Source organism: Aurantiacibacter sp. D1-12, from assembly GCF_028858515.1.
Lineage (GTDB): Bacteria > Pseudomonadota > Alphaproteobacteria > Sphingomonadales > Sphingomonadaceae > Alteraurantiacibacter.
This window is the reverse complement of the sequence record NZ_JAPJZJ010000003.1, coordinates 185,001-241,418: the sequence shown is the minus strand read 5'-3', so window position 1 is coordinate 241,418 and position 56,418 is coordinate 185,001. Positions and strand designations below refer to the sequence as shown.

The following is a 56,418-nucleotide window of genomic DNA, read 5'->3' as shown; positions in this document are numbered from 1 at the left end:
GGGTCGCGGCAACGAAGGCAATGTGTTCGAGACCATCGCCTTCCGTGCCAGTAAGTCCGAGAACAATTCGACCTACCGGTTCCAGACCGATAACCGCGCAATTGCGCCAACGCGCATCGCCTTCATAACGACTGGTGGCTCTGCCTCCGCGAGCGAGGCGCTCATCAATGGCATGGTCCCCTACCTCGGCACCAACATGGCCATGGTCGGAACCAACACCTTCGGCAAGCCGGTCGGCCAGTCCGCATTCGACCTTGCAGCATGCGACGACCGCCTCCGCGTCGTCACTCTCCAGCTTGAAAATGCGGATGGCAATGGTGCCTATTTCAATGGTCTTGCAGATACCGTTCCTGTCACCTGCCGAGCAAGCGATGACATCTTCAACAATTTTGGCGATCCCAATGAGACCATGCTGGCGCAGGCGCTAGACTTCCTTGATGGCCAGTCATGCACCGCTATTGCCGATTCCGGGCCGGGCCCGCGCACCAATGCCATCGAAGCGCCACAGGAACCGCCCGAACTGCTGACGCCAGAGCGGCCGCGCACCTTTATCGAATACGAGATGCCCGGCCTCTATTAAGTTTCTGAACTGTCATAATAAGTACTGAACGGCGAGCCAGACAGGCGCCCACCGTTCTTGGTTCAGGGCGGTGGTCCGATGTCATCAACGCCATCGCGGTAGGCGCAGCCCGATCTCTGCTCATCACCGATTTCGATGGTGGCGTTGAACGGGAAGACCTGATCACTCATGCCATCAGAGCAATCGCCCGGCGTCACCAGCACATCGATCTGCACGCCTTCCATCTCTCCGCTGAAGGACAGGCCGCCGCGCCCGGCAAACCGGGTCACGGGAAAGCTTGTGCCATCGATATTCTCCGGCGTGGAATAGGTCATCGTCCCGTCTGCAATATCGGCACCCCAGAATGGCTCGGTGCCGATGAGGCGCAGCGCCTGATCCTCGGCAATGTCAGAGTACGGCTCGCTATCCGACGGATCGCCGGGAACGCCATCCTCTGCGGTGCTGTTACAAGCCGCCAGCAGTGCAAGCAGTGGGGCTATCCAGTACTTCGACATGATCATCATTCCTTTCGCGGGGCCCCGATTGTGCCAGATTGATCGACTCTGCTGCAAGCGATGAAATCGATTGGGCTGACGTGCACCCCGCAGACTTGCGCAAACATCGCGATTGAAGCAGCATTGCCGGCATGACCACAAACCGCTTCACCAGCTTCGACCAGTTCTGGCTCTACTATTTGCAGGAGCACGCCAAACCGCACACCCGGGCGCTACACTACGTCGGCACCACGCTGGTCTTTGCAGTGGCAGCATTTGCAGTGGTTGGCGGAAACCTGTGGTGGCTGCTTGCCATGCCTGTCGCGGGATACTTCTTCGCCTGGCTTGCCCACTTCACCATCGAAAAGAACCGCCCGGCGACATTCACCTATCCCGGATGGAGTCTGGCAGCGGACTTCAAGATGTACTTCCTATGGCTGACCGGCAAGCTTGGTCCGGAGCTGGAGAAGGCGGGGGTCAAGTAATCATGCGCGCGTTCGGCGGGCATTCAGGCTTGGCGTGACACCTTGCCTGGGTCGAAGATGACCGGACAAACAAGGGGGATGGGTTATGAAACGGGCAAATCGCACCAGTCGCAGATCTTTTCTGGCGCGCATCGGCGGCGCGGCGGTGGCCAGTACGGGACTCTCGGCCTGCGTCACCACCGGCATTACCGATGCCGATAGCGGCAGATATGCAGACCCTGCTGGCGGAGGTCGCGGCGGGCACAGCGGTGTCACCGATGCTGATTCCGGATCCTATGCCGATCCGGCAGGACGCGGACGCCGCGGCGGCATTACCGATAGTGACAGCGGTTCCTACGCCGATCCTGCCGGACGCGGTCGTGGAGGCGAGTACCGCTCGGGCGTAACCGATAGCGATAGCGGAACCTACGCAGACCCGGCCGGCAACGGGCGCGGCAGCGGCGTGACCGACAGCGATAGCGGGAGCTATGCTGACCCTGCAGGAAACGGGCGCGGCGGCGGCAGGAGTGGTGTCACCGATAGTGACAGTGGCTCTTATGCAGATCCCGCGGGCAATGGCCGCAGTAGCGGCGTGACAGACAGCGATAGCGGCAGTTATGCTGATCCGGTTGGGCGCGGCCGCGGCCCGGGCTAATAATCTGACCTGATTGCTAGGCGGCGTGGACAAATTCCCTGCGGATCACGGTTCGAGTTCAAATTTGTCCTGACAAGGCGCGTGCGTGCAGGAAGTGCATCGCACTTTCAAGCGTACGCAACGCCGTCAGGGCGGATTTGGGCCGAACCCCTGCGGGGAATTTGTCCACGCCGTCTAAGCCTTGTCGGGGCGAGGATCGTGCTTGTGGCGCTCGCTCTTGCCGAGCACGCGTTCCAGCCGTTGCGCCATGGTAGTTGCCGCCTTGCGGGCCGCATCATCCACTTTGGCTGCATGCTCGGTAACGCCAATCGGCTTGCCGCCGCGCGGGCGTGCTTCGATCATGCAGGTCTTGTCGTCACCCCCACCCTTACGCGCGTTTTCATCCGACACGTGCACTTCCAGTCGCGTCACCCGATCTTCGAAGCGCCCCAGCTTCTGGTGAAGCATGACCTCGATACGCTCGGCGACATTCTCGGTACCCATCACGGAGCTATCGGAATTGAACTGGATCTGCATTGGGAGGCTCTCCTTCAGTGTTGCTTCACCTCTCAAGATGGGGAAGCCAGTGCCCGATTCCAGAGATAATTCACGCTTCCTTTTGGCGGTGCATAAACAAAATGCCCGCGAATTTTACAATTTGTCCAGTATTTCAACTTAGAGAGGCGCGCAGGTTTCCGAATTGCGAGTTCGCCATGCGTCATTCTCCATTCTCCAGTCCTTCCAAAGCGCTGACATTCGTGGTGTTGGTGGTCATGGGTGGCTTGTTCCTGGCCGACACCGTCGATGATGTTTCGGTTGAGCCTGCTGCCAATGACCAGCCGGACAGCGCCCCGGAGCCCAGCCCGATGGCAACCGTCGCGTCACTCAACACCCCGGAAGAACCAGCCACGTGGGACGATGAAGGGGCCGAAGACAACACTCCCGATATCGTGATCGCGGATTACCAACCGAATCAGCGTGTGGGGACCGCACCAAGAGGCGACGGCGAAATCCAATTTTCCGGCCGGCGCAGAATACCTGAAACCGATACGCGAATTGTAAAATAAAGGTAGATCAAGCGACACGTTGGTTAACATTGCACCCAACGCACTCTTCACATTTTCCGAACCTTTTCCTCTTAAATTAGGAAGTTCTTAGAACCATAGCTGAGTTAATCCGAGGACCAGACCGTGAAAACCAATGCGATACTGAAGCTGCTAAAGGATGAGGCCGGCAACGTGCTTGCTCTGTCTGCAGCCGGAATGCTTGTGCTGGTGGCACTGGTCGGCTCGGCCCTTGACCTTAGCGTAACCTACATGGCGCGCGGCAAGCTGCAGAACGCATGCGATGCCGCCGTGCTGGCCGCCCGTCAGAGTATGACGGGCACTGAATTCAACCAGGACGTAGAGGACGAGGCAGACCGCTTCTTCGACTTCAACTTTCCTGAAGGCACGTCCGGTGCAGAAGACGTCGCGTTCAGCATCACTCAGAACAGTTCGAACCAGGGCGAGCTGGAAGGTGAGGCAAGCGCCACGATCCCGACAACGCTTGTCCGTGTGATCGGCATCGATGATGTCGACATTTCCGTTAATTGTGATGCGGTGCAGGACACCGGGCACAATGACATTGTCCTTGTGCTGGACGTTACCGGTTCGATGAATGATGCACCCAGCAATGGTTCGGGCACCAAGATCGAGCGTCTGCGCGAGGGCACGCTTGGGCTTTACCGCGCGCTTGAAACCGATGACGGCTCGATCACGCGCTATGGCATCGTGCCCTATTCGCACACCGTCAATGTCGCACGCAGCCTGCGCAATCGGGACATCCTGGTCAACCAGCAGCACCTGGGCGGCAGCTTTACCTATAATCAGTGCGATACTGACGGTTACTATATCTGGAATTGTGTCAGCGCCACGTCGACCACGGCGCTTCCGACCGGTTTCTATAACCGGAACAGAAAGTACCGCTATATCACCGACATCAGCGAAGGTACTGTGCACATCCGCAATTCGCGCTGGAACAATGCATCCGGCCTGTACCCAGGCAACCGTCAGGGCTTCCGTACCAGCGGAGAAGGCTGCATCGAAGAGCGCCCGACCATCGATCCGGATAACCCGGCGCCAAGCGGCGAGTTCATTATCCGTGACTACGTAACGCGCGCCGATATCGACGATATGGCGACAAACGGACGCGATACGCCACGCCAGTTCGGTCGCTATGATATCGACTCGCAAGCCGGCTATTCGCAGACGGGTTGCCCGTCTGAAGCAAGCCGCCTTGCGGAGTATGATGACGAGACCACTTTCAGCACCGCCATCAATGCGGCGACCGCAAACGTAACCGGCGGCACATATCACGACGTGGGAATGCTGTGGGGCGCACGCTTTGCTTCGCGCACCGGCTTCTTTGAAGGCAACAACTTCAATCGGGGCGACAACGTCACCGAGATTGATGGCGTCCCGGTCAACACGCATATCGTGTTTATGACAGATGGCAGGCTGGACACTGGCGACTCACTCTATTCGGCGCATGGCGTTGAGCGTTACCAAGACCGCACCCGCGGCAATGGTACGCAGGACGAGCAGCATCTCGCCCGCTTCGCCGCCACCTGCACGCTGGCCAGAGAAATGGGCATCACCATCTGGGTCATCGCACTCGATGTCACCGACACCGACGATATCGAAGCCTGCGCGACAAGCGACAGCCACTTCTACACCAGCGATGGTTCGGACCTTGAAGAAGTGTTTGAAGCTATCGGCCAGGGCATCGGTAACCTGAGGCTGACACGCTAATGGCGAACAAGGGGATCATTGGCCGCATTGCGCGCGATGACGAGGGCGCAGCGATAGTCGAATTCGGCTTCATCGCGCTCCCGCTCATCCTGATCCTGCTTGCAGGGGTCGACTTCGGCCACCGGACCTATGTCTCCTCCGTGATGCAGGGTTCGCTGACCGATGCCGCCCGCCGCGCATCGGTGGAGAATCCCAACATCGGTGGTAGCGGCAGCACACTGGAAGAGCGCGTTGCCGAAGCCGTGGAAGCGCAGGTCAGCAACATCGTGACGTCCGGCTACACACTGACGGTCGAGCAGAGCAACTTCTACGACTTCACCGGCATCGGAAACCCCGAGAAGATCGTCCGCGATAACGACGGTGACGGGGTCTATGACGAAGACGATGGCGATTGCTTCTCGGACCTCAACGAGAATGGTGAATTTGACACCGACACGGGCCGTAGCGGCCGTGGCGGTGCCAACGATGTCGTCTTCTACGAAGCGACGCTGGAGATGGATGCGCTCGTCCCGCTCGCCAACTTCCTTGGTGGTGAAAGCCGCTACACGATGGTGGCCGAGACCGCGATCCGCAACCAGCCCTGGGGCACCCAGGCAACACCTCCTACCATCTGCGGCACGGCGATATGATCACAGCATACCTCTCCGAAGCACGGCGCATCTGGCGCGATGAAGGCGGCGTCGCCTTCGTCGAATTCGCATTTGTGGCACCCATCCTCCTGCTGCTGATCCTTGGCGGGCTGGAGCTCGCCAACTACGCTCTCGCCCACATGCGCGTGAACCAGATCGCGATGACCGTGGCGGACAACGCCGGTCGGGTGAACACCGGCATTGACGAGGCCAATGTGCAGGAAGTGTTCGCAGGCGCCGGCGTAATCGGCGCCCCGCTCGACTTCGAAGAGCATGGCCGCATCGTCCTTTCCTCGCTGCAGCACAACGGCAGGAACGGCCGCAACGAAGGCCAGATGATCAACTGGCAACGCTGCTGGGGCGAACTTGATCGTGATCCCGCATACGGCGTCGAAGGCGATGGCCGTAATGACAACTCGCTGGAAGATGGCATGGGCCCGGATGGCAAGCGCATCATCTCTGCCGAGGGTACCGCGGTGATGGTGGCCGAAGTCTACTACACCTACCAACCGCTGATCGACACCGGCTACATGGTGATCAACGAGACGATCGCACACGAAAGCGCCTTCAACGTGCGCGGGCGCGAGAACAACGATCTCACCAACGCGCAGAACCTCGACGAGATGACCTGCGGGAGCTGAGGGGTTGATTGTCTCATGAAGCCGCCTCCGCGGCTTCGTCCTCGGTGCTATTCGCTTCCCCCGGGTCAAACCCGGGGTGCGCGGCACCTGCGGTCGCCCGGTCGGGCTCTGTCGGCCGCTAGTTGCGCCCGCTCGCCTGCCCGCGCGTCCTCTCCGGCGTACTAGCCTTCTGCCCGCGCACGGCGCATGGCTTCGATGAACGGCGTGTAATCGACATAGTCGCGGTGGTGCACCACGCGCCCGTCCTCCACCGTCAGCACGATCACCATCGGCGTGACAGCATCGACAAGCGTGCCATCGCCAAGGTCAAACCCCCAGTGCAGCGCGCCTTCGTAGATCGCGGTTTCGGCCGAGACCATGCGGCTGCCGGACACAAATTCCATATGCGTGATGCCCGCATAGCTCACGCGAAACCGCTCCATGATCGCCGCGCGGCCATCGGAAGTAACCTCGCCGAATACGAGCGTTGCGGTCGGATCGACAAAGTCCGCATGCTCCGCCAGCAGCGCCTCAGCCGCATCCCAATCGCGCGAGGTGTAAGCCGCGAAATAGGCATCCGCGACGGGAGCCGTAGCCTCGCCCACGGCGGCGTAATCGGGCTGCGGAGTGTCTTGCGCAGCGGCGGGCGCGGCAACGGCAAGCGCGACTGCGGCGAGCGCGGCGCGGGTGAGGGTTTTGGCGAATGGCATGGGTGATCCTCCCGAAACTGGTGTAGGATACTGGAAGCCTTTGCAGGGCCAGCGTCAATCGACTGTTCTGCGAAACGCGGATCGGGGACGATTTAGGTCGTGATATGCGTGCGGAACCAGTCGGTCAGAGCTAGACGTACCAGATTACCAATGCAGCTACACACAGCAGTGCACCAACCAGACCATTGGCAAGTCGGCCCATCCAAGGGTGATAGTCAATTCCGGCGTTGCTTAGCATGATAGTTTGCTGCGTGGGCAATTCGCCCGCACCAGGCAAGAAAGAGTAGATCAGGCAGGAGCTCGCAATCAGGAGCAGCGCGGCCGAAACGAGATCGCTGCCATGCAGGCTGCCTTCGCTTCTGAAGTAGATCAGCATTGCAACGCCCAGAAAGAGAGGCGCGTATGTGGCAACTCCTCTCCACCTGTTGGAATTTCCGGCGATCATTACCTACTTTCCTTGCATTCTTCGCAAGATCAATCGACCCCAAGAGCTTCTCTTCGCATCGCCGCCACGCGATTATATTTCACCGCCAAGTGGTTTCGATCAATTTGCTCGCGAAGATCTTCATGCATCGTGTCGTCTCTGGTTGCGACCAGGTGTTTCAGGTGCGTCGCATAGTCTCTGACGCGTGGGTTCCGGGATTGCCCAGCCAAAGTTTGCAGAGGACCGGAAACACCATGGTGCCCTGCTGCGGCAAGTTTACCAAGTAGTCGCACCAGCCCCATCTCGCGTTGCTCGTAACTCAGTGGGCTGCCGAGAATTTCCAATTTCTCCTCGTCCGTAATGCGGTAGGAATATTGGGAGCGCGCGCTGTTCGCTGGAGAATATGGAATGAAGTTCAATGCGAGGGTAATCGAATCCACCGGCACCTGACTGTGAACATCCTTGCACCCTTCGTACAGGAAGACCGTGCCTGGCGACAATCGCTTTCGCCCCAGTGGAGTGGCATCGACAATGTCGCCAACATCCGACCCGGGATCGATTCCGCCATGCTCGAGAACATCTGTCTCGTACCCGACGCCAGCAACATTCGTGGTCAACAGGTCAAAATTGTGATCGTGCGGGTAGTCGTAAGCAAACACGTTGTTTTCGAGTATACGAACATCTTTGTTAGCTGATTCCGGCATCCATATTGTCAGCCGAAGAGACCAACCCTTGGTTCGGTGAAGCATATGATAGGTTGGCTGGTCCGTCACCAGAGCTTTGCCATTACGCGCTTCAAGGCTCTCCAGCATTTTGCTGAACATCAAATTCGTGTTTTGTGCGAGTGCCGCCAACGGCTCCCGAAGTGCCCAGATAGTCTCCGGGTCTCCTTGAACGTACCTTTCCGATACGATCCGAGAGAATTCCTCGATGTCGATCGGTGGCAACGAGCCAACATTGTCTACGCGCACATCCGGTCTCCCGTCATCTCAGATTGAAGTGCTTCGACACAACTCTTGGCAAGTTTGCGGATCTCAAGATCGGGATCATCAAGAAATGCTGATACATTCTCGAGAATGTCATCTTCGCCGGTTTGCCAGTAATAGTTCAAGGCCCCCCAACGAATTTCCTTGATGGGGTGCGATGCCGCTTGTTTGGCAAGCCCGGTCGCATCCGGCCAACCAGTCGCGGCGTAGGTGCGCAGCGCGACTATGGTCGCCGATACGCGAAGATCAGATGAGAACAGTCCGCTACGAATCCCGCTCGATGCAGAGTACACGGCTTCATATGCGCCAAGCGGTAGTGTCGAAAGATTGAGCAGCAAGACACCGCTCTCGGCGTACCAAAGCAAATCTCGGAAGCCGTCGATATAGAAATACTCGCCCGGCTCGATCGTCTCCAACTTCGCTGTCGACACATCGATCTTTTCGATGTCCTCAAAGCTGCCGGGCAAACGCAATCGCTTTATGGTCAGAGGTCTGTTGTCGATGTTCTTGACCAACGAAACCGAAGGTGGGCAGGGAATGAACTCGTCGGCCGTGGCCGAGATATGGCAGTTGGCAAAGATATGGCCGCCAAATCCAACAACCCAGGCCAACTCCTTCACGGTCGTGATCGCCTCGGAATCCCAGTTGATGACGGCACCGACAATCTCTTCGCTGAGTTCGCCAAACGAACCTGCCAAGGCTTCAAGAACCTCGACCCCGTTGCTCATCATCGCCTCTTCAATCGCACTCCGATCAATATCGTAAGTCGTGTACCCAGCGGACTTGCGGAACTGATTGTGAGCGATTTGTGAATCGCTATCAAAAATACTGAGAGACAATTTCTCAAGTATTTTACTTGCCTCTGCTTGCTTCATGACCCATCCTATCACGTTGTTGGAGGAGAACATAAGCCCTCCTCCAACTGGTACGACAAAATCAGTGCGCAGCCGCAATAATAGCGATTGCAACCGCGAAGCAAAGTGGTCCAGTTACGGCATCGCCTGCGCCACAAATTCCTGCATTCTGCGAAAGTGTAGGAAGCTCTTTACGTTTAGCCTTCATTAGTCGTCTCCATTACTTATCACACTTCATGCGTGACGCCGCTAGCATCACTGCTTTCAGCAAGGAGTCAAGCCTAAATGACTCAAATTAAATATATTTTTTCTGAAACCCGTTTACAACAATGAACAAGTAATGCCCAAGTGTGCATCCAGCGCTGAAAGGAGTGGTAGGCGCGGCGAAGCGTTTGGAAGGAGGGCGCCAGACCACCTGACCGATGGGAATCGGCGAGACTACAATTGTTGTCGAGGATGAGCCCTTGCCCTGGCGCGCGTCACCACCCCCGCATCTCCTAATGCCGCCGATCAGGGCGCCGGTGGCGGCTCCGCGGACGGGGAGGCCTGTTCGGTCCACTCCACCCCGCGCTCTAGCGACAGGGCTGACGGGCGGTCCGCGGCCTCGCCATCGCGGTAGATTTCACCGCGGGTGATCTGGTCGGCTTGGTCGAAGGCGAACCACAGGTCGTGCTGGTGTTGCTCGCTTGCCGGATCGTAATCGGTCACGTCGCGGAAGGTGAAGCGGATGGTGCCCTCCTCACCTGTGGCTAGCGCCATGCGGGGCTGGTTGCCTTGCGGGCAGTAATGCGTTGCCAGCAGGGTGTTGCCATCGCGGTGGTAGAGGGTGAGCGAGTGGCGCTGGCCCTGATAGGTCCATTCTTCCACCAGCACGCTACCGCGCGCAGTGGTGCTGAAATTGATACGCAGGCCGTGTTCGGGTTGCCCTGCGAGCTGCCACATGCCTTCAAGCGATTTGAGCCGGTCAAAAGCCCCGGCAGCGGAGTCGCTCGCGGCCTCATGTGCGGTATCGCTATGCTGCTGCGCGGCAGCGGGCGAAGTGACCGCAAGGGCCAGTGCCGCCGCACCCAGCCAGCGAGTTCGCCGCATCAGGACTGCGCCTCTTCCTCGTCGAGGTAGAGCTTATCACCTTTCTCGCGGTAAACCTCGCTCATTTTCTCCATGCCTTCCTCGGCATTCTCGACCGGCTGTGCGGCGGCGAGATAACTCTCACTATTCTGCTTCGCCGCGAAGTCGCGCACTTCCTGCGTGATCTTCATCGAGCAGAACTTCGGCCCGCACATCGAGCAGAAATGGGCGGTTTTCGCCCCTTCTGCGGGGAGGGTCTGGTCGTGATATTGCTCAGCTGTGTCGGGGTCCAAGCTGAGGTTGAACTGGTCGCGCCAGCGGAACTCGAAGCGGGCCTTCGACAGCGCATCGTCGCGGACCTTGGCGGCGGGGTGGCCCTTGGCGAGGTCGGCGGCGTGGGCAGCGAGCTTGTAGGTCACCACGCCCACCTTCACATCGTCGCGGTCGGGCAGGCCGAGGTGTTCCTTCGGCGTGACGTAGCAAAGCATCGCGGTGCCGTACCAGCCGATCTGCGCGGCGCCGATGCCGCTGGTGATGTGGTCGTAACCCGGCGCGATATCGGTGACGAGCGGCCCGAGCGTGTAGAAGGGCGCTTCGCCGCACGCCTCCAGCTGCTTGTCCATGTTCTCCTTGATCTTGTGCATGGGAACGTGGCCGGGGCCTTCGATCATCACCTGCACGTCCTGCTCCCACGCGCGCTTGGTGAGCTCGCCCAGCGTGTAGAGCTCGGCAAACTGCGCTTCGTCATTGGCATCGGCGATGGAGCCGGGGCGCAGGCCGTCACCCAGCGAATAGGCGATGTCGTATGCCTTCATGATCTCGGTGATTTCGTCGAACTTCTCGTAAAGGAAGCTCTCCTTGTGATGCGCGAGGCACCATTTCGCCATGATCGATCCGCCGCGCGATACGATGCCGGTGACGCGCTTGGCAGTCATCGGGACATAGGGCAGGCGCACGCCCGCATGGATGGTGAAATAGTCGACGCCCTGTTCGGCCTGCTCGATCAGCGTGTCACGGAAAATGTCCCAGGTGAGGTCTTCGGCAATGCCGCCGACTTTCTCGAGCGCCTGGTAGATCGGCACGGTGCCGATGGGGACGGGAGAGTTGCGAATGATCCATTCGCGCGTGTCGTGGATGTTGCGGCCCGTGGAAAGGTCCATGACGGTGTCCGCGCCCCAGCGGGTGGACCAGACCATCTTGTCGACTTCGCTCGCCACGTCCGACGCGACGGCGGAGTTGCCGATATTGGCATTGATCTTGACGAGGAAGTTGCGACCGATCGCCATCGGCTCGCATTCGGGGTGGTTGACATTGGAGGGGATGATCGCCCTGCCTCGCGCCACTTCATCGCGCACGAATTCGGGGGTGACGTAATCAGGGATCGTCGCACCCCAGCTGTTACCGCCATCGCGGTCTGCGTCTTTCAGCGCCGCACGGCCGAGATTCTCGCGCTCTGCCACATATTCCATTTCCGGCGTGATGATGCCCTGCCTGGCGTAGTGCATCTGGCTGAGGTTCTTGCCCGGCTTGGCGCGCAGGACACGCTTGGCGACATTCGGGAATGCGGGGACGCCGCCAGAGCGATCGGGACCGAGCTGGCCGTTGTCTTCGGGCTTGATCTCGCGCGCGTCATATTCCTCGACATCACCACGCTCGAGCTGCCACTCGCGGCGCAGCGGGGCGAGACCCTGACGGATATCGATCTGCGCATCGGGATCGGTGTAGGGGCCGGAGGTGTCGTAGACGCGGACCGGCGGCTCGCCGGCAGACGGCTCGAGGTCAATCTCGCGCATGGCAACCTTGCGGTCTCCGACGTAGATCTTGCGGCTGCCACGAATGGGACCGGTGGTGACGCCAATTTCCAGCTTGCTGTTGATGTCGGCCATGCGAAGTGTCTCCTCAAGGCGGAGGCGGTCTTCCGGCGTTCAGGCCCGACCACTCCCTCCGCCGATGCTAGTCGGTTCAGGTTCAACGGGTCGGGTGGAGACTATCCCACCCCTCTCAGCCAGTCTGGCTCCCCGGGGATGGCAAGGGTTTAGGCGTGGTGCGAAGGCGAGTCCAGAGGAGCTAGCCATTGTCGGGAGGGTCAAGGTAGAAGCCCACAGACTCACACTTCTCGATTGCTGTTCCGACACTCTCCAAATCCGAAAATTCATCCTTCAAGTAGCGCATGTTATGTGCAAGCAACCTTACTGTCTGTTCGGGCTGAGGATGTATCTCAACGAGCTTGGCGAGGCTCCCGCAAACGTGCGCAAGCAAATCGACATCTTCACTCGTGAGCGCAGTTCCGCTTTGAATATAAGTGGCCGCGCCCCTGTTAAACACACTTATCAGCAGTGCAAACCGGGTTACGGAGATGCTGCCAGAGCGCTCCACGGTTTCCAGCCAGTGAGTACGGAACTCTGCAAATGGCTTGTGATCGTGCCATCGAGTAGAAATGTTATATAGCGATTTCAGTTCTTCCGTTGCGATTGCCCCGTTTTCGGGAAAGCGTGACGCAAGTTCTTTTTGGCGATCAAACGCGGCTTCCACCAGGTCCCATGTTGAAGGTTTGCCTGCCAAGCTGATGAGTGCGAATTGTAGCTCGGCATCCTTCAACGCAACAAGCTCGCTATCCGGGAAGCGCGCTTCGATATCCGCCTGTCTACGCAATATCACCTCCAGCTCATCTCGTCTGAAGTCTTCTCCTGCCGCTACCAAGAGGTTGCCATGCATCATCGCGGCTTCCACCGCGATATCCTCGCTATCGGGGAAACGTTCCGCCAAAGCATCCTGTCGATCGAATAGCATTGGGCGCAATTCGGTCTGGCCCTGCTTCTGAATATCAGGCGAGAGATTCTTCAGAGATTTTGCCTCTTGCGCTGCTATTTCTTCGTTCTCGGGAAAGCGCGCTGCCAACGCATCATGACGCGCGAGAAGCTCAGGCACCAGTGCCCACCGCTTCTGTGTCCCGACATCGCAGGCAACATTCTTGAGCGCGGTTGCTTCCTTCTCGCCGATCGCTTCAGCGTCAGATGCATGTTGCGACAGCTCATCGAACCATGAGTAAACTCTGGAGAGATCTTCCCACTCGTTGAAGTCGCCCATCTTTCCAGCCATGTTCACCAGCGATTCCGCAAATCGTAGGCGAGCGCCCGGCATGTCTTCTGCTCCAAGATCCGACAAACGCTGCTTGTAGGCGTCTATCAGAGCAAGAGCCGTGGAGGGGTGAGTGTGACCCGCAATTTCTCGCATGACCCCGGTGAAAGGCAAGAATGAGCGCTCGTTGCAATCCTTTGGTGGGACTAGGAATCCTCGTTCGCTTGAGAGCAACGGGAAGTCCCGGATGCAGCGCGCGGCAAACACCATAGCGTCTTCGCCACCTTCGCAATATGCGAGCTCGCAAAAGCGAGCCATCGTGTCGCTGCCATGCTCGCTATTAATCTCCTCAAGCCGAGTCAGTACATGAAATTCGCCAAGAAGGTCTGGCTCAAGCTGGGCCAGTAGTCCCTCTTCGACACTACTCATACCGCGAAGCAGGTCAGGGTCCGAATGTCTGGGAAAAAGATGCTGGATTCCGAATTCTTCAGCCCGCTGGTAAACAAGAGATTGCTGACCAAGCCCAAGCGAAAAGCTTGCCAGCGCCAACATATTCTCGTGCTCGGCAAGTTTGGCATCATCATTGCCGGCCATGGGCCTCCAAAATTTGTCTCGGTCATTCTTCAACAGTGAGGTAAACACCTCCCGCTTCGCGTCGGAACTTTCCAGTGCTCCATCAATCGATTCCCCTGCATCCAATCTCGCTTTGGCCCATTCGGTGACTGCAAGGACGAACAGCGGCCTCGGCGCGCCGGGTCTGTCTTTGCCTGACGGGCTGCGTTCCATTGGGCGTGGGTCGACACGAAACATCAGATTGCCGAGAAGGTTAAACTGCTCGATGCTCAAATTATGTGCCGCGAGTGCCTCTTGTTTCACCGGCAGGATCGCTTCCCAGCTTACAGGCTTCAGCAATTTGCCTCTTGAAAGCCGTTCGCCTTCCCACACAAACGCGCGGTTCTTGATCGATCCTCCAAGGACCTTGTCAAACCAGGCATCTTCGGCATCGCGCTCCAGCAGGAGAACCCGCACAGGATGAAGGAGTTCATCAGAGCGCCGGGCCAGCCTTTCGAGCAACTGCTTGGTTTGCTCGGGCTTCTGCGCGGGATAGTCGATCACCAGAAGGGTGGGAGCGCTGGGTTGCCACATTGGCGCTGCCTGCAGGATCGTCTCCAATTCCAGCATTGGCACACGGCACCCAATCCAGCCTTCCGGAAGGTGATGCCGCACAAATTCCATGGCCAGGCGCGTCTTCCCGGTTCCGCCGGCACCGGTAAAGAGCAGCCAGCGGAAAGCCATGTCATCATTCCATGCAACCGGCTCGCCCAGGAACCAGCGCAGGAGCTCCAGCTCTTCTTCGCGACCAACGAAACGATAGTACTTACTGTCGTACCGGATGCGATCACTGATCGTCCGGACATCCGGATTTTCGTCCCATTGGTCCATCAGTTTGAGTGGATCGACCTGCGCTGCCTTGATTGCGCGATCGATCTCGCGCTCCAACTGGGCCTGCAGATCGCTAACCGAGCTTTCGATTGTGCTAAGCTGTTCAGCAGTCATGGCGTCACGAACAAAATCGTAATCGTCGCTGTCCTTCAGCACGAACTCTCCGGTTTCTTCGCCCCTCATATATGCGAGATAATTCTCTTTCAGCGCATCCTTGCGTCGATGTTGGGAGCACAGGTTGGCCAGCCTGGTAAACATGCGCGCAATCAGCGGATGTCGCTGCAGAAAGTCCGATAGATTGGTGCCTAATGCTTTGATCGCAAACTGAAATGCTGGTGCCCCTGCACGGACACAGGCAAGCAGCACAAGGCGATTGGTCGGAGGAACACATCCAAGATCCCGCAGTTCGTTCAAGCAGTAAGCGCGGATCTCGTCGTGGGCGATTGCTTCCTTGATTCCCCCATCGACAATAAACTTCGCCAGTTCCTGGATTGTGGTTTCATTCGGCGTGTGGTCGGACGAGCTCATTCAGAAAGAATGCCGCCAGGAGGTCGATACCGCAAGCGGTGTAACTACCGCGATGACAATCTTTTAATCCGCACCCTACTTCACCCCGCCGGCCGCCTGCCATTCGGCAATCGCCTCTATCGGATAGACCAGCATGATGACGTTCAGCATCAGCCCGTCGCGCACGACATAGGCTGCCACCAGTTCGCCGATAACCGCCAGCGCCACGGTCACTTTCACCGGCAGCCGTAGCGCCAGCCAGAAGCCGAAAGCCATCCACCCGATATCGGCAAAGGAATTGAGAATGCTGTCGCCGGAGTAGCCGAAGTTGGCGGTAACATCTCTGAAACGATTGATGACGAGCTGGGTGTTCTCGAGCACTTCCCACGCCGCTTCCAGAAACACTGCTAGCGGCAGGCCCCAGCGTACAGCATTCGGCCCGCCCCAGCCCTTCTTAACGAACAGCCACCAGCCGAGCGCGTAGAAAACCATCCCGTGGATGATATGGCTGGGCGTGTACCAGTCGCTGATGTGCTGGCTGTTCCCGCTATCGTTGATCTGCCCGTGCCACAGCTTCACATAGTCGCACTCGCAGATCGGCGGACGGTTCATGGCCCACAGGATGACAACGGCGAGTATAGTGATACCGAGCGAGACAAGGATCGTCCGGCGATCAGGTGTAAGCAATGCCATTTTTGAGTGGTGCCTCGCCCTCAGCCGCTTGGCAAGGCAATCGGTGCGCTGCTGCCGGGTTAGTTCGTATGCGTTCTACCATGCGCGATCAGCGCCACGGCCAGCAGCAAGGCCGCCAGCGTGCCTGTGCCGCCCGCGATCATCAGCCAACCCATCCCGGCACCAAGCGCTGCGACGTTCACTACGGCTGCCGCAACACCGGCCAGCAGCGCTAGCCCACCGGTCACGCGGCCCATCATGCCATGTGCTTCGCGCATCAAGCCAAACCCGAATGCTGCTGCGGCCACACCGACCGCAATCTTGGCGATAAAATAGAATGCGAACGCCCCGCCCACGAAGGCCCAGAACATCCAGGTGTGGGCTTCGCCCGCCAGCGCGATGGGTTTGAACAGCGATAGCCCGATCCCGATCTGCACGAGGTTGAACACGCCCGCCACGGCCAGTGCTGCCCAACCGAGCCGACGACGGCCACCAGGCAATGCAGTCAGTGCTCCAATCGCAATGGTCATGAATGCGACGGCCTCTATGGTCCAGATAGTCGCGACCTCTTGCCAGCGATCTGTGAAGTACCGCGCGATATCCGCGTTGGTCATGCCCACTGCCGGGTCGGCAGGCTGAGGCCCTCCGAGGAATGCCATGTAGAGCACTTGCGTCACCACAGTGGAGATAAGCGCAATGGCAACGATTGCCGATATGCGGTGCAGGTGATCGTTGGAAATGGACATGTGCTTCTCCCGGAACGCGCGTTATTCGAGCACAGAGGCGCCCGCGCTGGCCAGCTGCGCCCGACCAAACCGTGCCAGCATTCGATGAACGGTGCTGCGTCACCGCAAGTTAAGGCAGGAAGCTGCATCCCTGCATTCGGCTTGAGATAAGCTGGCAGTGCGTTAGGCAGTGCAACCGCCAAGAGTTTCCGATCAGGAGCGAATGCCAACATGACCGAATTCCCCACTACCCCCGCAGAACACCAGCAAGGCAAGCGCAATGCCTTCACGCGATTTCTCGACGGGGTGGAGTGGCTGGGGAACCTGCTGCCGCATCCGGTGACACTTTTCGCCCTGCTGGCGCTTGGTATCGTGCTGCTGTCCGGTTTGATGGGATATATGGGCGTGGCGGTCGTCGATCCACGGCCTGCAGGCGCGCCGGGCGTGGCAGAGGACGGCATGATCCGCGCAGTCAGCCTCCTCGATGGCGACGGGGTGCGGCGCATCTTTACAGGGCTGGTCGATAACTTCACCGGTTTTGCTCCGCTGGGCGTAGTGCTCGTCGCCATGCTGGGTGTTGGCGTGGCCGAGAAATCTGGACTGTTGAGCGCCGCTGTTCGCAGCCTGGTTATGGGCGCACCGCCAAAGCTGGTGACCGTTGCCATCGTGTTTGCCGGGATCATTTCCAACACCGCGAGTGAAGTGGGATACGTGGTGCTTATCCCGCTCGGCGGAGCCATCTACTACGCGCTTGGCCGGCATCCACTCGCGGGCATGGCGGCCGCCTTTGCAGGTGTGTCGGGCGGCTATTCCGCCAACCTGCTGATCGGCACGATTGATCCGCTGCTCGCCGGGATCACGCAGGAAGCAGCACAGCTCATCGACCCCGATTACACCGTGCTGGCGACGGCGAACTGGTACTTCATGTTCGCATCTACCTTCCTGGTCGCGGTGATCGGTTCGCTGGTTTCGATCTATATCGTCGAGCCCAAGCTGGGCGAATATGATGCCTCCAAGGCGGATCCGACCATCCTTGATGATGGCATGATGAAGCCGCTGACCGAGGACGAGCGTAAGGGGCTCCGTTGGGCGGGCATTGCGCTGCTCGGCGTGCTGGCGCTGATGGCGATAACCCTCGTTCCCGAATGGGGAATCCTGCGCAATGCCGAGGATGGCGACCGTATGGACTCGCCATTCTTCGATGGCTTCGTGGTGTGGATATTCATCTTCTTCGTCACCATCGGGTACACCTACGGCCGCGCCACAGGCACGATGAAGACCGACCGCGACGTGATCGACGCAATGGCAGCAGCACTCAGCTCGCTCGGCCTCTATATCGTGCTGGTCTTCTTTGCCGCGCAGTTCGTCGCTTTCTTCGGCTGGACCAATCTGGGCGCAATTACCGCGGTGACGGGTGCGAACTTCCTGGTCGAAACCGGCATGACCGGGCCGATGGTGTTCTTCCTGTTCATCCTTATCTGCGCGGTGATCAACCTGTCGCTCGGCAGCGCATCGGCGCAGTGGGCGGTGACTGCACCCATCTTCGTGCCCATGCTGATGCTGATCGGCTATTCACCAGAAGCGATCCAGGCGGCCTATCGCATCGGTGACAGCACGACCAATATCATCACCCCGATGATGAGCTATTTTGGACTGATCCTGGCCTGGGCAACGCGTTACCAGAAAGATCTGGGCGTCGGCACGCTGATTGCCATGATGCTGCCCTATACGATCTTCTTCATCACCGCGTGGAGCGTGTTCTTCTACCTGTGGACCTTCGTGATGGGCATTCCCGTGGGGCCGGGTTCGCCAACCTATTACACGCCGTAAGACGGCTTTCGGCGCGGCAAGACGGGCACATTTCTCAAGGTCGTTAACCTTGTCTTAGCCATGTTCCCATACCGGTGCATTCATACAGGAGCCCAAAGATGAATGCGCCGCAGAACATTGCTATGGAAATTGATACTTCGTCGCACGGCGAAGACACTGAACTTGCTGTAGACAGCGCCGTAGCCAACACCGGGCACGGGCCGATGGCTCGCATTTTCGGCCATCTGTCGGTCGTTGAGAAGTTGAACAGGTTCTACAACTCGATCATTGCGCTGTTTGTCCTTCTTTTCGCCTGCACCTTTATCGAGGATTACATCCCGGTTCTTGCAGGCTGGGGACGCCCCACTGCCTTTTTCGCCGCGCTGATCGGGCTTGTCTGGGTAGGCTTTGCCAAGCGCGCGACCCGGCTCGACATTGTGGAACCCATTGCCAATGTGGCCGGCGAGATGCGCCGCCTTTCAGAGGGCGCGCGCGACATCGAGGTTTCCGGCCTGAACCGCAAGGACGAACTGGGCGACCTTGCCCGGTCACTCGACGCGTTCAGCCGCGACTATGTCCGCATGGACAACATGCGGCTCGAATCCGAGGCTCATGACCAGCTCAGGGAAGATGCCGCAGCCGAACGCCAGCGCGAGCTCGTGCATATCGCCGCGGAGTTCGAAACCACGATCGGCGAAATCGCCGGCAGCGTCGCCTCCGCAGCGACCCAGCTGAGCGCAACCGCCGCCGATATGGCGAAGACCGCGCATGGTTCTTCCGAAACCGCCCAGTCGGTGGCCGATGCCATGAAACGCGCTTCCGATGTCGCCACCGCTGCTGCGGCCGCTTCAGACGAATTTGCCCTGTCTATCGATGAAATCAGCCGTCAGGCGATGCAATCGGAACAGTTCGCACGCGACGCGGCAACTTCTGCCAATGGCACCGATGCCAATATTTCCGCGCTGTCCGAATCTGCCGAGGAAATCAGCGAAGTGCTGGAGCTGATCCAGACGATTGCCAACCGTACCAACCTGCTGGCGCTCAATGCCTCTATCGAGGCTGCACGTGGCGGGGACAGTGGTCGCGGTTTTGCCGTGGTGGCATCCGAAGTGAAGGAACTGGCACACCAGACCAGCGCCGCCACCAGCAAGGTCGGCACCCAGATCGAAACCATGCAGGGATCGACCCGGGCAAGTGTCGAGCAGTTGCGCAACGTCGCCAAGCATATCCACGATCTGGAGCGCACCTCGGTATCCATCGCTTCTGCGGTTGACCAGCAATCGGTCGCGGGCAAGGAACTGGCGCGCAATATCGATGTGTCGGCTCGCGAAACCGGCGAAGTAGCCAGTTACGCCAAGGACCTGCTGGAAAAGGCAACCGGCGTTGGCTCTGCCGCCGACCAGTTGCTCGATTCCTCCAAGGAGCTCGACATGCAGGCCGGCAAACTGACCGCGCAGGCAGAGATGTTCCTGAAGCGCATCCGCCAGAACTAGGCAGCCCCGCAACAGTTGACACCAATGCCCTGCCCCGCAACGCTGCGGGGTATGACCGTGCTCTACCGCCTCGATGCCGATGCTACGGAGATCGCGGATACCTTTGACATTGAAGCCGGAAACGACCCGTGGGCCGGAGGTCACGTCGCGCCGCAGAGCTTTGCCCCGGTGATCACGGCGGGGCGGGAGTTCATCGCCGGGCCGGGTTCGGGCCGCCAACCGTGGCGCATGGTGCCGCGGTTGTGGGGCGTTCCTCCACCGCGCACCGCGCACGATGCCGCGCGGCCTGTACTGAGCGTGCGCAACCGGCAAAGCCCGTTCTGGATCGGCAACCTGCGCAATCCCGAATTCCGCTGCCTCATTCCGGCAACCAGCTTCATGGAATGGGGCCGCACGGGTGCAGACGGAAAGCGTCGGCAGCACTGGTTTGCCTGCGCCGATCAACCGGTGTTCGCAATGGCCGCAGTCTGGATGGACAGCGAAGTGCCCGGTTTCGCGCTGCTCTCTACCGAACCCAATGCGCTACTGAAGCAAACAGGCCGCGATGCCATGCCCGCCATGCTCCCGCCACACCGCGACGCCTGGGCGATCTGGCTACACGGAGATTGGGACAAGGCAGAGGCACTGCTCCAGCCCTATTCCTCATCGCTGATGCAGAGCGTCGAGCGTTAAAGGCAGAACCTGTCCCCGCGCCGCGCGACATTGAACCCGCGCTCTTCGACCTCGCGGCTTTCGGGCGAGCCCGGGTCGCGGATCGGGTTGGTGTGGTTGTAATGGATGAAGTGGACCTTGAGACGATCCTGTACCGGACGATCTTGCAGTAGATCCATGGTTTCCGTGACTCGAGGGTGCGGAATTTCGCTCATATCGCGCCCGCCCAGTTCGTTGTCGTCCCAGAACGTTGCGTCGATGAAGATGTAATCGAACCGCTCGATAGCTTCTATAAGCAGTGGTCCGCGGCGGTCGGTGGGCCAATAGTCAATGTCAGGGAGATAGAGTGCCTCACCCAGCCTGGGGGCGGAGATAGAGAAGCCGACCGTTTCCGAATACTCGTCGCGGTGCGGAACGGGCGCGGGCGTGACTTCCAGCCCCCCTTCCAGCTCAACCGGACTGCGATCCGCCATCGGTTGCAACGCGATATTTCCAAGTTCGACCAACTGGCTCCAGGGCCCGTTGCCAGCGAGAAACTCCATCATGCGCGGCATTGCATAAACGGGCACGTTGCTCGCCCCTGCCGCTTCACGCCCGAAGTAGGCTAGCCCGAGATAGTGGCCGATATGCGCATGGGTCAGGAACACGCCATCCACGCCCAGCCCGTCAGTTGGCGGTTCACGCCCGTCCAGCATGGTCAACTGCTCGGTGATGGCAGGGCTTGCATCGAACAGGTAGCGTTTTCCTGCATTGCGATCGATCAGGCCGAGCGAACTGGGCAGCAGGCGCGGCCCTTCATCCTCCGCATTGCCGATCTGCGGCGCACCCGCATCCTGCCCCGCACCAAGCACGATGAGTTCGTAGGTGCAGCGCAGATCGGAGTAGTCGACCTGCGCTGCCACCGGCTGCGAAGCCAGCGCGAGCGCGCCCCATGCCGCAACTGCCAATCTCATCTGCGTCCCTCCACTTGTCTCGAAGGGACGCTAGACGAGGGGATTACCTGTCCGCAACCGGCCTGACGGCCCCGATAGCCAACGCCAGGAAGAACACAGCTGCAGTGCCGGAACCACCGGCGACTTGCGCGAGATCGCGTCCCACGGTCATTGCGGCCAGGTTCGAAAGCAGCGCGATCAGGCCCGTGACACCGGCCAAGGCACCCGCGATTTTGGGCCAGCCGCTCGCACCGTTCCACGCCAGCATGCCAATTGCGATAGCCGAAGCGGCCAGCGCCACCTTGGCCGCGTGATAGAGAAAGAACGCAAAGCCGACCAAGGCACCGCCAAGCGGAGCCAGTGCTTCTCCTCCGCCGAAAACAGGGTTGAAAAGAGCAATACCCACACCCGTCTGGATGACATTGAACACCGCGCCAATAATGAGGCCGCCAGCGACGATGGGCATATCCCGTACAAATGCGAAGGCCGCCAGACCGATGGCAAGAAACGCATAGGCTTCGGTTCGCCAGATCGGATAGGCTATGGCCGGATCGCCATTCACTTCGAAGTGGACATACAGGATTTGCGTCACGACAGTGGCGATCAAAGCAATGGCAATGATCTGCGCTGCGCGGTTAAGTGAAAGTGTCATGGAAAGTCCCCGTTGTTCAGTATTCTTCCAGCCTTCGTTCCCTGTACCTGCGGGGTTACATCATTGCGATGCAATCCAATTGTCGATCTTGGCTTCCAGCACCGGGAACGGCACGGTACCCGTACCGATTGCCTGATGGTGGAATTGGCGGATATCGAAATTGCCGCCCAGCGCCGCCTCTGCCTCAGCACGCATTGTGGTGAATTTGTCGGCACCCAGCCAATAGCCAAGCGCTTGTGAAGGGATGGCGATGTAACGATCGATCTCGCTTGAAATACCCTGACCATAGGGCCCGTTATCGATCATGAACTGGATCGCCTGCGCGCGGCTCCAGCCCATATCGTGGATCCCCGTATCGACGACGAGCCGCAATGATCGCAGCAACTGCAGACGCAAATGACCATATTCGATCAGGCGGTCTTCGTAGAGGTTGAGATCATACCCTAACGTTTCCGAATACAGCGCCCAGCCTTCTACAAAGGCCGTCAGGCCGGTCTGCTGCATGAACCACGGAAGGCCTGCATCCTCCCGCGCGAACATGATCTGATAATGGTGTCCCGGAACGCCCTCGTGCAGATACAGGCTGTAGGTCGCAAGCTGGTGACCGCCCAGCTGCGAAGCATTAAACTGGAACAGCCCGGGCCGCGACCCATCAGCCGTACCAGGCGTATAGGTAGCAGCAAAGATGAATTGCTCTTCCACCGAGTCATAAGGTTCAATCACCAGTTCGCTTGCCGGAGCGTAAAGGAACAGGTCACCGATCCGGCGATCCACTTCAGTACCGATGGCGCGATACAGCCTAACCAGCTCGTTGCGGGAGCCCACGCGTAATTCGGGGCGGCTGGATAGGTTGCCGTCGAACGCATCAAGCGAACCGCTAAATCCATCAGCACGGCGGATCTGATCCATGCGACCCAGGATATCCTGCGTGGCCGCAAGGCCGATCTGGTGCACCTCCGCAGCCGATAAATTGAGCGAGGTCGAAGCGCCAATCAGGAAGTTATAGTAATCGCGCCCTCCCGGCAGTGCTGCAAGTCCAGGCGTTGTACGCGCAACCGGGCGGTAGGTATTGGCAAGATAGGTCCGTAATCGGCGTAGCGCCGGATCGACATCATTCTGCACAAGCTGGCGATATTCATCGCGCAGCCGCGCATGCTCGCTTGAAGGCACACCTGCGGGAAAATTTGTGACCGGTTGGTAGAACGGCGAAGCGGTCGGATCGCTGGCCAGCACGCCATCTATCTGGGCGATTACGATATCGATGGTGACCCGCGATTCCACAATGCCCACCGCTGCGCCTGCGGTGAGTGCGACAATAATATTGTCAAGCTCGCCTGCATATTCGCGGGTGCGGGTGATATTGTCTTCATAATCGTCCAGGTCATCAAACGGCAGCGCACCATTGCCAGAGGCATAGTTCGGGTAAAAGGCCAGCGCGCCGGTCATATGGTTGATCGCCAGGGCCTGTTCGAAGGCGCGATTGGCAGGCTGCAACCGTCCTCGTACTACCGATACGCGCCATGCGAGCGTGTCAATCGCAACGCGTTCCACCGTGTTAAGAGTGCTGCGGTCTATTGCCGCCAGTCGCGCTTCGGCATCGCTCGCCCAGGCATCAAGACCTGCATAATAGGCATCACTGGCATATTCGCCGTAGCGATGCGCATATTGCCCCTTGCCGGCAAGTTGGGCGGAGAAAGGATGCAGATCGTCCCACAACTGCTCGGTCGCAGCGAACTGGGCAGTCAGCGCCGCACTCATTTGCGTTGCAGGTACAGGCCCTGGGGTTGGTGCAGCGACAGCAACGGGTATCGGGAACAGACTGGTTGTCGGAGTGGGAGTAGGTGTTGGCGTGGGATTCGTACCGCCCGAATTATTTCCCGACCCACCACCACCGCATCCACTCAGTGTGAGCGCACCGGCAAGCAGCGCTCCCAAGGCAACCTTGGCGACTTGTTGCATCGCGTAACCCCAAATTACCGTCCCGTTTGTCACGCTATGGGGCAATCGCCATTTTGGCAAACGGCAGCTGATCCTCAACGCTTCACCTTTGCCTTGCGTCCGTTGATCGCTATGAGCCGTTTCAAACGAAACTTACCCGTTGAGAGAGGACTACCCGCATGAACATGTATCGCCCCGCTTTGATGGCTTCGGCGCTGGCCCTGCCCTTCACTCCTGCAATGGCGCAAGAAGTGATGACGCCCGAACATGTTGCCCAGATCGAAAGCACCGGCACCATCGCCGTGTCGCCCGATGGCACCAACATCGCCTATACCCGTGTGCACCGTCCGGACGTGACGCAGGGTGAGGACAACGGTACTGCCAGGCAGCAGCTGATGCTCGCCAACGGCCCGATGATGGCGACTGCCTATCTGCCCGAGGACATGCGCATCTCCGGCATCGGTTTCACGCCCGATGGCAGCATGATCACCTTCCTGTGGACCGATAGCGGCGGCGACCGCGCGGTCTATGGCGTACCCGTAGGCGGTGGTTCGTACCGCATGCTCGCCACGGTCGCGGATGCAGGCGTGCGTTCCTATGCCTTCTCTCCCGATGGCAGCCAGGTCTACATGCTCGTGGGCGCTGAAGCGGACGAGCAGCGCACGAGCGAGCGCCGCGCCGGTTTTGACGCGGTAATCTATGAAGAAGAGCAAGGCTTCAACCGCCTGTTCGTCGCCAATGTCGGCATGGGCGTGGACGAAAACCCGCGCCAGATCGACGTACCCGGCTATGTCGACAGCTTTGACATCGCACCCGATGGCAGCTGGGCGATGATCACCAGTGCACCAACCCCGCTGATCGATGACAGCTACACTTCCAAGCGTCCGCACATCCTCAACCTGGCGACCGGCGCGGTCACCACGGTCGAGACACCGGGCAAGGTCGGCGATATCGAGATTTCGCCCGATGGCAGCCAGCTTTCGATGATTGCGGGTGTGTCTGACAATGATCCGGCGGACACGACGCTACACCTCGTCGACACAGCAACGGGTGCCTACCGCGCGCTCAACGCAGGTGCTCCTGAAGCAGCCGTGGATGCCGAATGGATGGCCGATGGCCGCCTTGCCGCGATCATCCATACCGGCGTGCAAAGCGAGCTGCGCTTCTATTCCGAAAACGGGGATGTACTGGAGAATGTAGATACCGACGGCCTGATCCTGACCAGCATCGAACAGGGCGGCAATCTGCTGACGGTGGAAGCGAACTCGCCGTCACACCCGAACGAGCTGTTCCTTTTCGATGGCAACGACTTCCAGCGCTGGACGGACCACAACCCGTGGCTCGCCAACATCGCGATGGGTGAACAGCGCGCCTATTCCTTCACTGCACGTGATGGCCAGGTCGTCGAAGGCGTTCTCGTCCTGCCGGTTGGCGGTGTTCCCGAAGGCGGCGCTCCGCTGATAATGGACGTGCACGGCGGCCCCGAAGCGCATGACAGCAACGGCTGGACCACCAACTATTCCGGCCCGGGGCATGTCGCAGCCGGACAGGGTTATGCCGTGTTCCAGCCGAACTATCGCGGCTCGACCGGCTATGGCACCGCCTTCTCGCTGCAGCATCAGGGCAATTACACCGATCCCGAATTCACCGATCTGGTCGATGCCAAATATGCGCTTGCGCAAGACGGTATCGCCGATCCCGACCGCGTCGGTGTGACGGGCGGTTCCTATGGCGGCTATGCCACTGCCTGGAGCAGCACCTATCACTCAGAAGAATTTGCCGCGGGCGTCATGTTCGTGGGCATTTCGAACCAGATCAGCAAGATCGGCACGGGGGACATTCCGTACGAGATGTACAATGCCCACGCCCAGAGCTGGCCATGGGACGACTGGCAGCGCTGGCTCGAAGTGAGTCCGATCTACTATGCCGACCGTGCCGAAACGCCGCTGCTGATCATGCACGGTGACAGCGACCCGCGTGTGCACCCGTCGCAGAGCCTTGAACTGTATCGCAACATCAGCATCCGCCAGCCGGACACTCCGTTGCGACTGGTGTTCTACCCGGGTGAAGGCCACGGCAACGCCCGTGCTGCCGCGCAATACGATTACAACGTGCGTATGATGGAATGGTTCGACACCTACCTGATGACGGGCAACCGCAATGCCGAAGTCCCGGCCCCGCGCCCGGATCTTGGTCTGGACGACTAAGCGAAAGCGCAACGCGCAACAAAAAGGGGAGCGGCCTCGCGGTCGCTCCCCTTTTTCTTTTGCGCTCCGCTTAAAGTCCGAAGCTGTAGGTCAGCCCTATCGCGCCAAGGAACTGGTCACGTGTGCCGCGCAAGGTGGTGAACGGCGTATCCGCCGCATCGCCCACCAGCCGCGAATATCCGGTGAGTACGATCAGTCCAAAGCCGCCATTGGTCGCGTCACCGTCCAGATCGATACCGAGCAGCAGGTTCGCACCGACAGATGTAAAACCGCCGCCGTCAGGCTCGTAAGCCGGAAGCGCGTCTCCCGGCACCCCGGTGAAAGTCAGCGGATCCGAGCGGAAGTAGTAGTCCTGAAAGCTCTCATCCGCCCATTCGGCATTGAAAGAGAGGCTGGCTATCATCCCGCGGCTGAGCGGCGTTGTGTAGGACACCGAAGGTGCAATCACCGTGCCATCATGCGCTCCGGCCACGTCGAACATCACGTCGGTTGAAACACTAAGGGTATCAACCGGGATCAGAACGCCGGGAAAGCTGACGCCGACGCTGGGGCCAACTTCGATGGCACGATCGAGCTCACCATACTGGAGGACTACTTCATCCTCGATGTCTTCCGCACGGTTGTTGCGCAAGCGGGCGGCGACGCCGAGATCGAAGCCGACGCCTTGATCAGGGTTCTCGATAAAGTCGAGCCGCAAACCGGCCGCGCGCGGGGTGATCTGTACGCCACCGACATTGCCCAGAGCCACCGGCAGGACAGAAAACACGTAGTCGTCCGAACCCGTGTAAGACGGTGACAGCGCACCACCTACACCCACCGTGATGAAGTCTCCGCCCAGTATGCCGGGATCAAAGTTGCGTTCCGCGGGAGGGCCTTCTTCGGCACGCCCGGATTCCGCCTCTTGCGCGGTGGCGGGCATTGCAGCGAGCAAAGGTGCGCCGGCCAACAGGCTGGCGATCTTGCGATAATTCATATTCGTCAATTCCTTGAGTGTTCACATGCCCAACGTGCCAGCAAGCGTGGCGGTTCCGGCTGCAAACCATCGCAGCATGGACCACGGGCCATCATTGCGCGCGCACGGCTTTCCGCTAAGGCATTGTAACGATGAGCGGGCGCACTTGCGATATAGCGGTTGTTGGCGGCGGACTTTCCGGCGGCCTGATTGCATTGGCACTCGCACGGCATCGCCCGGAACTTTCGGTCCGGCTTGTCGAAGCTGGCCCTGCAATCGGCGGCAAACACCGCTGGAGCTGGTTTAAAACCGACCTGACGCCCGAAGGCGCTGTACTCATGTCGGGCTTTCGCAAGGCTGCTTGGAACAATGGCTATGCTGTACACTTCCCGCGCCTCAAACGCGATCTCGACGCAAGCTATCTCTCGCTAACCAGCGAGGATTTTGCTGCTGCACTGACCCGCGAACTGGCAGACGGCACTATCATGCTGAACCGCGAGGTCGCGCGGGTGGAAGGTGGCGCGGTCCACCTCGCCAACGGTGAAAGCGTGACCGCACGCAGCGTGATCGATTGCCGCGGCTTCTCTCCAACGCAGGCCCTGCGCGGCGGTTGGCAGGTCTTCATGGGCCGCCATGTGCGTACTCCCGCCCCGCACGGCATAGTGAAACCCGTCATCATGGATGCTTGCGTCGATCAGGTCGCGCCGGCAGGCAATGGCGGTGCCTATCGCTTTGTCTATGTCCTGCCGCTCGGTGCGCACGATGTCTTCGTAGAGGATACATACTACGCCGACCGGCCTGATCTGGATCGCTCGATGCTGTCGGGTCGCATTGACCAGTATTGCCGCGAACGTGGTCTGGAAGGCGATCCGCAGGGCTTCGAGACAGGCGTGCTACCGGTCATCACCGGCGGCAACTTCAGCGCATTCCAGGCAGAGCATCGGGTGCAGGGCGTTGCCATAGCAGGCGGTCGGGGTGGCTTCGTCCACCCGCTCACCAGCTATACCCTGCCGGTTGCAGTCGATGTCGCACTGGCCGTGGCGCAAGACGCGGATTTGCCGGGCGAGCAGCTCGCCGCCAAGCTGGAAGCGCAGGCGCGCCGTCACTGGAACGCGATGGGCTTTTACCGCGCACTCGGGCGTATGCTCTTCACCGGTGCCGCGCCAGAGGAACGCTATCGCGTTTTCCAGCGTTTCTATGGCCTGCCCGAACCACTGATCGAGCGGTTTTACGCCGGGCAATCGCATTTCTCCGACCGGGCGCGCGTGCTGATCGGCAAGCCGCCTATCCCCGTGTGGCGCGGTGCACATGCGCTCTTTTCGAAGTCGCCGCCCCTACTCGCCCCCCAATCCAAGGAATTGCCATGACCACTCCCGAAGGGAAGACAGCCTGCGTGATCGGAGCCGGTTTCGGTGGCATGGCGCTGGCGATCCGGTTGCAGAGTGCAGGGATTACCACCACGGTGATCGAAAGCCGCGACAAACCGGGTGGCCGCGCCTATTTCTGGGAGAAGGACGGCTACACCTTCGATGCCGGACCAACCGTAGTCACCGACCCTGCCTGCCTGCGCGAGCTGTGGGAGCTTTCCGGCCACGACATGGATGAAGACCTTGAACTGATGCCGGTGATGCCGTTCTACCGGCTCAACTGGCCCGACGGTACCAATTTCGATTACTCGAATGACGAAGAGAACCTGCGCAAGGAAATCGCCAAGCTCGATCCTGCCGATGTCGAAGGGTACGAAAAATTCCTCGAGTATTCGGCCGCCGTGCATGACGAAGGCTATGTGAAACTGGGCACCGTCCCCTTCCTCGATTTCAAGAGCATGCTGAAGGCCGCGCCCGCGCTCGCCAAGTATCAGGCGTGGCGTTCGGTATACTCCATCGTCAGCAAGTTCGTCCGCAGTGAAAAGCTGCGCGAGGCGCTGAGCTTCCACACGCTGCTGGTCGGCGGCAGCCCGATGAAGACGAGCGGCATCTACGCGCTCATCCACAAACTGGAAAAGGATGGCGGCGTGTGGTGGACGCGCGGCGGTACCAACCGCCTGATCGCGGGAATGGTACGCCATTTCGAGCGTCTCGGCGGAACGATGCGCGTGGGAGACGCGGTCGAAAAGGTCGAAACCACCGGCGACCGCGCAACCGGCGTTGTCACCAAGAACGGCTGGACTGGTAATTTTGATGCCGTCGCCAGCAATGCCGACATCGTGCATTCGTACAAGAAGTTGCTGGGCGACAACCATCGCGGCAAGACCTATGGCAAGGCGCTGACCAAGAAGAGCTTTTCGCCCTCGCTGTTCGTTGTGCATTTCGGTGTCGAAGGATCATGGCCGGGCATTCCGCACCACATGATCCTGTTCGGCCCACGCTACCACGGGCTGGTCGATGACATCTATTCGAAGGGCGTCCTGCCCGCCGACTTCTCGATCTATCTGCATCACCCAACCGTGACCGACCCGAGCATGGCACCCGATGGCAAGAGTACCTTCTACGCGCTCGTCCCCGTCTCGCACCTCGGCAAGATGCCGGTGGATTGGAACACTGTCGGGCCGGAGCTGGAGAAGCGCGTTCTGGACGAAGTCGGCCGCCGTCTGATCCCCGATATCCACGACCGCATCACTCACAAATTCCACTACGCGCCAAAGAACTTCGCCGAAGACCTGAACGCCCACATGGGCAGCGCCTTCAGCCTGGAGCCGGTGCTGTGGCAAAGCGCCTGGTTCCGCGGCCACAACCGTGATGACGTGATCAACAACTTTTACCTCGTCGGCGCGGGCACGCACCCGGGCGCGGGTATTCCAGGCGTAGTCGGAAGTGCTAAGGCGACGGCTGGATTAATGATAGAGGACCTTTCCGCATGAACCGTATCGCCGTCTATTGCGGCTCCGCCACGCCTGAGGACTCGCGCTATATGGAGCTTGCCGCCGAGGTTGGCAGGACGCTTGCGCAGCGCGGGATCGGGGTTGTCTATGGCGGCGGCAAGGCCGGCCTTATGGGCGCTGTCGCCTATGCCGCGCTGGAAGAAGGCGGCGAGGTCATCGGCATCATCCCGCAGGCGCTCAAAGACATGGAAGTCGCCAACCTCGACTGCACCAAGTTGCACGTCGTCGACACCATGCACCAGCGCAAGCAATTCTTCACAGACCTTTCCGATGGCTTCATCACCCTGCCCGGCGGGGTCGGCACGATGGACGAACTGTGGGAAGCGATCAGCTGGGCGCAGCTGGGCTATCACCAGAGCCCCGTCGGCCTGCTCAACGCCTTCGGCTTTTATGACGGGTTGGTGGAATTCAACGCGCATATGGCCAAGGTCGGCTTTGTGCGTCCCATGCATCAGGGCATCATGCAGGTTTCCGACACGCTTGACGGGCTGCTTGCCAAGATGGAGGCTTACGAGCCCATCAAGACGATCGTGCAGATGAAGGTCAGCGATTTGTGAAGCGTATCAAGCCCCGCCCCCTGGTGGCCAGCCACTTTGTGCGGGCGACACCCAAGCAGATTGGCGGAGGCCGCCCGCGCCATGCTCTGGTGCGACGCGCGCGGGAAAGCATTGCAGTCGGCTCCAAGAGCTTCGCGGTCGCATCACTGCTGTTCGACAAGGTGACTCGGGAACGCGCGCACCTGCTCTATGCCTGGTGCCGCCGCTGCGACGACATTGCTGACGGGCAGGATCACGGCGGCGAGCTGAAACTGGATGAAGCGACAGCGAAAGACCGCGTCGAAGCCATACGCATACTCACCCACCGCGCGCTCGATGGCCAGCCGACTGCCGATATTGCTTTCGACGCGCTCGGTCTCGTCGCTGCCGAAACGGGTATCACCCGCGAAATGTGTGACGATGTCATCACCGGCTTCCAGCTCGATGCCGATGGCTGGCGTCCGCGCACCGAGGGCGACCTGATGCGCTATTGCTATCACGTGGCGGGTGCTGTCGGTGTAATGATGGCGCGGGTGATGGGCGTGCCAGAAGACGCGCACGAAGTGCTCGACCGCGCCTGTGACCTTGGCCTCGCCTTCCAGCTCAACAACATAGCGCGCGATGTGTGGGAGGATGACGCAGCGGGCCGCTGCTATATTCCCGAAGAATGGCTGGTGGAGATGGACATCCCGCCCGGCCAGCACATGAAGCCGCAGTATCGCGAGCAGCTTGTCGCCCTCACCAAGCGTATGACAGACATGGCCACGCAGCACGATGCCGCCGCCAGGATTGGCGCGGGCCAGCTGCGCTTCCGCCAGCGTTGGGCGATCCTGTCTGCTGCCAATATCTATGGCGCGATCGGCAAGGAAGTTGCCGAGCAGGGCGAACATGCATGGGACCACCGCGTGCATACCGGAGCGCTGCAGAAACTGGGGCATGTACTCTCGGCGCTGGGAGAAACGGTCCGCGGTTCCTACCCGCCAGAAGCAATGCCCGAATGGACACGCGGCAAGCTGCTGGTGCAAGCGCGCATGGACGGGCCGATACCCGACGCAGCGCATCTCCCCATTCGTGACGAAAGCGTGCGCCGCAAGGAAGACTGACCGGCGCCAGCCAAAAGGTTGCATTTGCACCCACGCACAGGCAATCCGGTTGCAATGGAGGAGATGCCCATGTTCAAGCCTATTGCCACTGCTCTTGCCGGCCTGTCGCTGATGTTCGCTATGCCTGCCACCGCACAGGAAGCCGAGGTGCACGCCGCCGATCCCATCGCTACAGTATCCGCCTTCATGACCGCGTTTGACGCGCAGGATGCCGACGCGATGGCGCCGTATCTCGTCGACGAAAGCATCGTCGCTTTCATTGAGGAACGCGAAGGCGAAGACCGCACCGGTATCGCAATGATGGCTCAGCTGGTGCAGGGCATCAGTGGCAGCCAGAACGATCTGGCAGAGCCGATCTGGAACATCCGCGGCTTTGAAGACGGGCCCGTTGCGGTGGTCTCCGCCAACTTCGAATTTCTGATCGATGGCGAACGCAGCCATTGCGGGGTCAATATTTTCACGCTGATGCGGATCGAAGGGACGTGGAAAATCGCCACCGTCACCTATTCGCACATCACCGAAGGCTGCGACGCGAACTGATGATTTCCAAGCTCCTCATTGCCAATCGCGGCGAGATTGCCTGCCGCATCATCCGCACCGCGCGCGACATGGGCGTGGCGACGGTCGCGGTCTATTCGGATGCCGATGCCAAGGCTCTGCACGTGCGCTCGGCTGACGAGGCAGTGCATATCGGCCCCTCGCCCGCGGCGGAGAGCTATCTTGTTGGCGAGAAGATCATCGCCGCGGCTAAGGAAACGGGCGCGGAGGCTATCCATCCGGGTTACGGGTTCCTCAGCGAGAACGCGGGCTTTGCACAGGCGGTAATCGACGCCGGGCTGATCTGGGTCGGCCCCAAGCCCTCCAGCATCGATGCGATGGGCCTGAAGGATGCTGCGAAGAAGCTGATGCGCGAGGCGGGAGTGCCCGTCACACCCGGCTACGAAGGGGAGGACCAGTCGGTCGAGCGCCTCAAGAAGGAAGCTGATGCCATCGGTTATCCCGTGCTGATCAAGGCGGTCGCAGGCGGCGGCGGCAAAGGCATGCGCAAGGTCGACGCCGCAGAGAACTTCGAGGCTGACCTCGAAAGCTGCCGGCGCGAGGCCAAGGCCAGCTTCTCCAATGACGAGGTGCTGCTGGAAAAGTGGATCACCTCGCCGCGGCATATCGAGGTGCAGGTGTTCGGCGACAGCCACGGCAATGTCGTCCACCTGTTCGAACGCGATTGCTCGCTCCAGCGCCGCCACCAGAAGGTGATCGAGGAAGCTCCCGCTCCCGGCATGAACGAGGCCACCCGCGAAGAAATCTGCGCCGCCGCCGTGCGCGCTGCGAAGGCCGTCGATTACGAGGGCGCGGGCACCATCGAATTCATCGCCGATGCGAGCGAAGGCCTGCGCGCCGACCGCATTTTCTTCATGGAAATGAACACCCGCCTGCAGGTCGAACACCCGGTGACCGAGGAGATTACCGGCGTGGACCTCGTCGAATGGCAGCTGCGCGTGGCGAGCGGCGAAGAGATACCGCTGAAGCAGGAAGAGCTCAGCATCAATGGCTGGGCGATCGAGGCGCGGTTGTATGCGGAAGACCCGGCGAAGGGGTTTTTGCCGAGTACGGGGCGGTTGGAAATCCTCGAATTCTGCGGAGACGCAAGGATCGAGACAGGTGTAGAGGAAGGCTCTGAAATCTCGCCTTTCTATGACCCGATGATTGCGAAGATTATTGTCAAGGGGTTCGACCGCATTGATGCGCTGGATTTGCTCGCAAGCGAACTACGATATTCATCGGTCTGGCCGATTAAGACGAACCTCGGGTTCCTTTTTCGTCTGCTAGAAGATGCAGATGTCCGGGAAGAAAAGCTCGATACCGGCCTGATCGCCGAGAAACAGCAAGAATTGACCGCATTGCCGACGGTTAGCGACCGTGCGCTTAGTGATGCGATGAATTGGCTCGTTAGAGCAGGCCAAGACTTCGATAGCAAAGCAGTCCCATTAATTGGCTTCCGCATGAACGCTGATCAAGAACGCGAAAACCGACTTGCCGTAAACGATGAGATTATTGCCTTCAGGTATGACCCAACGCCAAGCGGCGGTAGCTTTGAGCACGGGTTTCGCGATACCATGGAGCCCGACGCACAGTTTTTGTCAATTGATGGCCATCTCTTCAGGATCGCGCTCCCTCGCCACGACGCAGGCGGCCCTGGAGCCGCCGCCGACGGCGATATCCTCGCGCCGATGCCGGGTAAGGTTATCGCGGTCGATGTGGCGGAGGGTGATGCCGTCACCTCTGGTCAGCGACTGATGGTGCTTGAGGCGATGAAGATGGAACACGCGCTCACCGCGCCGTTTGATGGCACCGTGACCGAGCTTTCCGCCAGCCAAGGCGCGCAGGTGCAGGTCGAAGCGCTGCTCGCGCGGGTTGAGGCGGCTGCGGAATAGAAATCCGTTCGTCCTGAGCTTGTCGAAGGACTGCTTTTCATTTGACCCCGCGCTCGAAGTGAAGGGCAACCTTTCGACAAGCTCAGGGTGAGCAGATAGAGGGGTTGGAATGACCACACTCCCCACTCCCGCCCGCCGCACACTCGGCAACACCGATATCACCATTAGCCCGCTCGCATGGGGCATGTGGCGCAGCGAAGGTTCGGCAGACGATCTCGCGGCCCTTCTCAACACCGCGCTCGATGCAGGGATCGACCTCATCGACACCGCCGACATTTACGGCTTCAATGGCAGCGATGGCTTTGGCGATGTCGAGAGCCTGCTCGGTGATGTGCTGGCGGCAGACGCTTTACTGCGAGACCGCATGGTGCTGGTCACCAAAGGCGGGATCATGCCGCCGCTCCCCTATGACCAGTCGACGGGATACATGCAGAGCGCGCTGGAGAAATCCCTGACCCGCCTCGGCACCGATGTGATCGACCTTTACCTGATCCACCGCCCCGATATTCTCACCCACCCGCAAGAGCTGGCGCGCTTCCTTGATGATGCGGTCACGAGCGGGAAGGTTCGCGCGATTGGAGTGTCCAACTTTACCACCGCGCAGATTGAGGCACTTAGCCACTTCCTCGACACCCCGCTTGCGGCGACCCAGCCTGAAATCAGCCCGCTGCGGATCGACGCGTTTGACAATGGCGAGATGGATCAGGCCATGCGCATGGGCGTGACCCTGATGGCGTGGAGCCCACTTGGTGGCGGACGCCTGATGCGGCCCGAAAACGAGCGAGATCGTTCCGTTGCGCGCGTCCTTGGATTTGTTGCTGAAGAGAAAGGCATCGACCGCGCGGTGGCCGCCTACAGCTGGCTGATGGCGCATCCGGCAGGGATCGTCCCCATTGTCGGCTCACAAAAGCCCGAGCGGATTGCCGAAGCCGCGCAGGCGATGGAAATCAGCTGGACGCGGGAGGAATGGTACAGGGTCTTCACCGCCGCACGCGGCGCTCCTCTGCCCTAACCACCCATGTACTCCGTCAGCGCCGCCTGCTCGGCCTCGCTCATATGCACGCCTTGTTTGGTGCGCCGCCAGAGCACGTCTTCGGCCGTCTGCGCCCATTCGTGGTCGCGCAGATATTCGACTTCGGCCTCGCTGAGCCCCGCGCCGAACACGCGGCCCAGATCGTCCCAGCTTTTCGCCTCGCCCAGCCAGTCCCCCGCACGCGTGCCGTAGGCGCGGCCGATGCGCACGATGTCCGTCTCGGAAAGGAACGGATAGTCCTCACGCAGGACATCGAAGAGAAACTCTTGCGCGGTGTACTTGAACTCGCCGCCCGGCAGCGGCTCCTTGCCCGTCCAGCTCTCGCCCTTCAGCATGGGCAGACGGGCGGACAATTGCTCGACCGCGTCCTCTGCCACATGGCGATAGGAGGTTATCTTGCCGCCGTAGATGCCAAGGATCGGCGCACCGCGTGACACATCGGAGAGCGCGATCTTGTAGCCGCGCGTTGCCGCTTCTGGGCGGCCCGAGCCATCGTCCACCAGCGCGCGAACCCCGGCGTAGGTGTGCACCACGTCGGCAGGAGTTACATCGTGTTCGAAATAGCGGTTCGCCGCGTCGCAGAGGTAGCGCACTTCATCATTGCTGATCTGCACATCGTCGAGCGATCCGGCGTGGTCAGCATCGGTCGTGCCGATCAGGGTGAAGTCATTCTCCCACGGAATGGCGAAGCATATGCGCGTGTCGGGTTGTTGCAGGATGTAGGCGTGATCGTGATCGAACAGCTTGGGCACGACGATATGCGATCCGCGCACACGGCGGATGCCATAGGCGGGTTGCTCTCCCGCCAGCCGCGCCATATCGTCCGCACCCGGCCCGGCGGCATTGACGATAGCGCGCCCGGTAAAGCTCTCTCCGTCCGCCTCGACCTGCCAGTAATCGCCCTCACGCCGTGCCGAGGTGACTTCGGTCCGCGTACGGATATCCGCACCGCGCTCTGCGGCGTCGAGAGCATTCAGCACCACCAGCCGGGCATCATCAACCCAGCCGTCCGAGTATTCGAACCCGCGCTTGTAGTCCTCCTCCAGCGGAGCGCCCGCCGGATGCTTGGCGAGGTTCACCCCGCGCGCCTTGCTGAGCCGTCCCTTGCCGCCAATATGGTCGTAAAGGAACAGCCCCGCACGCAGCATCCAGCGCGGGCGCATGCCGTGGGTGACGGGCAGGATAAAGCGCATCGGCCAAACGATATGCGGCGCGATCTGCCACACGGTTTCACGCTCGGTCAGCGCTTCGCGCACCAGCGAAAACTCGTAGTATTCGAGATAGCGTAGGCCGCCATGCACCAGCTTGGTAGACTTGCTGGACGTGCCGCTGGCAAGGTCGCCCTTTTCGAGCAGCAGCACCTTGGCTCCGCGCCCTGCAGCATCGCGCGCAACGCCGGCGCCGTTCACCCCGCCGCCGATAATGATCAGGTCATAGATGTCGCTCACCGTGCCATTCCCCCCGGCATGTGTTTGGCCTTGTTCACGCGGCGGAACAGCTTGCCTTTCTCGCTGAACAGCACGACCGCCAACGCCAGCAGACCACAACTGAGCATCGAGTAGGCAAGCGGTAGCGGCGTGCCATCATAGAGACTGCCGATATAGGCCCCTAGGATCGCCCCTGTCATCATGCGCACGGCTGTTTGCCCGCTGCTCGCCGAGCCTGCTATATGCTGGAAATCCTGCATGGCGATCGAGCTGAAATTGGCCCCGACGAAGCCGAGCGTCGCCATGGCGAGGCTCATCAACACGACAAATTCGGCCAGCAAGTAAGGAGGCTCCGACGCGGTCCAGACCAGAAGGGCCGAAACCGCGATAAAGCCGAACAGCGCAGTATGGCTCACTCGCCGCGCGCCGAACCTCTCGACAATGCGCGAATTGGTGAAATTGCTGGCGATCATCCCCAGCACCGCTCCGCCGAAGATCAGCGCGAAATAATCGCCCTGCCCGAATGTCTCGGCAATCAATTGCTGCGAGGAGTTGAGGAAGCCGAACAGCGACCCGAACACCAGCGCCGCGCCCACCACGTATCCGATCGCCTGCCGGTCAAAGATAGCCTTGCCCATGTTGCGCAGGATGGTCGAAGGGCGGATGTCCTGCCGATCATCTTCCTGAAGCGTTTCGGGCAAGCGCAGCCACGCCCAGAGAGCCGCGAACGAACCGACAATCGCCATCGCACCGAAGATCGCCCGCCAGCCGAACAGGTACATGATCGCCTGCCCGATGGCAGGGGCGAGAATGGGAACGAGCAGGAAGATCATCATGATCAGGCTCATCATCCGCGCCATCCGGTCGCCGCCCACATGGTCGCGCACCATCGCCACCGGGACCACACTCAACCCCGCGCACAGCAATCCTTGCAGCAGACGCAGGGCAAGCAGCGTGTCGAAATGGGTGACGAGCGCACATGCCGCCGAAATCGTGACATAGGAAATCAGGGCCAGCGCAAGGATCGGCCGCCTGCCGAAACGGTCTGCAAACGCTCCGGGAAAGAACGCCCCGATGCCGCCGCCAAGGAAATAGGCCCCGATAACCAGCTGTCGGCGATTGCCCTCTGCGCCCATCTCTTCCGCCATCTGGCCGAGCGCGGGCAGCATGGAATCGATGCCGAACGCCTGCAGGCTCATCAGCATCGCCATCAGGAAAATCAGCTCACGCTCACCCAGCTTGCGGGTCAGGCGATTCTCTGCTGGCGGATCGGCGGGAGGCGAAGTGTCTTGGCTCACCAAAGGCTTGTGCCGCCTCTGCCAACAAAAGGAAAGTACCGATTGCTCCGTGGGAACGGAGCGCGAACGTCTTTCCGCTTCCCGCTGTGATCGGTATAGCTGCGGTATGGCCGAAACCGCTGCATCGGAACACGCGGAAGACAAAGCGCAAGGGCTGCGCAAGATCATTCACGTCGATATGGATGCCTTCTTCGCCAGCGTGGAGCAGCGCGACCACCCTGAGCTGCGCGGCAAGCCGGTGGCGGTCGGCGGATCGGGTGGGCGCGGCGTGGTGGCGGCGGCAAGCTATGAAGCGCGCAAGTTCGGTGTGAAGAGCGCGATGCCGAGCATCACCGCCAAGCGGCGCTGCCCGGACCTGATCTTCGTCAAACACCGCTTCGATGTCTACCGCGAGGTGAGCCAGCAGATCCGCGCAATCTTTCTCCACCATACACCGCATGTCGAACCGCTGAGCCTGGACGAAGCCTTCCTCGATGTGACCGAGGACATTCACGGGATAGGTTCGGCCACCGCCATCGCGCAGCAGATCCGAAAGAGTATACGCGAGACGACACAGCTGACCGCAAGCGCAGGCGTTTCCTACAACAAGTTCCTCGCCAAGCTCGCCAGCGACCAGAACAAGCCGGATGGCATGTGCGTAATCAAGCCCGGCGACGGCGCACGCTTTGTCCAGTCGCTCCCCGTCCGGCGCTTTCACGGCATTGGTCCCAAAGGCGCAGAGAAGATGGCCCGGCTGGGCATCGAAACGGGCGCCGACCTGGCGGCGAAAGACCTCGACTGGCTGCGCGCCAATTTCGGCAGTTTTGGCGAGTATCTGTTCCAGGCCGCGCGCGGGATCGACCTGCGCCCCGTGCGCGCCAACCGCATCCGCAAGAGCATCGGTGGAGAACGGACCTTCAACGAGGATATCTCCAGCGGAACCGCACTGCGTGCCACGCTGGACGACATCATAGAGATCGTCTGGGATCGCATCGCCGACAAGGAAGCGCGCGGACGCACGGTGACACTCAAGGTGAAGTTCACCGACTTCCAGACCATGACCCGTGCCCGATCGGTCGATGGCGCAGTGGAAGACAAGGTGCAGTTTGCCGCCATCGCTCACGAGATTCTGGAGGCCGAACTGCCGCTCGCCATGCCCATTCGCCTGATGGGGCTGACCCTCAGCAATCTGGAGCAGGACGAAGAAGACAATCGCCGCGATGATGCGCAGCTATCGCTGCTTTGACCGGCTTTCCTGCACCCAGTCCAATCGCGGGCGAACGCGTTTTTCCAAGTGATCCGGCAGCGCATCGAGCGCGAAGAACTGCGCCGCGATGACTTCACGCATATCGGGCTGCGGCGGATCCTTTGCCGTTGCGGTGAAGAACCAGACATGATTGTCGAGCCCCTGCAGCTGATCCACCGTCTGCCTGACCAGCCGCACATCGTGAAGCGTGATCGCAAGCTCCTCGCGTATCTCGCGGCGCAAGCCTGCTTCGGGATCTTCTCGCTTGCCAATTCCGCCAGCGGGCATGGCCCATTTGCGCGTGCCATAGGAATGGCGCACCAGCAGCAGCCGCCCCTGGTCGTCAAACAGCGCGACCGAAACGCCGTACAATGTAGGGCGGCTAACGCTGCGCCAGAGCGAGCGCAACTTGCTTGCCGCGGGCATCAACGGGCGCTGGATCCAGGCGGGGATCAGGTGAAGCATGTCACCGGCATATCACCAGCAGCACCCAGCAGGCGAGCAATCGGCAGGTCGTGCTCCCCGGCCGCGCCTGCATCGAAGACCGCGCGCTTTTCGTCTCCGCGGATGACGAACATCAGGCCGTCGGCATTGAGCAGCGCGGGGATCGTTAGCGTGATCCGGTCAAACGGTGCTTCGGGCGGCAGCGGATCGGGGGTCAGACGCTTGATGCGCGCGGGCTCGGCCACCTGCGGATCGGTATTGGGGAAGAGCGAGGCGATATGCCCGTCCGCGCCCATACCGAGCCAGACGAGCGCAAAGTGAGGAGCCTCCTCCGCCTCCGTCAAAGTCGCAACGCTCGCGCCCACAGGCTCCAGCAGCGCGCGGATTTTGCCGGTGTTGCTCGCGGGATGTTCTTCGGGAACGATCCGGTCATCGCCAGGCCAGACGGCAATACGCGACCAGTCGAGATCGGCCTTGGTCAGCTCTGCGAAAATGGGGAACGGGGTCGAGCCGCCCGGAACGCTGATTGCGATGCCACCTTCGCTCTCCGCAAGACACCGCGAAAGGTGCTTTTCCAGAAACGCGGCAATGTCCTTCGCCGAAGCGTTGTCGATAAATTGGATATCGGTCATGACCAGGGTCCTAAACGCAAAACCGCCGCAGGGCGAGAACCCGGCGGCGGTTTGAATAGCTATGCGTTTGTTGGGCGTTTGCGCGTTAGCCCAAAGTCGAGCTGAGGAACCACACACGCTCTTCCGCCATATCGGTCCAGTCATCGATCAGGCCATCGGTCGCGTTGTCACCTGCTTCTTCAGCGTGCACCTTCAAGGCCTTGAGCGCATCGACCATTTTCTGGTTATCGTCGCGCAATTCCTCGACCATTTTTTCCGCCGAAAGCGCCGTATCGTCCTGATCGGTGATCTGCGTCTTCGAAGCGACCGAGGCGATACTGGTCAGCGTGCTGGCGCCATTCTTGCGCACGCGCTCTCCGATCACGTCGATCTGGTCGCGCAGTTCGATCGCCTGCTCGTCAAACAGCAGGTGCAGATCGCGAAAGCGCGGGCCCTTCACATGCCAGTGAAAGTTCTTGGTCTTGAAAAAGAGCGCCATGTGATCGGCGAGCAGGCCATTGAGGCCATCGATCAGTGCGGTCTTCGAATTGTTGCCAGAGGTAGTCATTGTCTTGCTCCATTGAGAATGCCTGTTTGGCTGATCAACGGGTGGGACAATATGTCGGTTTCACGCAGTATTCGGATTGGAGAAATCGGCAAAATCGATCAAAGTGCAGCCTCTGGCGCAAAAAATCCGATTAACACCGCGCCCGCGACCAGTAGAGCCGCCACAACAGGGCGCAACACATGGCGAGGTAGCTTCTCCCAGTCCTCTCCGGCAAAGGCAGCAAAGGACAGCACGCCAAGCACCCCGAGAGCACCGCCTGCGCCGGCCATAACCGGCGAGCCGCTGGCCACACTCAGCGACAGGACCAGCAAACCGCTCGCATCCGCCACAATGCCTGCAAACAGGACAATACCGATGGCACCCAGCGAGTGCGTCGGCTCGCTTGGTGCATCGGGCGCGTCGAGGAACATGACTTCCGCTGCTGCTAGCACCAGCGCGGCAGCAACGAACCAGCCTTTCTGCTGCGCGGTAAGCAGATCGGCAAAAGTCAGCGCGAGCGCCGCCGCGGCTGCGCAGGCACCTATCGCGCACACCACGATCACGCCCAACAAAGCCCCGCCACCCGCACCCGCCGCCGATATCCGGGCAACGCGCAAAGCCTCTCGCCCGGCGAGCATTGCCAGCGCAACGGAGAGAAATGTGAGGAAGAAGGTGGTCATGGGCCGCGTCTAGCGAATGGAGCGGGTGAAGGGAATCGAACCCTCGTCGTCAGCTTGGGAAGCTGCTGCTCTACCATTGAGCTACACCCGCGTGCACGTCGCGAAATAGGCGTGAGCCGGAAAACCGTCAATCGGGCCGCTTGTTCTGCAGGCTCGCGCGTTTGCAGCTCGCCACCAGCACATCGTTCTGATTGTAGGCACGGTGCATGAAGGTGACGATACCCTGATTTGGGCGGCTCTTGCTTTCGCGCAGCTCGAGCACTTCGGTTTCGATCCGCAGCGTGTCGCCGATGAACACCGGCGCCGGGAAGCGAACCTCATCCCAGCCGAGATTGGCGGCGGCGGTGCCCAAAGTCGTATCGTGGACGCTGATCCCCACCATCAGGCTGAGTGTGAAGCACGAATTGACCAGCACGCGGCCATATTCGGTACCCTTCATGTACTCGGCATCCAGGTGCAGCGCAGCCGGATTGTGGGTCATCGTGGTCATTATGACATTATCGGTTTCGGTCACCGTACGCCGCAGCGCGTGATCGAATGTCTGCCCGACAGTCAGTTCGTCAAACCAAAGGCCTGCCATTTCGTATGTCTCCTCTTGGTGAAGCCTCCTAGCGCGCGCCGCAGCAAGAGGCTAGAATGTATCCAAAAGGAGAAAGACCATGCGGCACGCCATTCCCACCCTGCTGACAGCGACACTACTCGGGGCTTGTGCAAGCACTCCTCCAGCCGGACCGGGCGAGCCCGGTCCGGAAGCGGCCAGTTGCAACGCCGATGCCGTACAAAGTCATATCGGGCACACAGCTAGCGCAGAGGCAGCGGAGGTCCTCCTCGCAGAATCGGGCGCAAGGCAATTGCGCTGGGCCCCGCCGCGCAGTGCATTGACGATGGATTACCGCCCGGATCGCCTGACGGTCAGCTATGATGATGATATGCGTATCACGCAGCTTTCCTGCGGCTGACCGGCATCAGCAATTGGGTAACCTTCGCTGCGGTAGGATCGCATTGATTATGGGAGACGCATCATGACCCGGAAACTGGCGCTTGTTGCCGCTACCTTGCCTGCGCTGGCGCTGCTGCCGGCGTGCGGGAACGATCTTGAAAGCCGGCAGGCGGCTGCGGATGAGATGGGCGCTAACGAACGTTTTCCTGAAGAGGACGAGATCACGATCACACGTGTCGAACCGACCGCTCCGGCAAGCGAAGCTGCGGCCGAGCCGGAAGCAGCTGGCGCTGATGATGATTCCGAAAGTGAAGGCGACGGCGAAGAACTGGTGGTCGATGCTGCTCCCGATGACCTGATCGACAGCGCACAGGGCTTCGCGCCGGAGCCGATGGACGATACGCAGGGCTTCGATCCCACTCCGACAGCTCCTGAAAGCTTCGACGACTGACGCCGCCTTTGACGGCACTTTCACGAGCCGCAATAGTTGCGCCTGTAATCACTTCCTGACATGGGAGCGCGCAGGAGAATTATCGCGATGACCGGACAATTTCAGCTCAACGAAGACCAGCTCGCCATTCAGGAAATGGCGCAGCGTTTTACTGCCGACAAGATCACCCCGCATGCGGGCGAATGGGACGAAAAGCATCATTTCCCTGTCGATGTGATCAAGAGCACGGCAGAGCTGGGCTTTGGCGGCATCTACGTAAGCGAAGAGAGCGGCGGCATCGGGCTCGGTCGGCTGGAGGCTGCGCTGATCATGGAAGCCATGGCCTATGGCTGCCCCACCACCAGCGCGTTTATTTCGATCCACAACATGGCCGCATGGATGATCGACACCTTCGGGTCGGACGATCTGAAGGGCCGCTATCTCGACGATCTGATCGGCATGGAAAAGCTCGCGAGCTATTGCCTGACCGAGCCGGGCAGCGGGTCTGACGCAGCGGCGCTCAAGACCAGCGCCGTGGTCGATGGCGATCACTATGTGCTCAATGGCACCAAGCAGTTCATTTCGGGCGGCGGTGTGAACGATGTCTACGTCGTCATGGTGCGCACGGGCGAGCACAAGACACGCGGCATTTCCTGCCTTGTGGTCGACAAGGATACACCCGGTGTCAGCTTCGGCGCGCCAGAAAAGAAGCTCGGCTGGAACGCCAGCCCCACCGCGCAGGTGATCTTTGAAGATGCGCGCGTGCCGGTGACGAACCGCGTCGGCGCAGAGGGTGAAGGCTTCCGCTTTGCCATGGCTGGCCTTGATGGCGGACGCCTCAACATCGGCGCCTGCTCGCTTGGCGGAGCGCAGCGATGCCTCGACGAGGCGATTGCCTACACCAAGGATCGCCAGCAGTTCGACACGCCGATTGCCGATTTCCAGAACACGCAGTTCATGCTCGCCGACATGGCGACCGAGTTGGAGGCGGCGCGCGCGCTGCTCTATCTCGCGGCCTGCAAAGTGACCGAGGGTGCACCAGACAAGTCACGCTTCTCCGCAATGGCCAAACGCCTCGCGACCGACAGCGGCAGCAATGTCGTGAACAACGCGCTGCAGCTGTTCGGCGGCTACGGATATCTGCGCGATTATCCTATCGAACGTTTCTGGCGTGACTTGCGCGTGCACTCGATCCTCGAAGGCACCAACCAGGTGATGCGCATGATCGTGGGCCGCGACCTGCTGCGCCAGTAATCACCAAGTTACGAGAGATCATATGACCGACGAAGTGCACATCCATACCCACGGCCGTGTGGGCCATATCTCGCTCAACCGGCCCAAGGCGCTACATGCGCTCACCCAGCCGATGTGCGAAGCCATGTCCGAAGCGCTGCTCGGCTGGCGCGAGGATGATGCGATTGACGCGGTCATTCTGGACCATGCCGAAGGGCGCGGGTTCTGCGCGGGCGGCGATGTGGCCATGGTGCGCAAATCGGCGCTGGAAGATGACGGCAAGTCGGGTCGCGCGTTCTTCCATGCGGAATATCGCCTCAACCACCTGATGTTCACCTACCCCAAACCGATCGTGGCCTTCATGGATGGCATCACAATGGGCGGCGGCGTGGGCGTTTCGCAGCCGTGCAAGTACCGCGTCGCGACCGAGAACACGATGTTTGCCATGCCCGAAGGCAATATCGGCCTGTTCCCCGATGTCGGCGCGGGCTGGTATCTGCCGCGCCTACGCGGTGCGACGGGCAACTTCCTGGCGCTGACTGCTGCGCGGATGAGCGGGGAGGAATGCCTGTGGGCAGGCCTTTCCACGCACTATATGGCGAGCGAAAGCGTGGCCGCAGCCAAGGCCAAGATCATCGCGGGCGAGGATATCGAGGCCGTACTCAAGAACGCATCAGCCACTCCGCCCGAGGCACGGATCGCTGGTAATGCTGCGAAGATCGATGCGATTTTCGGCAAGGCAACGCTCGAAGAGATCATCGCCGCGCTTCAGGCTGATGGCAGCGATTGGGCGCAGAAAGAGCTCAAGGCCGTTCAGGCCAAGTGCCCCACCACCGGCAAGGTCGCGCTGCGCCAGTTCGCCGAAGGCACCAAGTGCGAAACCTTCGCCGACAATATGGTGATGGAATACCGCATCGCTTCGCGCATGATGCTGCGGCACGACTTTGCCGAGGGCGTGCGCGCCGTGCTGATCGATAAGGACAACAATCCCGCCTGGGATCCGGCCAGCCCAGAAGACGTGCATGAAGCGCTGATTGAAGGCATTTTCGCCGAAAATCCCGACGGCGGTGAATGGACGCCGTTTCCAGGATAGTCTCTGCTCAACCTGCCACTCCGGCAGCAAGACCATTGACATATAGCAGATATAGCTTTCCCATGCCCATGGCATGAGGATCACGACCTACTCCGACTATTCGCTGCGCCTGCTAATGTTGCTGGCGATCGAAGAAGAGCGCCTCGTAACCATCAGCGAAGTCGCTGAAGCCTACGATATTTCGCGGGCGCATATCATGAAAGTCGCGCACCAACTGGGTATCGCCGGACTGGTCGAGACCGTGCGCGGCCGCTCTGGCGGATTGCGGCTCGCCAAGCCGCCAGAGGTCATTCGCATAGGCGAAGTTCTCCGTCTGACAGAGCCCGATTTCGATATGGTGCCATGCTTCGAAGCACCGGACATGTGCCGGATCACATCGGGTTGCCTGCTCAAGAACGCGTTGGGTGAAGCCACTTCAGCTTACCTCGGTGTGCTTGATCGCTATACGCTCGCCGATCTTGTCGCAGACCAGCGCGCACTCAAGGCGCTTCTCGCAGTCTAAAAGATATATTTCTGATATTGCTTTAGTGCATACTTAAAGATATATGCTGTATATGTCTTTCTCTGAAGCTCGCGAATCAATCCTCAATGAACGCCTCAAGCGCCGCAGGGAGATGGCCGCTATTGGAGTGGACGAGACCTTGATCGAACGGATGGTTGATACCTTCTATGATCGCGTTCGCGCAGATGATCATCTTGGCCCGATATTTAGCGCGACAATCCGGGATTGGCCGCCGCACCTGGCGCAGATGAAGCGCTTCTGGCGCTCTATCCTGCTGACCACCGGAGAGTTCCACGGCAGCCCCGTTGCACGCCATGCAGCGCTCCAGCCGCTGACCCGATCCGACTTCGACCACTGGCTTAGTCTGTTTGCGGCCACGCTGGATGATGTCGCCACACCGCCCGCTCGCGATCATATTCTAACCCGTGCCAGATCGATTGCCGCAAGCCTTTCCCAGGGCATCGCGCGCGCCAGATTGCAGGAGAATTGACATGAAAACCCAAGACGCACTGATGGATGAAGCGCGCATTGTTGCGCATGATGACCTTGCCTTGCTGATCGACCACGCGGCCCCGCAGATGGCGGAAGTGACCGCCACCGAATTTCCCAAATGGGTCTGGGGCATGATGGCCGGCGGCTATATCACCTTTTTCGCCTGCATGATCGGCGCGACGGCAGGCGGCGGCTATGCGATGTTCTCCATCGTTGTCAGCATGCTCTATACTGCGATGTATTTCGGCACGGCGAAGATCCTGTTCGGCATCGATCCGCGTACGCAGCGACCCTTCGATACACACGGTTCGGGCAAGCTGGAAACCTATACCGGCCCGATGAGCGCCCGCGATGTCGCCGGACAAGTGGTCTTGCTGCCGGTCTTGCTGGGCTTTTTCGGCATCGCCATCCTGCTGATCTCTGCAATCGTCTTCTGAGGCAGGCGGTCAAACGCCAAGCGTGTGGAGCGCGGATGTTACCGAGTTCCGATAGCCGTCACCAAACAACCGCAAGTGTACGAGCAGCGGCCAGAGGCGATAGATTGGCAAGCGCTCACGCCACCCGTCTTCAAGGTGGAGCGCCTCGAAGAACTCGTGCGGCGGGTGATCGAAGAGCGTGAGCATCGCCACGTCGACTTCGCGATGGCCGACATAGCACGCAGGGTCAATCAGTGCGGCAACCTCTCCCCGATGGAAGAGTATGTTTCCGCCCCACAGATCACCATGCAGCAGTGAATGGGTGGGATAAGTCGGCAGCAGATCGGGCAGGCGTTTCGCAAGCTGTTCAAGCCGGCGCGCGATAGAGCTGTCGATATGCCAGGCGTGGCAAAGCAGGCGGTTTTCAGCCCAGAAGGCAGGCCAGTTGTCGCCGCGTGCGTTGGGAATAGTGACCTTGCCAAAGGCGTAGTCCGCGTCCCAGCCATAGAGCTCGTCGCGCGGCGCATGCAGCCTTGCCATCGCGTCGGCAAGGCTCAGCCAGTCTTTTACTCCGTCTGCCTCGACATATTCCATGACCAGCAGCTCGCGCTCGGCATGAATGACCTCTGGCGCGGGCGCTCCAGTCCTGGCGATAGCGCGCAGCATTTCGCCCTCGCGCTCCACCAGCGGACCGCTCTTGGCAACCATCTGCCGTCCGTCTGCCAGATCGACGAGCGTCGCGCCGCCCAGATCGCCGCCTGCCAGCTTGCGTCCTCCGGCAACACTGCTGCCGGTGATGCTTTCGAAGCGGTGCTGCCAGCTCACGCTTGCAAGCGCGCGACCAGGGCTTCGGCTGCGCTCTTCACATCGCTCCAGGTCACTTCGAACCCGTCATCGTCACCATAATAGGGATCGGCCACAGCCTCCCCCTCGCGCCCCGGAACCATGTCGAGCAGCAAGCCAAGCTCGGCGGTGGCATCGCTTGGCATCAGGCGCTGCAGGTCCGCAAGGTTCTGCGCATCAAGAGCAAAGATATGGGTAAAGCGCCGGAAGTCGCCCTGCGCCACCTGCCGCGCACGCAGCCCGGAAATGTCCACGCCATACCCACGCGCCACCGCAATTCCCCTGCTGTCGGGCGGATTGCCGACGTGCCAGGCACCGGTCCCGGCGCTGTCGATCTCTATGTCCAGGCCCGCTGCTTCTGCCGCAACGCGCATCGCGCCCTCCGCCATGGGAGAGCGGCAGATATTACCGAGACAGACGAACAGGACTGACGGTGTTTCCGTCATGCGGTAGGCCAGGGTCCCGTGATCGCCAGTGTCATGGTCGGCGAATAGGCGTTGACGAACATCGTCCGGCCATCGGGCGAGAAGCACGCACCCGCAGGCTCGGTCTGCAAGCGCAGGCGGCCGAAAGCATAGGCTTCGCCCGCAGGCGTAATGCCGCGCAGGTAATTGTCGACCGTCTCGCCATACTGGTCTTCGCACACGATCAGATCGCCGAAGGGCGAGACCACGATATTGTCGCCGAAACTGTATTCGCCCGCCTCGGGGCTTTCGTAGAACAGCTCGAGCACATCGGACTCGCCTTCGCGCGGTGTCAGGCGGAATATCTGCCCTTCGCGTGCAGCGCCGCCGCTGGTGGCAGTGAAATACATCTCGCCATCGCCCATCCAGATGCCTTCACCGCGTGCAAAGATTGTCGCGCCTTGCGCCTGTGCACGGGTGCGAAGATCGTCATCGGGCGCTTCGACATTATCCAGCGTAATCCAGCTTCCGGCGAGTTGCTGGCCGACAGAGATGGCAACCGTTTCGTGATTGCGCGTGTCCTGCGCGCCATGCAGCACGAGCGCCTGCAGGGTGCCGCCGGCAGAGAGATTGCCCGGTTCATCGGGAATGAACCGGTACAGGGCGGAGTCTCCGCGGTCCTCAGTCATATAGACAATACCGGTGCGCGGATCGACGCAGGCGGCTTCGTGGTTGAAGCGGCCCATGGCGGTGAGCGGAACAGGATCGACGAGACCGCCGCTTTCGGCCGGCACTTCAAAAACATATCCGTGGTTCTGATTGATACGCCCACCCGCCTGTTCGACAGTTGTCGTGTTCTCTTCACAGCTAAGCCAGCTGTTCCACGGAGTGACCCCGCCTGCACAGTTACGGATCGTGCCGGCCAGGCTGCGGTATTGCTGTTCGACTTCCAGAGTTTCGGCATCAAGAATGATCGTGCTTGTCCCGCCGGGCAGCGCCAGAAGGCTCCGCGCCACTGTGTCATAGGCGGGCGAAACAGCAATGACATTTTCAGGGCTTGGCGACGTTTCATGGTTGCGCACCAGTGCGATGCGTCCGTCGCCCAGGTCGAAACAGCCCATGCCGTCCGCATCGTCGGGCACGGTTTCGCCATCGTCCATCATATCCCCCAAGCGGGAGATCACACGATAGGAAAAGCCCGGCGGCAGATCGAGAATACCATCGGGATCGGGCACCAGCGCGCCGAAGCGGTTGCCCGGCGCCGTTGCCAGAGCAGAGCGCGGGACCGATGTGCAGCCACTCGCCAGCAATCCCGAGAATGCAAGGCCGGTAGTGGCGAGGAATGTGCGTCGATTGGTTTTCATGGTGGCTGCTCTTTCTGAAAGTGTTTGCGCAACGATAGCGGGGCAGGATGGCAGAGTCATGTCGCGCCATAGTCCACCCGATGGCCGGTGAGATCAATCCACCAGTTCGTATTTCTCCGGCGCATTGTCAGGCCACTCGCCGAGCTGCGCCTTCCGGTCCGCGAGCGAACGATGCAGTTTCGCACCTTCAGGAACGTTGCGTTTCTCGAAAAGTGGAAGAACCCAGCCTAAAACCGACCAACGTCGCGATCGTTTCGGCTTGCGCCGTGGAATGAATTCAAAAGGCACCCAGAACCACTTTAGGGAATTGTGTTTGGGGCCGAGCGGGTCAGGGGCAACGCGCGGATTGTCCTCCCCCTTGCCCAGAATCAATGCGTTGACACTGCGTGTACTGAATTTGAGATTGGAGGTTTTCGCCTTATCGATCAGCCACAGCAGCGGCACCTTGGCAAGCCCGCTTTCGCCTTCGGGATGCCCGCCGCCGACATCGGCGTGATAGCCGGGGAACCACACCTGCTCGACCTCTTGCGGACGTGCGCCCGCCTCGTGCCGGAATGCGCTGCCCCAGTATTCCTGCCCCTCCTCCCAGTGAATAGGGCGGAACATCGTCCGCACATCATCGATGGCAAAGGCCTGGAAGACGCTTTCAACGCTGGGATTACGATCGGTGTAAGCGTGGGACTTTAGCCGCCAGAGCAGCGGCCCGCGCTCGATGACGCTGGCAACGGTATCGAACAGGCCGAGCATTCGTACCGGCGGGCGATCGGGGCGGAGCGTGCGCTCGTAAAGCCGCATCGTCGCAAAGGCATGCTCGCCCTCGCCTCCTTCACCGATGCGCTTGTAGTCACGATAGGCATAATCGAGCAGGTTGAGACTACGCGGTTCGATCAGACCCAAGGCATTGATGAACCCGGCGAGGACTCGGGCGCTGTAGGCTCCCCGACTGAAACCGATGATATATATCCTGTCACGTGTATTGCCGTTCTCGTCCGGCTCGCCATCCTTGCGGTAGTTCTCGACGAGGAAGCGGTAGGCTTGCTTTACATTGTCATCGAGCCCGTATCCGGTGGCCATACCCCAGAACTTCCACAATGCAGATCGCCAAGAAGACCCATCGGCAAGGCCAAACGTGCCCACACCGGGATCGTAGTAGACAAGCTGCTCATCATTCTTCGTCAGTCCGCCGTACAGACGCAGCACGTTGGACCGATCAGCAGTAATCTGGTTGGAGGTTCCATCCAGCAGAATGACGATATTGCGCGGCATTGTGGCTCTCCCCCTCGGTTTGCCCTGCCCTGATTTCATGGGTTTACACGAACAAGCGTAATATGGCGACATGATTGCGAAGAGCGATGGAGCGGCCTAGAATCGCGCGATGGAACAAGACCCGTACCCATTGCTGGAAGTCCGGATAGGCGATATCACCAAGTGCGAAGTCGATACGATCGTGAATGCCGCGAACACGTCACTGCTGGGTGGTGGCGGTGTCGACGGTGCCATTCACAGGGCTGCAGGCCCAGAACTGGTGCATGAGTGTCGGCTCTTGGGTGGCTGCAAGATCGGGCAGGCAAAGATCACCAAGGGCTATCGCCTCCCCGCTCGCCACATCATCCATACCGTTGGACCGAACTGGCAGGGCGGCGACAAGGGCGAGGCTGAGCTTCTGGCGGGGTGCTACCTGAATTCGCTAGACATCGCACGGGACCATAACCTGCGTACAATCGCCTTCCCGGCAATTTCCACAGGACGGTTTGGCTATCCGCTAGACAAGGCTGCACAAGTGGCGGCGGCGTCTGCGAGAGTCAGTGTCGAGCAGCACCCGTCGGCGTTCGATGCGATCACTTTCATTTGTTTCGACGCGAGCGCCGCAGCCGCATTCAACAAGGCTATCGCAGAGACAACAAAGTAGATCCCGCGAAACGCAAAAAGGCCGCCCCGAAGGACGGCCTTTTTGTTGTTTGGTTAACTTGGTTGCGGGAGTTGGATTTGCGCGTCAGCGTACACTTCGGGTTGCTGCCTAGGCTATAGTAGAACGATCAGAATTGGGTTCCTAATACGAATATTGACTCAAAGGTGCCTTAGGGACGACAATTCCTCATGATTAGAAGCGCCTACTTAGCACCCACCGAACGGCCAGTTCGTCTGATCGACGTCAAAAAGGCTTTACTTACATTCGATCGAGTAATGATCCCGGATCCCGAGGACCGCGATCTTTTCCCAAGTCAGGCATTCACTCTCGCAATGGGTATGCCGCCGATCATTTCTTTGCCTGTTGGGCCAATTCGACCGCTTGGCAAGACGGCTGATTATGATGCGAAATTTGACGAGTTGATGGATGGCCTCGCTTCGGCCACGCGTCAGGATTTGGTGGAAGTAGTTTCGACCTACAGACGCTCAGAAGCTAATAATTTGGTCATCGGTCGAGTCGACATGGGTGGTTATCCGCTAAACCCCCAATTCCTATTGTGGGCGTATCGTTCCGTAGCGCAAAATGACTCAGTTCTCCAAACAGCCATTCGAGCGGATAATTGGCTCATGAGCCAAGGCGACGACCATCTCGAAGCCCTCAGCATAGCAAAAGCGCAAGCTGACGGCGCCATCAATGATAGCCCGGCATTGTCGCTAATCGAAGGAAAACTCGTTAGAGAACACTTGCGAAAGCCGCTTACCTCAATTGCGCGCGCTCGCATTGCTTCGACGATCAAATCGATTGGCTACTGTTCAGCGAAGGAATTGGTCCCCCTCTTCACGGATTCGAATTCTGAGAGTCTGGTTACCTGCTTTGCCCAGAGAGCGAGCGAGACCATCGACTTCATCGCAGAAGATGACCCGTATTGGACTAATCGTCGCATGACGCTGCGAGTGGCGCACCAGGAGTATATTGACGACACCGTTCTAGACCAGATGTCGATTGACGATGTAATCCAGCTTCGAACATCTGTCTGGGGGCACCAAGCTGAAGCAAGGGACTCTTTACTCAACTCTGTTGCCGAATTGTCAAAGGCGCAGGTCAACGAGGCAGAGTTTGAGGCTTCAGTTCGGGAGAAGATCGCCGCCTATCGCCAACATGCCGTTGACGTAAAAAAACAGCGAGAAGCGCTTTCCTTCGATATAAATTGCGAACTTAGCAAACTCGGTGTCGGCACGGCTTCCAGTTTGCTTGCAGGAAGTTCTCTATCCGGTGTGTTCTCGCAAATGCAGACAGCGGTAGGTGCAGCATCTCTGTTGTTAGCGGGCTGCTTATGGGCTGGTAGCAAAATCCAAGATTTGAAGCCTGCAAGGGACCAACTCCAGAACGCTGAAGAAGAGGCGCGAGACAACGTGTGCTTCGGACTCCACAACTTCTATCGGAAGATTGGAAAAAGCGTCGGCTCAGCCGTCGATCGCTAAAAGCGAAAAGCATTCTTCGCGAGAGCTAGAAGCGCTGAAGATGGTAGTCACTGAGTAGTCAGCCATTCATCAAGTGATTGCTTATCGGGGCCGTCAAGAGCTTGGGAAATCAGATTGATTGCGTCCAACTCAGAAACTCGGGTTTCACCGCCGAGGAGAACTGAAGCACCTGTCAAGCACCGCATCGCCGCCCACATGACACAATTCTCAGCGCTGGCTGGCCTCGAGGAAACATTCGAAGTCAATTCGAGCTAAGGCGCGGGCGAAGCGTATCAATGCCTCTCGTGACCTCCTTGTGGCTGCAAACTGAGTGTCGTTGAACTCACAACCAAGTCCGTGTGCTGGGTCCTGATAGCTAATCTGAGAAGTTGGCCTCATCATCACGCGTTTGATGGTAGCGAGTTAACGAAGCTCTAAATAATATCGTTATTTTTCAATAACTTAGCTGGTTGCGGGAGTTGGATTTGAACCAACGACCTTCAGGTTATGAGCCTGACGAGCTACCGGACTGCTCCATCCCGCGTCACCATGTTTGCCTCAAGCGCCAGAGCACCAGAGACCAAAAAGCCGCCGCTCGGTGATACCGGCAGCGGCTTTTTTGAAATCGTGAATGGGTTTACCTTGCTCTGCCCGCCGGCTGCAATGCCTGGCGGCGTCCTACTCTTCCAGTGCTTAAGCACTAGTACCATCGGCGCTACCTGGTTTCACGGCCGAGTTCGAGATGGGATCGGGTGGGTCACAGGCGCTATGACCACCAAGCAATGAAGCCGGCGTGCGGGCAAGGTTTTAAATCGATGCACCAATCAGGGTGTGTTTCTAGTGAACGTCTTTATCCGGCTTTGAGAATTCCTCCTCAACACCAGACCTCAGGCCTGACATTGATGGTGGGATCCAACAAGCGCGAACAGAACTATTAGGACTGGTTAGCTCCACGTATTACTACGCTTCCACACCCAGCCTATCAACGTGATGGTCTATCACGGTTCGATGATTGCTTATCTCGAGGGAGGCTTCCCGCTTAGATGCTTTCAGCGGTTATCCCTTCCATACATAGCTACCCAGCTGCACCGCTGGCGCGATGACTGGTACACCAGAGGTATGTTCACCCCGGTCCTCTCGTACTAGGGGCAACTCCTCTCAACAATCGACGCCCACGGCAGATAGGGACCAAACTGTCTCGCGACGTTCTGAACCCAGCTCACGTACCACTTTAATTGGCGAACAGCCAAACCCTTGGGACCTGCTCCAGCCCCAGGATGTGATGAGCCGACATCGAGGTGCCAAACACTGCCGTCGATATGAGCTCTTGGGCAGTATCAGCCTGTTATCCCCGGCGTACCTTTTATCCGTTGAGCGATGGCCCTTCCACGAGGGACCACCGGATCACTATGACCGACTTTCGTCTCTGCTCGACTCGTCAGTCTCGCAGTCAGGCAGGCTTATGCCATTGCACTCTCGCAGCTGGTTTCCAACCAGCCTGAGCCTACCATCGCGCGCCTCCGTTACTCTTTAGGAGGCGACCGCCCCAGTCAAACTACCCGCCACAGAGGGTCCCTGAACCGGATAACGGTTCTAGGTTAGACATCAGAAAACAACAGGGTGGTATTTCACCTATGGCTCCACTCGGACTGGCGCCCAAGTTTCAAAGCCTCCCACCTATGCTACACAGTTCTTTCCTAATGCCACTCTGAAGCTGCAGTAAAGGTGCACGGGGTCTTTCCGTCTAACCGCGGGTATCCCGCATCTTCACGGGAACTTCAATTTCGCTGAGCATATCCTGGAGACAGTGGGGAAGTCGTTACGCCATTCGTGCAGGTCGGAACTTACCCGACAAGGAATTTCGCTACCTTAGGACCGTTATAGTTACGGCCGCCGTTTACTGGGGCTTCAATTCGGAGCTTGCACTCCTCCTCTTAACCTTCCAGCACCGGGCAGGCGTCAGACCCTATACGTCGTCTTGAAGCCGACTTAGCAGAGTCCTGTGTTTTTGATAAACAGTCGCTACCCCCTGGCCTGTGCCCCCTGAAAAGAGTTGCCTCGATTCAGGGCCTCCTTCTTCCGAAGGTACGGAGGCAATTTGCCGAGTTCCTTCAGGATACTTCACTCAAGCGCCTTGGTATACTCTACCTGACCACCTGTGTCGGTTTCGGGTACGGTCTATACGGAGAGGCTATTTCCCGGGACAACTTGGCAGCCCACCCAATCCAATAAGGATGAACTACTTCCGCTATCCGTCACACATCTCCAGGCCCACGAATATTAACGTGGTTCCCATCGACTACCCCCTTCGGGCTCGTCTTAGGGGCCGGCTTACCCTGCGCCGATTAGCGTTGCGCAGGAACCCTTGGTCTTTCGGCGAGAGGGCATCTCACCCTCTTTATCGCTACTCATGTCAGCATTCGCACTTCCGATATCTCCACCGTCGGTTACCCTTCGGCTTCATCAACTTACGGAACGCTCCGCTACCGCTGCAGTAAACTGCAACCCTAAGCTTCGGTGCATATCTTTAGCCCCGTTACATCTTCGCCGCAGGAACCCTTATTTAGACCAGTGAGCTGTTACGCTTTCTTTAAAGGATGGCTGCTTCTAAGCCAACCTCCTGGTTGTTTTGGGATTCCCACATGCTTTCCCACTTAGATATGACTTGGGGACCTTAGCTGTAGGTTAGGGCTGTTTCCCTTTTGACGACGGACCTTAGCACCCGCCGTCTGTCTGCCAGACTAGACTCATTGGTATTCGGAGTTTGGTTAGGTTTGGTACCGCTCGCGCAGCCCTAGCCCATCCAGTGCTCTACCCCCAATGGCAAAAATCTGACGCTCTACCTCAATAGATTTCGCGGAGAACCAGCTATTTCCCGGCTTGATTGGCCTTTCACCCCTAAACACAACTCATCCGATAATTTTTCAACATTAAACGGTTCGGCCCTCCAGTGCGTGTTACCGCACCTTCAGCCTGGTCATGCCTAGATCGCCGGGGTTCGGGTCTAATCCAACATACTTATTCGCCCTATTCAGACTCGCTTTCGCTGCGCCTACACCTAACGGCTTAAGCTTGCATGCTAGATTAAGTCACTGACCCATTATGCAAGAGGTACGCTGTCACCCCCTATGGGGCTCCAACTGATTGTAAGCATCCGGTTTCAGGTACTGTTTCACTCCCCTAATCGGGGTGCTTTTCACCTTTCCCTCACGGTACTGTGTTCGCTATCGGTCATGTACGAGTATTTAGGCTTGGAGGGTGGTCCCCCCATGTTCAGACAGGATTTCACGTGTCCCGCCCTACTCAAGTCCTTTTCAATCGTTTTCGCATACGGGACTGTCACCCACTATGGTCTCACTTTCCAGAGAGTTTTGCTAAGTTATGAAAAGGCACTGGCCTGGTCCCGGTTCGCTCGCCACTACTACGGGAATCTCGGTTGATGTCTTTTCCTTCAGGTACTGAGATGTTTCAGTTCCCTGAGTTCGCTTCACCAAGCCTATATATTCAGCTCGGTGATACCTTATCCACCTCTCTCGGATCACCAGAAGGTAACCAGAAAGAAATGGTGAAGGTGGGTTTCCCCATTCGGAAATCGCCGGATCGAAGCTTGCTCACAGCTCCCCGACGCTTATCGCAGCGTGCCACGTCCTTCATCGCCTGTACATGCCAAGGCATCCACCAAATGCTCTTACCTCACGCTTGAGAATCCACACCATCAACGACAAGCCTGCATAAAAGCTGTTCGCTTAAAGATGGCGCGGAGGAATTATCTCAGCCAGATAATCAATTTGATTGATTTGTGATGCATAGACTTAAAGCTGA

Annotated in this window: 53 protein-coding genes, 2 tRNA genes, 2 rRNA genes, 1 pseudogene and 1 riboswitch (1 of these 59 cut by a window edge); of the genes and pseudogenes, 28 read left to right on the top strand and 30 right to left on the bottom strand. The window is 59.5% G+C overall.

Annotation, left to right across the window (positions count from 1 at the left end; all coding sequences use genetic code 11):
• Positions 1-580 carry the final stretch of a S41 family peptidase gene (locus OOZ52_RS08120; RefSeq protein WP_274698006.1) on the top strand. The gene continues 857 nt to the left of window position 1, outside the view, so only the last 580 of its 1,437 coding nucleotides appear in the window; its start codon lies off the left edge, out of view; it ends in the stop codon at positions 578-580.
• Between the two features lie 62 nt (positions 581-642).
• Here the strand turns inward: OOZ52_RS08120 and OOZ52_RS08115 are convergent, their stop codons facing one another.
• Complete coding sequence (locus OOZ52_RS08115) at positions 643-1,074, bottom strand: COG3650 family protein (protein ID WP_274698005.1); 432 nt, start codon at positions 1,072-1,074, stop codon at positions 643-645.
• Between the two features lie 131 nt (positions 1,075-1,205).
• On the opposite strand from OOZ52_RS08115, the gene OOZ52_RS08110 reads away from it, so the two are divergent.
• Both OOZ52_RS08110 and OOZ52_RS08105 read left to right on the top strand, forming a co-directional pair.
• Complete coding sequence (locus OOZ52_RS08110) at positions 1,206-1,538, top strand: DUF962 domain-containing protein (RefSeq protein WP_274698004.1); 333 nt, start codon at positions 1,206-1,208, stop codon at positions 1,536-1,538.
• An 85-nt stretch (positions 1,539-1,623) separates the two neighbouring features.
• Positions 1,624-2,172, top strand: a complete 549-nt coding sequence (locus OOZ52_RS08105) for a hypothetical protein (RefSeq protein ID WP_274698003.1) — start codon at positions 1,624-1,626, stop codon at positions 2,170-2,172.
• Between the two features lie 174 nt (positions 2,173-2,346).
• On the opposite strand, the gene OOZ52_RS08100 is transcribed toward OOZ52_RS08105, so the two are convergent.
• Positions 2,347-2,688: an HPF/RaiA family ribosome-associated protein gene (locus tag OOZ52_RS08100; protein ID WP_274698002.1), complete on the bottom strand. Its 342-nt coding sequence runs from the start codon at positions 2,686-2,688 to the stop codon at positions 2,347-2,349.
• 176 nt (positions 2,689-2,864) lie between these two features.
• On the opposite strand from OOZ52_RS08100, the gene OOZ52_RS08095 reads away from it, so the two are divergent.
• The 4 genes from OOZ52_RS08095 (at position 2,865) to OOZ52_RS08080 (ending at position 6,213) form a co-directional block, all read left to right on the top strand.
• Entirely contained in the window at positions 2,865-3,218 is a 354-nt protein-coding gene (locus tag OOZ52_RS08095; protein ID WP_274698001.1) for a hypothetical protein, read from the top strand.
• Positions 3,219-3,341: 123 nt separating this feature from the next.
• Entirely contained in the window at positions 3,342-4,943 is a 1,602-nt protein-coding gene (locus tag OOZ52_RS08090) for a TadE/TadG family type IV pilus assembly protein (RefSeq protein WP_274698000.1), read from the top strand.
• Positions 4,943-5,572 carry a TadE/TadG family type IV pilus assembly protein gene (locus OOZ52_RS08085; protein WP_274697999.1) on the top strand — a complete coding sequence of 210 codons (630 nt, stop codon included), beginning with the start codon at positions 4,943-4,945 and terminating at the stop codon, positions 5,570-5,572. Before OOZ52_RS08090 ends, OOZ52_RS08085 begins: the two co-directional genes overlap by 1 nt.
• The gene (locus OOZ52_RS08080) at positions 5,569-6,213 is read left to right on the top strand and encodes a TadE/TadG family type IV pilus assembly protein (RefSeq protein ID WP_274697998.1); all 645 of its coding nucleotides are present in this window, start codon (positions 5,569-5,571) and stop codon (positions 6,211-6,213) included. The genes OOZ52_RS08085 and OOZ52_RS08080 overlap by 4 nt, the downstream gene beginning before the upstream one ends.
• Before the next feature lie 161 nt (positions 6,214-6,374).
• Here OOZ52_RS08080 and OOZ52_RS08075 read toward each other — a convergent pair whose 3' ends face one another.
• From OOZ52_RS08075 to OOZ52_RS08035, 9 genes are all read right to left on the bottom strand, one after another.
• Positions 6,375-6,902 carry a nuclear transport factor 2 family protein gene (locus tag OOZ52_RS08075; RefSeq protein WP_274697997.1) on the bottom strand — a complete coding sequence of 176 codons (528 nt, stop codon included), beginning with the start codon at positions 6,900-6,902 and terminating at the stop codon, positions 6,375-6,377.
• Positions 6,903-7,032: 130 nt separating this feature from the next.
• A complete protein-coding gene (locus tag OOZ52_RS08070; RefSeq protein WP_274697996.1) occupies positions 7,033-7,347 on the bottom strand; it encodes a hypothetical protein in 315 nt (104 codons plus the stop codon).
• A 29-nt stretch (positions 7,348-7,376) separates the two neighbouring features.
• Positions 7,377-8,297, bottom strand: coding sequence for a hypothetical protein (locus OOZ52_RS08065; RefSeq protein WP_274697995.1), 921 nt, complete (start codon positions 8,295-8,297; stop codon positions 7,377-7,379).
• Complete coding sequence (locus tag OOZ52_RS08060) at positions 8,288-9,187, bottom strand: hypothetical protein (protein ID WP_274697994.1); 900 nt, start codon at positions 9,185-9,187, stop codon at positions 8,288-8,290. Before OOZ52_RS08060 ends, OOZ52_RS08065 begins: the two co-directional genes overlap by 10 nt.
• A 489-nt stretch (positions 9,188-9,676) precedes the next feature.
• The gene (locus OOZ52_RS08055; RefSeq protein WP_274697993.1) at positions 9,677-10,255 is read right to left on the bottom strand and encodes a hypothetical protein; all 579 of its coding nucleotides are present in this window, start codon (positions 10,253-10,255) and stop codon (positions 9,677-9,679) included.
• On the bottom strand, positions 10,255-12,120 hold the full coding sequence (gene thiC / locus OOZ52_RS08050) for a phosphomethylpyrimidine synthase ThiC (protein ID WP_274697992.1): 1,866 nt from the start codon (positions 12,118-12,120) through the stop codon (positions 10,255-10,257). The genes OOZ52_RS08055 and thiC overlap by 1 nt, the downstream gene beginning before the upstream one ends.
• Positions 12,121-12,156: 36 nt before the next feature.
• Positions 12,157-12,265, bottom strand: a riboswitch (TPP riboswitch).
• A 36-nt stretch (positions 12,266-12,301) separates the two neighbouring features.
• Positions 12,302-15,283 (bottom strand): ATP-binding protein, encoded by a 2,982-nt coding sequence (locus tag OOZ52_RS08045; RefSeq protein ID WP_274697991.1) that lies wholly within the window; start codon positions 15,281-15,283, stop codon positions 12,302-12,304.
• A 75-nt stretch (positions 15,284-15,358) separates the two neighbouring features.
• A complete protein-coding gene (locus OOZ52_RS08040; RefSeq protein WP_274697990.1) occupies positions 15,359-15,955 on the bottom strand; it encodes a DUF2585 family protein in 597 nt (198 codons plus the stop codon).
• A gap of 59 nt (positions 15,956-16,014) precedes the next feature.
• On the bottom strand, positions 16,015-16,680 hold the full coding sequence (locus OOZ52_RS08035) for a hypothetical protein (RefSeq protein ID WP_274697989.1): 666 nt from the start codon (positions 16,678-16,680) through the stop codon (positions 16,015-16,017).
• Between the two features lie 210 nt (positions 16,681-16,890).
• On the opposite strand from OOZ52_RS08035, the gene OOZ52_RS08030 reads away from it, so the two are divergent.
• The 3 genes from OOZ52_RS08030 to OOZ52_RS08020 all read left to right on the top strand — a co-directional run bounded on the left by OOZ52_RS08030 (position 16,891) and on the right by OOZ52_RS08020 (position 20,633).
• A complete protein-coding gene (locus tag OOZ52_RS08030; protein ID WP_274697988.1) occupies positions 16,891-18,489 on the top strand; it encodes an AbgT family transporter in 1,599 nt (532 codons plus the stop codon).
• 98 nt (positions 18,490-18,587) lie between these two features.
• Positions 18,588-19,961: a methyl-accepting chemotaxis protein gene (locus tag OOZ52_RS08025; protein WP_274697987.1), complete on the top strand. Its 1,374-nt coding sequence runs from the start codon at positions 18,588-18,590 to the stop codon at positions 19,959-19,961.
• A gap of 24 nt (positions 19,962-19,985) precedes the next feature.
• A complete protein-coding gene (locus tag OOZ52_RS08020) occupies positions 19,986-20,633 on the top strand; it encodes an SOS response-associated peptidase family protein (protein WP_274697986.1) in 648 nt (215 codons plus the stop codon).
• Here OOZ52_RS08020 and OOZ52_RS08015 read toward each other — a convergent pair.
• The 3 genes from OOZ52_RS08015 to OOZ52_RS08005 are packed head-to-tail and all read right to left on the bottom strand — an operon-like array spanning position 20,630 to position 24,155.
• Entirely contained in the window at positions 20,630-21,565 is a 936-nt protein-coding gene (locus OOZ52_RS08015; protein WP_274697985.1) for an MBL fold metallo-hydrolase, read from the bottom strand. The two genes, OOZ52_RS08020 and OOZ52_RS08015, sit on opposite strands and share 4 nt — an antisense overlap.
• A gap of 43 nt (positions 21,566-21,608) precedes the next feature.
• Positions 21,609-22,196 (bottom strand): hypothetical protein, encoded by a 588-nt coding sequence (locus OOZ52_RS08010; RefSeq protein ID WP_274697984.1) that lies wholly within the window; start codon positions 22,194-22,196, stop codon positions 21,609-21,611.
• A 60-nt stretch (positions 22,197-22,256) separates the two neighbouring features.
• The gene (locus OOZ52_RS08005; protein ID WP_274697983.1) at positions 22,257-24,155 is read right to left on the bottom strand and encodes a DUF885 domain-containing protein; all 1,899 of its coding nucleotides are present in this window, start codon (positions 24,153-24,155) and stop codon (positions 22,257-22,259) included.
• 158 nt (positions 24,156-24,313) lie between these two features.
• Between OOZ52_RS08005 and OOZ52_RS08000 the strand changes: the two genes are divergently transcribed.
• Entirely contained in the window at positions 24,314-26,341 is a 2,028-nt protein-coding gene (locus OOZ52_RS08000; protein WP_274697982.1) for an alpha/beta hydrolase family protein, read from the top strand.
• Positions 26,342-26,411: 70 nt separating this feature from the next.
• Here OOZ52_RS08000 and OOZ52_RS07995 read toward each other — a convergent pair whose 3' ends face one another.
• A complete protein-coding gene (locus OOZ52_RS07995) occupies positions 26,412-27,314 on the bottom strand; it encodes a MipA/OmpV family protein (protein ID WP_274697981.1) in 903 nt (300 codons plus the stop codon).
• A 131-nt stretch (positions 27,315-27,445) separates the two neighbouring features.
• On the opposite strand from OOZ52_RS07995, the gene crtY reads away from it, so the two are divergent.
• From crtY to OOZ52_RS07960, 7 genes are all read left to right on the top strand, one after another.
• Positions 27,446-28,660, top strand: a complete 1,215-nt coding sequence (crtY, locus tag OOZ52_RS07990) for a lycopene beta-cyclase CrtY (RefSeq protein ID WP_274697980.1) — start codon at positions 27,446-27,448, stop codon at positions 28,658-28,660.
• Positions 28,657-30,153, top strand: coding sequence for a phytoene desaturase (locus tag OOZ52_RS07985; RefSeq protein WP_274697979.1), 1,497 nt, complete (start codon positions 28,657-28,659; stop codon positions 30,151-30,153). The genes crtY and OOZ52_RS07985 overlap by 4 nt, the downstream gene beginning before the upstream one ends.
• Positions 30,150-30,731, top strand: a complete 582-nt coding sequence (locus OOZ52_RS07980; RefSeq protein ID WP_274697978.1) for an LOG family protein — start codon at positions 30,150-30,152, stop codon at positions 30,729-30,731. The genes OOZ52_RS07985 and OOZ52_RS07980 overlap by 4 nt, the downstream gene beginning before the upstream one ends.
• Positions 30,732-30,790: 59 nt before the next feature.
• Positions 30,791-31,813, top strand: a complete 1,023-nt coding sequence (locus tag OOZ52_RS07975) for a phytoene/squalene synthase family protein (RefSeq protein ID WP_274698337.1) — start codon at positions 30,791-30,793, stop codon at positions 31,811-31,813.
• Between the two features lie 69 nt (positions 31,814-31,882).
• Positions 31,883-32,353, top strand: coding sequence for a nuclear transport factor 2 family protein (locus tag OOZ52_RS07970; protein WP_274697977.1), 471 nt, complete (start codon positions 31,883-31,885; stop codon positions 32,351-32,353).
• A complete protein-coding gene (locus OOZ52_RS07965; RefSeq protein WP_274697976.1) occupies positions 32,353-34,245 on the top strand; it encodes an acetyl/propionyl/methylcrotonyl-CoA carboxylase subunit alpha in 1,893 nt (630 codons plus the stop codon). Before OOZ52_RS07970 ends, OOZ52_RS07965 begins: the two co-directional genes overlap by 1 nt.
• Positions 34,246-34,354: 109 nt before the next feature.
• On the top strand, positions 34,355-35,257 hold the full coding sequence (locus tag OOZ52_RS07960; protein ID WP_274697975.1) for an aldo/keto reductase: 903 nt from the start codon (positions 34,355-34,357) through the stop codon (positions 35,255-35,257).
• Here the strand turns inward: OOZ52_RS07960 and OOZ52_RS07955 are convergent.
• The gene (locus OOZ52_RS07955; RefSeq protein ID WP_274697974.1) at positions 35,254-36,726 is read right to left on the bottom strand and encodes a glycerol-3-phosphate dehydrogenase; all 1,473 of its coding nucleotides are present in this window, start codon (positions 36,724-36,726) and stop codon (positions 35,254-35,256) included. The two genes, OOZ52_RS07960 and OOZ52_RS07955, sit on opposite strands and share 4 nt — an antisense overlap.
• Positions 36,723-38,003, bottom strand: a complete 1,281-nt coding sequence (locus OOZ52_RS07950) for a multidrug effflux MFS transporter (protein WP_274697973.1) — start codon at positions 38,001-38,003, stop codon at positions 36,723-36,725. Before OOZ52_RS07950 ends, OOZ52_RS07955 begins: the two co-directional genes overlap by 4 nt.
• Positions 38,004-38,109: 106 nt before the next feature.
• On the opposite strand from OOZ52_RS07950, the gene dinB reads away from it, so the two are divergent.
• A complete protein-coding gene (gene dinB / locus OOZ52_RS07945) occupies positions 38,110-39,228 on the top strand; it encodes a DNA polymerase IV (RefSeq protein ID WP_274697972.1) in 1,119 nt (372 codons plus the stop codon).
• On the opposite strand, the gene OOZ52_RS07940 is transcribed toward dinB, so the two are convergent.
• The 6 genes and pseudogenes from OOZ52_RS07940 to OOZ52_RS07915 all read right to left on the bottom strand — a co-directional run.
• Complete coding sequence (locus tag OOZ52_RS07940; RefSeq protein WP_274697971.1) at positions 39,214-39,693, bottom strand: NUDIX hydrolase; 480 nt, start codon at positions 39,691-39,693, stop codon at positions 39,214-39,216. The genes dinB and OOZ52_RS07940 overlap by 15 nt on opposite strands.
• Positions 39,681-40,304 carry a 6-phosphogluconolactonase gene (locus OOZ52_RS07935; RefSeq protein ID WP_274697970.1) on the bottom strand — a complete coding sequence of 208 codons (624 nt, stop codon included), beginning with the start codon at positions 40,302-40,304 and terminating at the stop codon, positions 39,681-39,683. The genes OOZ52_RS07940 and OOZ52_RS07935 overlap by 13 nt, the downstream gene beginning before the upstream one ends.
• Positions 40,305-40,389: 85 nt before the next feature.
• Positions 40,390-40,851: a Dps family protein gene (locus OOZ52_RS07930; protein WP_274697969.1), complete on the bottom strand. Its 462-nt coding sequence runs from the start codon at positions 40,849-40,851 to the stop codon at positions 40,390-40,392.
• A 98-nt stretch (positions 40,852-40,949) separates the two neighbouring features.
• Positions 40,950-41,510, bottom strand: coding sequence for a hypothetical protein (locus OOZ52_RS07925; RefSeq protein WP_274697968.1), 561 nt, complete (start codon positions 41,508-41,510; stop codon positions 40,950-40,952).
• A 17-nt stretch (positions 41,511-41,527) separates the two neighbouring features.
• Positions 41,528-41,601: transfer RNA gene (locus tag OOZ52_RS07920), tRNA-Gly, on the bottom strand.
• A 36-nt stretch (positions 41,602-41,637) separates the two neighbouring features.
• Positions 41,638-42,105, bottom strand: a pseudogene (locus OOZ52_RS07915) (MaoC family dehydratase); the annotation flags it as partial.
• A gap of 64 nt (positions 42,106-42,169) precedes the next feature.
• Here OOZ52_RS07915 and OOZ52_RS07910 point away from each other — a divergent pair.
• The 7 genes from OOZ52_RS07910 (at position 42,170) to OOZ52_RS07880 (ending at position 46,637) form a co-directional block, all read left to right on the top strand.
• Entirely contained in the window at positions 42,170-42,469 is a 300-nt protein-coding gene (locus OOZ52_RS07910; protein WP_274697966.1) for an I78 family peptidase inhibitor, read from the top strand.
• 63 nt (positions 42,470-42,532) lie between these two features.
• Positions 42,533-42,901: a hypothetical protein gene (locus tag OOZ52_RS07905; RefSeq protein WP_274697965.1), complete on the top strand. Its 369-nt coding sequence runs from the start codon at positions 42,533-42,535 to the stop codon at positions 42,899-42,901.
• A gap of 87 nt (positions 42,902-42,988) precedes the next feature.
• On the top strand, positions 42,989-44,134 hold the full coding sequence (locus tag OOZ52_RS07900) for an acyl-CoA dehydrogenase family protein (protein ID WP_274697964.1): 1,146 nt from the start codon (positions 42,989-42,991) through the stop codon (positions 44,132-44,134).
• A gap of 22 nt (positions 44,135-44,156) precedes the next feature.
• Complete coding sequence (locus OOZ52_RS07895; protein WP_274697963.1) at positions 44,157-45,206, top strand: enoyl-CoA hydratase/isomerase family protein; 1,050 nt, start codon at positions 44,157-44,159, stop codon at positions 45,204-45,206.
• A gap of 73 nt (positions 45,207-45,279) precedes the next feature.
• Positions 45,280-45,708 carry an Rrf2 family transcriptional regulator gene (locus tag OOZ52_RS07890; protein WP_274697962.1) on the top strand — a complete coding sequence of 143 codons (429 nt, stop codon included), beginning with the start codon at positions 45,280-45,282 and terminating at the stop codon, positions 45,706-45,708.
• A gap of 52 nt (positions 45,709-45,760) precedes the next feature.
• Positions 45,761-46,198 carry a group III truncated hemoglobin gene (locus OOZ52_RS07885; RefSeq protein ID WP_274697961.1) on the top strand — a complete coding sequence of 146 codons (438 nt, stop codon included), beginning with the start codon at positions 45,761-45,763 and terminating at the stop codon, positions 46,196-46,198.
• Position 46,199: 1 nt separating this feature from the next.
• Positions 46,200-46,637 carry a hypothetical protein gene (locus OOZ52_RS07880; protein WP_274697960.1) on the top strand — a complete coding sequence of 146 codons (438 nt, stop codon included), beginning with the start codon at positions 46,200-46,202 and terminating at the stop codon, positions 46,635-46,637.
• Between the two features lie 9 nt (positions 46,638-46,646).
• Here OOZ52_RS07880 and OOZ52_RS07875 read toward each other — a convergent pair whose 3' ends face one another.
• The 4 genes from OOZ52_RS07875 to OOZ52_RS07860 form a co-directional block, all read right to left on the bottom strand.
• Entirely contained in the window at positions 46,647-47,441 is a 795-nt protein-coding gene (locus OOZ52_RS07875; RefSeq protein WP_274697959.1) for a fructosamine kinase family protein, read from the bottom strand.
• Positions 47,438-47,905: a low molecular weight protein-tyrosine-phosphatase gene (locus OOZ52_RS07870; protein ID WP_274697958.1), complete on the bottom strand. Its 468-nt coding sequence runs from the start codon at positions 47,903-47,905 to the stop codon at positions 47,438-47,440. The genes OOZ52_RS07875 and OOZ52_RS07870 overlap by 4 nt, the downstream gene beginning before the upstream one ends.
• Positions 47,902-49,227 carry an alkaline phosphatase PhoX gene (locus OOZ52_RS07865; RefSeq protein ID WP_274697957.1) on the bottom strand — a complete coding sequence of 442 codons (1,326 nt, stop codon included), beginning with the start codon at positions 49,225-49,227 and terminating at the stop codon, positions 47,902-47,904. The genes OOZ52_RS07870 and OOZ52_RS07865 overlap by 4 nt, the downstream gene beginning before the upstream one ends.
• 93 nt (positions 49,228-49,320) lie before the next feature.
• Positions 49,321-50,493, bottom strand: coding sequence for a DUF2235 domain-containing protein (locus OOZ52_RS07860; RefSeq protein WP_274697956.1), 1,173 nt, complete (start codon positions 50,491-50,493; stop codon positions 49,321-49,323).
• A gap of 109 nt (positions 50,494-50,602) precedes the next feature.
• On the opposite strand from OOZ52_RS07860, the gene OOZ52_RS07855 reads away from it, so the two are divergent.
• Both OOZ52_RS07855 and OOZ52_RS07850 read left to right on the top strand, forming a co-directional pair.
• On the top strand, positions 50,603-51,136 hold the full coding sequence (locus tag OOZ52_RS07855; protein ID WP_274697955.1) for an O-acetyl-ADP-ribose deacetylase: 534 nt from the start codon (positions 50,603-50,605) through the stop codon (positions 51,134-51,136).
• 188 nt (positions 51,137-51,324) lie between these two features.
• Positions 51,325-52,617 carry a hypothetical protein gene (locus tag OOZ52_RS07850; protein WP_274697954.1) on the top strand — a complete coding sequence of 431 codons (1,293 nt, stop codon included), beginning with the start codon at positions 51,325-51,327 and terminating at the stop codon, positions 52,615-52,617.
• Positions 52,618-53,063: 446 nt separating this feature from the next.
• On the opposite strand, the gene OOZ52_RS07845 is transcribed toward OOZ52_RS07850, so the two are convergent.
• The 3 genes from OOZ52_RS07845 to OOZ52_RS07835 all read right to left on the bottom strand — a co-directional run bounded on the left by OOZ52_RS07845 (position 53,064) and on the right by OOZ52_RS07835 (position 56,298).
• A tRNA-Met gene (locus OOZ52_RS07845) sits at positions 53,064-53,140 on the bottom strand.
• Between the two features lie 121 nt (positions 53,141-53,261).
• A 5S ribosomal RNA gene (gene rrf / locus OOZ52_RS07840) occupies positions 53,262-53,376 on the bottom strand.
• A gap of 134 nt (positions 53,377-53,510) precedes the next feature.
• A 23S ribosomal RNA gene (locus OOZ52_RS07835) occupies positions 53,511-56,298 on the bottom strand.
• Positions 56,299-56,418: the final 120 nt, after the last annotated feature.

Coding starts and splice junctions, on each gene's coding strand:
- OOZ52_RS08045 (WP_274697991.1), bottom strand. CDS start 15,283: ATGAGCTCGTCCGACCACACGCCGAATGAAACCACAATCCAGGAACTG.
- OOZ52_RS07970 (WP_274697977.1), top strand. CDS start 31,883: ATGTTCAAGCCTATTGCCACTGCTCTTGCCGGCCTGTCGCTGATGTTC.
- OOZ52_RS08000 (WP_274697982.1), top strand. CDS start 24,314: ATGAACATGTATCGCCCCGCTTTGATGGCTTCGGCGCTGGCCCTGCCC.
- OOZ52_RS08075 (WP_274697997.1), bottom strand. CDS start 6,902: ATGCCATTCGCCAAAACCCTCACCCGCGCCGCGCTCGCCGCAGTCGCG.
- OOZ52_RS08100 (WP_274698002.1), bottom strand. CDS start 2,688: ATGCAGATCCAGTTCAATTCCGATAGCTCCGTGATGGGTACCGAGAAT.
- OOZ52_RS07850 (WP_274697954.1), top strand. CDS start 51,325: ATGATTAGAAGCGCCTACTTAGCACCCACCGAACGGCCAGTTCGTCTG.
- OOZ52_RS08070 (WP_274697996.1), bottom strand. CDS start 7,347: ATGATCGCCGGAAATTCCAACAGGTGGAGAGGAGTTGCCACATACGCG.
- OOZ52_RS07865 (WP_274697957.1), bottom strand. CDS start 49,227: ATGAAAACCAATCGACGCACATTCCTCGCCACTACCGGCCTTGCATTC.
- OOZ52_RS08030 (WP_274697988.1), top strand. CDS start 16,891: ATGACCGAATTCCCCACTACCCCCGCAGAACACCAGCAAGGCAAGCGC.
- OOZ52_RS07930 (WP_274697969.1), bottom strand. CDS start 40,851: ATGACTACCTCTGGCAACAATTCGAAGACCGCACTGATCGATGGCCTC.
- OOZ52_RS08080 (WP_274697998.1), top strand. CDS start 5,569: ATGATCACAGCATACCTCTCCGAAGCACGGCGCATCTGGCGCGATGAA.
- OOZ52_RS08010 (WP_274697984.1), bottom strand. CDS start 22,196: ATGACACTTTCACTTAACCGCGCAGCGCAGATCATTGCCATTGCTTTG.
- OOZ52_RS08005 (WP_274697983.1), bottom strand. CDS start 24,155: ATGCAACAAGTCGCCAAGGTTGCCTTGGGAGCGCTGCTTGCCGGTGCG.
- OOZ52_RS07905 (WP_274697965.1), top strand. CDS start 42,533: ATGACCCGGAAACTGGCGCTTGTTGCCGCTACCTTGCCTGCGCTGGCG.
- OOZ52_RS08035 (WP_274697989.1), bottom strand. CDS start 16,680: ATGTCCATTTCCAACGATCACCTGCACCGCATATCGGCAATCGTTGCC.
- OOZ52_RS08110 (WP_274698004.1), top strand. CDS start 1,206: ATGACCACAAACCGCTTCACCAGCTTCGACCAGTTCTGGCTCTACTAT.
- OOZ52_RS07960 (WP_274697975.1), top strand. CDS start 34,355: ATGACCACACTCCCCACTCCCGCCCGCCGCACACTCGGCAACACCGAT.
- OOZ52_RS07870 (WP_274697958.1), bottom strand. CDS start 47,905: ATGACGGAAACACCGTCAGTCCTGTTCGTCTGTCTCGGTAATATCTGC.
- OOZ52_RS08095 (WP_274698001.1), top strand. CDS start 2,865: ATGCGTCATTCTCCATTCTCCAGTCCTTCCAAAGCGCTGACATTCGTG.
- OOZ52_RS07890 (WP_274697962.1), top strand. CDS start 45,280: ATGAGGATCACGACCTACTCCGACTATTCGCTGCGCCTGCTAATGTTG.
- OOZ52_RS07925 (WP_274697968.1), bottom strand. CDS start 41,510: ATGACCACCTTCTTCCTCACATTTCTCTCCGTTGCGCTGGCAATGCTC.
- OOZ52_RS08025 (WP_274697987.1), top strand. CDS start 18,588: ATGAATGCGCCGCAGAACATTGCTATGGAAATTGATACTTCGTCGCAC.
- OOZ52_RS07935 (WP_274697970.1), bottom strand. CDS start 40,304: ATGACCGATATCCAATTTATCGACAACGCTTCGGCGAAGGACATTGCC.
- OOZ52_RS07995 (WP_274697981.1), bottom strand. CDS start 27,314: ATGAATTATCGCAAGATCGCCAGCCTGTTGGCCGGCGCACCTTTGCTC.
- thiC (WP_274697992.1), bottom strand. CDS start 12,120: ATGGCCGACATCAACAGCAAGCTGGAAATTGGCGTCACCACCGGTCCC.
- dinB (WP_274697972.1), top strand. CDS start 38,110: ATGGCCGAAACCGCTGCATCGGAACACGCGGAAGACAAAGCGCAAGGG.
- OOZ52_RS07940 (WP_274697971.1), bottom strand. CDS start 39,693: ATGCTTCACCTGATCCCCGCCTGGATCCAGCGCCCGTTGATGCCCGCG.
- OOZ52_RS07880 (WP_274697960.1), top strand. CDS start 46,200: ATGAAAACCCAAGACGCACTGATGGATGAAGCGCGCATTGTTGCGCAT.
- OOZ52_RS08040 (WP_274697990.1), bottom strand. CDS start 15,955: ATGGCATTGCTTACACCTGATCGCCGGACGATCCTTGTCTCGCTCGGT.
- OOZ52_RS07910 (WP_274697966.1), top strand. CDS start 42,170: ATGCGGCACGCCATTCCCACCCTGCTGACAGCGACACTACTCGGGGCT.
- OOZ52_RS07900 (WP_274697964.1), top strand. CDS start 42,989: ATGACCGGACAATTTCAGCTCAACGAAGACCAGCTCGCCATTCAGGAA.
- OOZ52_RS08085 (WP_274697999.1), top strand. CDS start 4,943: ATGGCGAACAAGGGGATCATTGGCCGCATTGCGCGCGATGACGAGGGC.
- OOZ52_RS07885 (WP_274697961.1), top strand. CDS start 45,761: ATGTCTTTCTCTGAAGCTCGCGAATCAATCCTCAATGAACGCCTCAAG.
- OOZ52_RS07965 (WP_274697976.1), top strand. CDS start 32,353: ATGATTTCCAAGCTCCTCATTGCCAATCGCGGCGAGATTGCCTGCCGC.
- OOZ52_RS08105 (WP_274698003.1), top strand. CDS start 1,624: ATGAAACGGGCAAATCGCACCAGTCGCAGATCTTTTCTGGCGCGCATC.
- OOZ52_RS07860 (WP_274697956.1), bottom strand. CDS start 50,493: ATGCCGCGCAATATCGTCATTCTGCTGGATGGAACCTCCAACCAGATT.
- OOZ52_RS07895 (WP_274697963.1), top strand. CDS start 44,157: ATGACCGACGAAGTGCACATCCATACCCACGGCCGTGTGGGCCATATC.
- OOZ52_RS08015 (WP_274697985.1), bottom strand. CDS start 21,565: ATGAGATTGGCAGTTGCGGCATGGGGCGCGCTCGCGCTGGCTTCGCAG.
- OOZ52_RS08060 (WP_274697994.1), bottom strand. CDS start 9,187: ATGAAGCAAGCAGAGGCAAGTAAAATACTTGAGAAATTGTCTCTCAGT.
- OOZ52_RS08020 (WP_274697986.1), top strand. CDS start 19,986: ATGCCCTGCCCCGCAACGCTGCGGGGTATGACCGTGCTCTACCGCCTC.
- OOZ52_RS08115 (WP_274698005.1), bottom strand. CDS start 1,074: ATGTCGAAGTACTGGATAGCCCCACTGCTTGCACTGCTGGCGGCTTGT.
- crtY (WP_274697980.1), top strand. CDS start 27,446: ATGAGCGGGCGCACTTGCGATATAGCGGTTGTTGGCGGCGGACTTTCC.
- OOZ52_RS08055 (WP_274697993.1), bottom strand. CDS start 10,255: ATGCGGCGAACTCGCTGGCTGGGTGCGGCGGCACTGGCCCTTGCGGTC.
- OOZ52_RS07980 (WP_274697978.1), top strand. CDS start 30,150: ATGAACCGTATCGCCGTCTATTGCGGCTCCGCCACGCCTGAGGACTCG.
- OOZ52_RS07855 (WP_274697955.1), top strand. CDS start 50,603: ATGGAACAAGACCCGTACCCATTGCTGGAAGTCCGGATAGGCGATATC.
- OOZ52_RS07985 (WP_274697979.1), top strand. CDS start 28,657: ATGACCACTCCCGAAGGGAAGACAGCCTGCGTGATCGGAGCCGGTTTC.